Origin of the sequence: Vibrio penaeicida (assembly GCF_030689305.1) — a bacterium.
Classification (GTDB): Bacteria; Pseudomonadota; Gammaproteobacteria; order Enterobacterales; family Vibrionaceae; genus Vibrio; species Vibrio penaeicida_B.
The window spans coordinates 1-41,379 of the sequence record NZ_JAUYVM010000029.1; the positions used below are offsets into that span (position 1 = coordinate 1).

At 44.3% G+C, this 41,379-nt stretch carries 41 protein-coding genes; 12 read left to right on the top strand and 29 right to left on the bottom strand.

Annotated features, from left to right (window positions below):
• Window positions 1-196 precede the first annotated feature (196 nt).
• The 8 genes from fusA to fkpA form a co-directional block, all read right to left on the bottom strand.
• Window positions 197-2,293, bottom strand: a complete 2,097-nt coding sequence (gene fusA, locus Q8W40_RS26515; protein ID WP_305401535.1) for an elongation factor G — start codon at window positions 2,291-2,293, stop codon at window positions 197-199.
• Between the two features lie 75 nt (window positions 2,294-2,368).
• A complete protein-coding gene (rpsG, locus tag Q8W40_RS26520; RefSeq protein ID WP_031493416.1) occupies window positions 2,369-2,839 on the bottom strand; it encodes a 30S ribosomal protein S7 in 471 nt (156 codons plus the stop codon).
• Between the two features lie 118 nt (window positions 2,840-2,957).
• Entirely contained in the window at window positions 2,958-3,332 is a 375-nt protein-coding gene (gene rpsL, locus Q8W40_RS26525) for a 30S ribosomal protein S12 (RefSeq protein ID WP_004399892.1), read from the bottom strand.
• 223 nt (window positions 3,333-3,555) lie between these two features.
• Window positions 3,556-3,837, bottom strand: coding sequence for a sulfurtransferase complex subunit TusB (gene tusB / locus Q8W40_RS26530; RefSeq protein WP_305401736.1), 282 nt, complete (start codon window positions 3,835-3,837; stop codon window positions 3,556-3,558).
• A gap of 9 nt (window positions 3,838-3,846) precedes the next feature.
• Window positions 3,847-4,203 (bottom strand): sulfurtransferase complex subunit TusC, encoded by a 357-nt coding sequence (gene tusC, locus Q8W40_RS26535; protein ID WP_305401739.1) that lies wholly within the window; start codon window positions 4,201-4,203, stop codon window positions 3,847-3,849.
• A complete protein-coding gene (gene tusD / locus Q8W40_RS26540) occupies window positions 4,200-4,598 on the bottom strand; it encodes a sulfurtransferase complex subunit TusD (protein WP_305401740.1) in 399 nt (132 codons plus the stop codon). The genes tusC and tusD overlap by 4 nt, the downstream gene beginning before the upstream one ends.
• Complete coding sequence (locus Q8W40_RS26545) at window positions 4,595-5,275, bottom strand: helix-turn-helix transcriptional regulator (RefSeq protein ID WP_370693440.1); 681 nt, start codon at window positions 5,273-5,275, stop codon at window positions 4,595-4,597. The genes tusD and Q8W40_RS26545 overlap by 4 nt, the downstream gene beginning before the upstream one ends.
• Window positions 5,276-5,494: 219 nt before the next feature.
• On the bottom strand, window positions 5,495-6,286 hold the full coding sequence (fkpA, locus tag Q8W40_RS26550; protein ID WP_305401744.1) for an FKBP-type peptidyl-prolyl cis-trans isomerase: 792 nt from the start codon (window positions 6,284-6,286) through the stop codon (window positions 5,495-5,497).
• 138 nt (window positions 6,287-6,424) lie between these two features.
• On the opposite strand from fkpA, the gene Q8W40_RS26555 reads away from it, so the two are divergent.
• Both Q8W40_RS26555 and Q8W40_RS26560 read left to right on the top strand, forming a co-directional pair.
• A complete protein-coding gene (locus tag Q8W40_RS26555) occupies window positions 6,425-7,408 on the top strand; it encodes a WD40 repeat domain-containing protein (protein ID WP_305401745.1) in 984 nt (327 codons plus the stop codon).
• A 5-nt stretch (window positions 7,409-7,413) separates the two neighbouring features.
• Window positions 7,414-7,635 carry a SlyX family protein gene (locus Q8W40_RS26560; protein WP_101111198.1) on the top strand — a complete coding sequence of 74 codons (222 nt, stop codon included), beginning with the start codon at window positions 7,414-7,416 and terminating at the stop codon, window positions 7,633-7,635.
• Window positions 7,636-7,671: 36 nt separating this feature from the next.
• Here the strand turns inward: Q8W40_RS26560 and Q8W40_RS26565 are convergent, their stop codons facing one another.
• The 5 genes from Q8W40_RS26565 to kefG form a co-directional block, all read right to left on the bottom strand.
• Entirely contained in the window at window positions 7,672-8,613 is a 942-nt protein-coding gene (locus tag Q8W40_RS26565; protein WP_305401746.1) for an isoaspartyl peptidase/L-asparaginase family protein, read from the bottom strand.
• A gap of 129 nt (window positions 8,614-8,742) precedes the next feature.
• Entirely contained in the window at window positions 8,743-9,294 is a 552-nt protein-coding gene (gene slyD, locus Q8W40_RS26570) for a peptidylprolyl isomerase (RefSeq protein WP_305401748.1), read from the bottom strand.
• A gap of 128 nt (window positions 9,295-9,422) precedes the next feature.
• A complete protein-coding gene (locus Q8W40_RS26575) occupies window positions 9,423-9,623 on the bottom strand; it encodes a YheV family putative zinc ribbon protein (protein ID WP_101111263.1) in 201 nt (66 codons plus the stop codon).
• 8 nt (window positions 9,624-9,631) lie between these two features.
• Window positions 9,632-11,416, bottom strand: a complete 1,785-nt coding sequence (kefB, locus tag Q8W40_RS26580; protein ID WP_305401749.1) for a glutathione-regulated potassium-efflux system protein KefB — start codon at window positions 11,414-11,416, stop codon at window positions 9,632-9,634.
• A complete protein-coding gene (gene kefG, locus Q8W40_RS26585; protein WP_305401751.1) occupies window positions 11,400-11,984 on the bottom strand; it encodes a glutathione-regulated potassium-efflux system ancillary protein KefG in 585 nt (194 codons plus the stop codon). The genes kefB and kefG overlap by 17 nt, the downstream gene beginning before the upstream one ends.
• 138 nt (window positions 11,985-12,122) lie before the next feature.
• Here kefG and Q8W40_RS26590 point away from each other — a divergent pair, with 138 nt between their 5' ends.
• Entirely contained in the window at window positions 12,123-14,039 is a 1,917-nt protein-coding gene (locus Q8W40_RS26590; RefSeq protein ID WP_305401753.1) for an ABC transporter ATP-binding protein, read from the top strand.
• Window position 14,040: 1 nt separating this feature from the next.
• Entirely contained in the window at window positions 14,041-14,520 is a 480-nt protein-coding gene (locus Q8W40_RS26595) for a TIGR02444 family protein (protein ID WP_305401755.1), read from the top strand.
• On the opposite strand, the gene Q8W40_RS26600 is transcribed toward Q8W40_RS26595, so the two are convergent.
• Together Q8W40_RS26600 and Q8W40_RS26605 are read right to left on the bottom strand one after the other, a co-directional pair.
• Window positions 14,469-14,951, bottom strand: coding sequence for a pyridoxamine 5'-phosphate oxidase family protein (locus tag Q8W40_RS26600; RefSeq protein WP_305401756.1), 483 nt, complete (start codon window positions 14,949-14,951; stop codon window positions 14,469-14,471). The two genes, Q8W40_RS26595 and Q8W40_RS26600, sit on opposite strands and share 52 nt — an antisense overlap.
• Window positions 14,952-14,956: 5 nt before the next feature.
• A complete protein-coding gene (locus tag Q8W40_RS26605) occupies window positions 14,957-15,553 on the bottom strand; it encodes a LysE family translocator (protein ID WP_305401758.1) in 597 nt (198 codons plus the stop codon).
• Window positions 15,554-15,674: 121 nt separating this feature from the next.
• On the opposite strand from Q8W40_RS26605, the gene Q8W40_RS26610 reads away from it, so the two are divergent.
• The 5 genes from Q8W40_RS26610 (at window position 15,675) to crp (ending at window position 20,207) form a co-directional block, all read left to right on the top strand.
• A complete protein-coding gene (locus tag Q8W40_RS26610) occupies window positions 15,675-17,066 on the top strand; it encodes an aminotransferase-like domain-containing protein (protein ID WP_305401760.1) in 1,392 nt (463 codons plus the stop codon).
• Window positions 17,063-18,079 (top strand): hydrolase, encoded by a 1,017-nt coding sequence (locus tag Q8W40_RS26615; RefSeq protein WP_305401761.1) that lies wholly within the window; start codon window positions 17,063-17,065, stop codon window positions 18,077-18,079. Before Q8W40_RS26610 ends, Q8W40_RS26615 begins: the two co-directional genes overlap by 4 nt.
• A 15-nt stretch (window positions 18,080-18,094) precedes the next feature.
• Window positions 18,095-18,307: a YheU family protein gene (locus Q8W40_RS26620; protein WP_305401762.1), complete on the top strand. Its 213-nt coding sequence runs from the start codon at window positions 18,095-18,097 to the stop codon at window positions 18,305-18,307.
• 154 nt (window positions 18,308-18,461) lie between these two features.
• Entirely contained in the window at window positions 18,462-19,331 is an 870-nt protein-coding gene (locus Q8W40_RS26625; protein ID WP_101111209.1) for a phosphoribulokinase, read from the top strand.
• 243 nt (window positions 19,332-19,574) lie between these two features.
• Window positions 19,575-20,207 (top strand): cAMP-activated global transcriptional regulator CRP, encoded by a 633-nt coding sequence (gene crp, locus Q8W40_RS26630; RefSeq protein WP_101111210.1) that lies wholly within the window; start codon window positions 19,575-19,577, stop codon window positions 20,205-20,207.
• A gap of 97 nt (window positions 20,208-20,304) precedes the next feature.
• Here the strand turns inward: crp and rlmB are convergent, their stop codons facing one another.
• Complete coding sequence (gene rlmB / locus Q8W40_RS26635) at window positions 20,305-21,042, bottom strand: 23S rRNA (guanosine(2251)-2'-O)-methyltransferase RlmB (RefSeq protein ID WP_101111211.1); 738 nt, start codon at window positions 21,040-21,042, stop codon at window positions 20,305-20,307.
• 17 nt (window positions 21,043-21,059) lie between these two features.
• Window positions 21,060-23,519 carry a ribonuclease R gene (rnr, locus tag Q8W40_RS26640; protein ID WP_305401763.1) on the bottom strand — a complete coding sequence of 820 codons (2,460 nt, stop codon included), beginning with the start codon at window positions 23,517-23,519 and terminating at the stop codon, window positions 21,060-21,062.
• Window positions 23,520-23,795: 276 nt separating this feature from the next.
• On the opposite strand from rnr, the gene Q8W40_RS26645 reads away from it, so the two are divergent.
• Window positions 23,796-25,646: a DUF3413 domain-containing protein gene (locus tag Q8W40_RS26645; RefSeq protein WP_305401764.1), complete on the top strand. Its 1,851-nt coding sequence runs from the start codon at window positions 23,796-23,798 to the stop codon at window positions 25,644-25,646.
• Between the two features lie 65 nt (window positions 25,647-25,711).
• On the opposite strand, the gene nsrR is transcribed toward Q8W40_RS26645, so the two are convergent.
• On the bottom strand, window positions 25,712-26,134 hold the full coding sequence (gene nsrR, locus Q8W40_RS26650) for a nitric oxide-sensing transcriptional repressor NsrR (protein ID WP_305401765.1): 423 nt from the start codon (window positions 26,132-26,134) through the stop codon (window positions 25,712-25,714).
• Between the two features lie 111 nt (window positions 26,135-26,245).
• On the opposite strand from nsrR, the gene hmpA reads away from it, so the two are divergent.
• Window positions 26,246-27,418, top strand: a complete 1,173-nt coding sequence (gene hmpA / locus Q8W40_RS26655; protein ID WP_305401766.1) for an NO-inducible flavohemoprotein — start codon at window positions 26,246-26,248, stop codon at window positions 27,416-27,418.
• Window positions 27,419-27,465: 47 nt separating this feature from the next.
• On the opposite strand, the gene motX is transcribed toward hmpA, so the two are convergent.
• From motX to tsaE, 11 genes are all read right to left on the bottom strand, one after another.
• On the bottom strand, window positions 27,466-28,104 hold the full coding sequence (gene motX / locus Q8W40_RS26660) for a flagellar protein MotX (protein WP_101111216.1): 639 nt from the start codon (window positions 28,102-28,104) through the stop codon (window positions 27,466-27,468).
• Between the two features lie 178 nt (window positions 28,105-28,282).
• Window positions 28,283-29,599 carry an adenylosuccinate synthase gene (locus Q8W40_RS26665; protein WP_101111217.1) on the bottom strand — a complete coding sequence of 439 codons (1,317 nt, stop codon included), beginning with the start codon at window positions 29,597-29,599 and terminating at the stop codon, window positions 28,283-28,285.
• 199 nt (window positions 29,600-29,798) lie between these two features.
• Window positions 29,799-29,984: a DUF2065 domain-containing protein gene (locus Q8W40_RS26670; RefSeq protein ID WP_101111218.1), complete on the bottom strand. Its 186-nt coding sequence runs from the start codon at window positions 29,982-29,984 to the stop codon at window positions 29,799-29,801.
• A 76-nt stretch (window positions 29,985-30,060) separates the two neighbouring features.
• Window positions 30,061-31,110: a protease modulator HflC gene (hflC, locus tag Q8W40_RS26675; protein WP_101111219.1), complete on the bottom strand. Its 1,050-nt coding sequence runs from the start codon at window positions 31,108-31,110 to the stop codon at window positions 30,061-30,063.
• A 2-nt stretch (window positions 31,111-31,112) separates the two neighbouring features.
• A complete protein-coding gene (gene hflK, locus Q8W40_RS26680) occupies window positions 31,113-32,294 on the bottom strand; it encodes an FtsH protease activity modulator HflK (protein ID WP_104400360.1) in 1,182 nt (393 codons plus the stop codon).
• A gap of 45 nt (window positions 32,295-32,339) precedes the next feature.
• Window positions 32,340-33,629 carry a ribosome rescue GTPase HflX gene (hflX, locus tag Q8W40_RS26685; RefSeq protein WP_305401770.1) on the bottom strand — a complete coding sequence of 430 codons (1,290 nt, stop codon included), beginning with the start codon at window positions 33,627-33,629 and terminating at the stop codon, window positions 32,340-32,342.
• 26 nt (window positions 33,630-33,655) lie between these two features.
• Window positions 33,656-33,919 carry an RNA chaperone Hfq gene (gene hfq / locus Q8W40_RS26690; RefSeq protein WP_101111222.1) on the bottom strand — a complete coding sequence of 88 codons (264 nt, stop codon included), beginning with the start codon at window positions 33,917-33,919 and terminating at the stop codon, window positions 33,656-33,658.
• A gap of 115 nt (window positions 33,920-34,034) precedes the next feature.
• A complete protein-coding gene (gene miaA / locus Q8W40_RS26695) occupies window positions 34,035-34,967 on the bottom strand; it encodes a tRNA (adenosine(37)-N6)-dimethylallyltransferase MiaA (protein WP_305401773.1) in 933 nt (310 codons plus the stop codon).
• Window positions 34,967-37,000, bottom strand: a complete 2,034-nt coding sequence (mutL, locus tag Q8W40_RS26700) for a DNA mismatch repair endonuclease MutL (RefSeq protein WP_305401775.1) — start codon at window positions 36,998-37,000, stop codon at window positions 34,967-34,969. The genes miaA and mutL overlap by 1 nt, the downstream gene beginning before the upstream one ends.
• Window positions 37,000-38,712 (bottom strand): N-acetylmuramoyl-L-alanine amidase, encoded by a 1,713-nt coding sequence (locus tag Q8W40_RS26705; protein WP_370693439.1) that lies wholly within the window; start codon window positions 38,710-38,712, stop codon window positions 37,000-37,002. Before Q8W40_RS26705 ends, mutL begins: the two co-directional genes overlap by 1 nt.
• Window positions 38,706-39,170, bottom strand: coding sequence for a tRNA (adenosine(37)-N6)-threonylcarbamoyltransferase complex ATPase subunit type 1 TsaE (gene tsaE, locus Q8W40_RS26710; RefSeq protein WP_305401777.1), 465 nt, complete (start codon window positions 39,168-39,170; stop codon window positions 38,706-38,708). The genes Q8W40_RS26705 and tsaE overlap by 7 nt, the downstream gene beginning before the upstream one ends.
• 236 nt (window positions 39,171-39,406) lie before the next feature.
• Between tsaE and queG the strand changes: the two genes are divergently transcribed.
• Window positions 39,407-40,519: a tRNA epoxyqueuosine(34) reductase QueG gene (queG, locus tag Q8W40_RS26715; protein WP_305401778.1), complete on the top strand. Its 1,113-nt coding sequence runs from the start codon at window positions 39,407-39,409 to the stop codon at window positions 40,517-40,519.
• Window positions 40,520-41,379: the final 860 nt, after the last annotated feature.

Below are 41,379 nucleotides of genomic sequence, written 5' to 3' on the forward strand. Positions count from 1 at the left end.
TGTTTTACCGTGGTCAACGTGGCCGATAGTACCAACGTTTACGTGCGGTTTCGTACGTTCAAATTTTTCTTTAGACACGATCGTGTTCCTTCCTAGTTATGATTCACCCTGAAATCTGCTCAAGGTGCGCCAGAATTTGCTATTTTATGCGCCAACGTGCGTCAGCGCAATAGGTTCGTTATTAATCAAATAACGATTATCCACGCTCTGAAATGATTGCTTCAGCAACATTTTTAGGCACTTCAGCGTACTCACTAAACTCCATAGAGTAAGAAGCACGACCTTGTGTCGCAGAACGTAAGTCAGTTGCGTACCCGAACATGGCTGACAACGGAACTTGTGCACGAATTATCTTCAGGCCAGCTGTCCCCTCGTCCATACCTTCAATGATGCCGCGACGACGGTTAAGATCGCCTACTACATCACCCATCCAGTCTTCTGGAGTCGTTACTTCAACCTTCATCATTGGCTCTAAAAGAACAGGTTGCGCTTCAAGTGCACCGTTCCTAAAGGCCATGGAGCCAGCGATTTTAAACGCCATCTCACTTGAGTCGACATCGTGGTATGAACCATCGAATAGTGTTGCTTTAACATCCAGTACAGGATAGCCAGCCAACACACCGTTGTTCATTTGCTCCTCGATACCTTTCGATACGGAGCTGATGTATTCTTTAGGAACAGCACCACCAACGATCTCATCTACAAAAACAAACCCGTCACCAACTTCTGCAGGTTCTAGTTTCAGCCATACGTGTCCGTATTGACCTCTACCACCTGACTGGCGGACAAATTTGCCTTCAACTTCTGTGCTGCCGCGAATTGTTTCACGGTAAGCAACTTGTGGTTTACCCACGTTGCAGTCCACACTGAATTCACGCTTCATACGGTCAACAATAATTTCTAGATGGAGTTCTCCCATACCCGAAATCAGTACTTGACCTGTTTCATCATCAGTTTCAACACGGAAAGAAGGATCTTCTGCTGCCAGTTTACCTAGCGCAATACCCATTTTCTCCTGATCAGCTTGAGAACGAGGTTCAACTGCAATTTGAATTACTGGTTCAGGGAACTCCATGCGTTCAAGTACCACTTTATGATCTTGATTACACAGCGTGTCACCTGTTGTTACATCTTTTAGACCGACTGCAGCGGCAATGTCGCCAGCGCGAATTTCTTTAATCTCTTCACGCTTGTTTGAGTGCATCTGCACAATACGACCGAAGCGTTCACGCTTCTGCTTAACAGAGTTATAGACGCTGTCGCCAGAGTTCACAACACCAGAGTAAACACGCATGAATGTCAATGTGCCTACAAATGGGTCTGTCGCAATTTTAAACGCGAGAGCAGAAAATGGTTCGTTGTCGTCAGCATGACGCTCAACTTCATTTTCATTGTCGTCTAATCCTTTGATTGCGGGTACATCAACAGGCGAAGGTAGGAATTCAATAACAGCATCCAATACGGCTTGCACACCTTTATTCTTGAACGCACTGCCACATGTTGCCAGTACGATTTCGTTGTTTAGTGTACGAGTACGTAACGCATCCTTGATTTCAGCTTCAGTTAATTCGCCGTCTTCAAGGTATTTGTCCATTAATTCTTCGCTTGCTTCAGCTGCTGCTTCAACTAAGTTTGAATGCCACTCTTCAGCAAGTTCTTGCATGTCAGCTGGAATGTCTTCGTATGTAAACGTCATGCCTTGATCGGCTTCATTCCAGTTGATTGCTTTCATCTTGATAAGGTCGATGACACCTCCGAACTCATCTTCTGCACCAATATTTAATTGGATAGGAACTGGGTTCGCACCAAGACGATCTTTAATTTGGTTTACAACGCGTAGGAAGTCTGCGCCTGCACGGTCCATCTTATTTACAAATACCATACGAGGAACTTGGTACTTGTCTGCTTGACGCCATACAGTTTCAGACTGAGGTTCAACACCTGATGAGCCACAGAACACAACCACTGCACCATCAAGTACACGGAGAGAACGCTCTACTTCGATAGTAAAGTCTACGTGTCCAGGGGTATCAATGATGTTTACGCGATGATCTTGGAACTGTGCTTCCATACCACGCCAGAAAGTAGTAGTTGCAGCTGAGGTGATGGTAATACCACGCTCCTGCTCCTGCTCCATCCAGTCCATGGTTGCAGCACCATCGTGAACTTCGCCGATTTTGTGAGAAAGGCCAGTGTAGAACAGAATACGCTCAGTTGTGGTTGTTTTTCCTGCGTCTACGTGAGCACAAATACCGATATTGCGGTAGCGCTCAATAGGAGTTTTACGAGCCACGATTGTATCCTCTTACTAAGGTTCACCTTAGGAAATAGAAAAGTGCTGCGAGAGAACCTCGCAGCACAGAAGGTATTACCAGCGGTAATGTGCGAATGCTTTGTTAGCATCAGCCATACGGTGAACGTCTTCACGTTTCTTAACCGCAGTACCTTTGTTCTCAGACGCATCTAGCATTTCAGCAGCTAGGCGTTGAGCCATAGATTTTTCACCACGCTTACGCGCAGCTTCAACCAACCAACGCATAGCAAGTGCGTTACGGCGAACCGGACGTACTTCTACAGGTACTTGGTAAGTTGAACCACCCACACGGCGAGATTTAACTTCTACCGCTGGGCGAACATTTTCAAGAGCTTCTTCAAATACAGCTAAGTGATCTTTACCAGATTTCTCAGCCATTGCTTCTAGTGCAGTGTAAACAATTTTCTCTGCAGTAGATTTCTTTCCGTCAACCATAAGGATGTTAACGAACTTTGCCAGCAATTCAGATTTGAACTTAGGATCTGGAAGGATCTTACGCTGACCAATTACGCGACGACGTGGCATGGATATTCTCCGTTGTCTTCTTCAGGTTATCCAAAACTTTTCAGTTTCTTCAAAAAATAAAAATGAAAATTTAGTGTTTGGCCTTACTTAACGCCTTTCTTTTTACAGAAAAGGGGCATTAAGACTTAGGACGCTTCACACCATACTTAGAACGACCTTGTTTACGGTCGTTTACGCCAGCACAGTCAAGTGCGCCGCGAACAGTGTGGTAACGTACACCCGGAAGGTCTTTAACACGACCGCCACGGATTAGAACAACTGAGTGCTCTTGAAGGTTGTGACCTTCACCGCCGATGTACGAAGTCACTTCGAAGCCGTTCGTTAGACGAACACGACATACTTTACGAAGTGCTGAGTTAGGTTTTTTAGGTGTAGTAGTGTAAACACGAGTACATACACCACGTTTTTGTGGGCACGCTTCTAGTGCAGGCACGTTGCTTTTAACAACCTGCTTTGCACGAGGCTTACGTACCAACTGGTTAATAGTTGCCATTAACTAGCTCCTGAATTACTTGAAAGTAAGCTTTGTGAAAAATCTATTCCCCAAAATGCACCTATGTACAATTGGGGACGCAAAATTCTATGCAGCAGTGATGTGAGTGTCAAGAAATATACAGATCTTTTTTACCAGCTTAGCTTGTCTAGCGAAAAACACATAAAGACAAGCTCAAAGCATAACTGCATTTTTAGGGAGGATAATTGAATGCCGATGCGGCTTATTCCCAGGTTAGGGTGGTTTCATGTGCCTCTGTGAGAGTAACCCAATCGTTAAAGTCGGCTTTAACGACATTATCATCAATACAGCTTCTCAGCCCTCTTGCATCCACATCAGGTATCAGTACATATATAGCCAGTTTACCGTTTGAGAGGTATTCAAAAGCATGATGGTGAGTGTTAGCTGCATAGACGGAATCTTCAACAAGCAAGATAATATCTTGTGAGGATGCGTATTGGATGGCTTCTTTTATTGCAGTTTGAGATTTGACGATGTGTAGCATGCTCTATTCTCAGAAAGTCAGTGCTTTACCAGCAGAGTTCAATTTATCTATCATCTGTTTTCTAGATAATCGGCCTGCATCAATGATTAACCCTGCATCTTTTAGTCCACGCTCATAGAGAGAGTCTTCACATATGAATACATTTTCGATGTCATACAAATCGAAGAGTTTGAACATTGGAGCATAATCTTTGCTAAGAATGTCAGATGTATTTTGCGATGCTAGTAATTGAGCAACGCCATCACCGATAAACAAAACGGTTACGTCCTCACAATATGCCGATGCAGCCAAAAGCGCATCGACGCCCTCTCGTCCAGAATTTCGACCGTGAGGCAACGTTCTAAATACAAATGTTAACTTACTCAAAATTGAATCACTCTATCTTGGGTGAGCATTGCTTCAGCTAAGCTCCCCAAACCGGCTTGTTCAAAACCATGGGCTAGATTGTGTTGCGTCAATCGATGTTGTTCAGCTTCATCTTGGCTAACCACTCCACGCCTTAACGCGGCAGCAACGCAAGTCTCCATACGAATACCATTTGTTTTGGCTAACTCTTGCCACGCTTTTGTTAGATCAAACTCATCGTTAGCAGGTACCGATAATTGCGTTCCGTTGTATACGCCATCTTGATAAAAGAAAACACTAACTAATGTATGCCCTTTTTCAATCAGCGCACATGCGAATTGGTAGGCATTTCGAGCTGATTGAGTGCCATATACACCACCATTGACAACCAAAGTGTAAGTGAGAGATACACTCACCTCTCGCCATCCTCAGTCTTACGCTGACGAATATACAAATAAACGGTGTGCTTGGAGATGTTGAGCCTATCCGCAACACGGTTAATTGCGTCTTTTATGTCAAAGATACCCTTGTCATAGAGATCCATAACAATCTGACGATTTTTAGTGTTGTTAGAAACAGACTTATCTGCGTTGATGTCTTCTATAGTGCGCTCAACAGTTTGATCCACCAGCTCTTCTACGTCACTAGCGAAGTTAACGGAAGAGGCAGCCTCTTTCGCTTCTTCATTTGGCATGAATGCTTGCAAAACTTGAGAGAATGGAACATCTAGGTTGATATTGATACATAAGAGACCAATAACACGGTTGTCACCGTTACGAATGGCGATTGTGATTGATTTCATCAACACCCCACCCTTCGCGCGAGTAAAATAAGAACGAGAAAAGTTACGTTCCGAGCCTTCAATATCCTTCAGCATTTTTAACGCAAGATCGGTAATGGGTGAGCCAACCTGGCGACCAGTATTTTCTCCGTTTGCGATTTTAATGGCAGACGTATTTAGATCTTCGAGTGAGTGCAGTACGATTTCACAGTGTGCACCAATTAAACTGGCAAGCCCATCGACCACCGCTTCGTATGAACGAAGGATAATTTTATCGTGCTCAGAAAATGGCTTCACATCTATGGATTCCATCTCAAGCAGCGAATCTGCATAAATCGCATCTGATGTATTCACGTTCACCTTACCTAGTGCATATTTATTTCAATTATTTGCTAGAAGTTTATCAGAAAATTTTAATCGGGCACGGATAACCATACTATCTAGTGACTTAGAGCAAACATTGCATTGATTTCCTAGATGCAGACGAAAAAAAGAGCTCCGGGGAGCTCTTTTGAATATGTAGACCAATGCTTACTGAGTTGCAGTTTCTGCTTTGTCGCCACCATCGATTTCAAGCAATTCGACTTCAAATACTAGTGTCGAGTTCGCAGGGATCGTTGGAGTGTCTTGCTCACCGTAGGCTAGCTCTGGTGGGATAACAAATTTGTACTTGGAACCGACTTGCATTAGCTGAACACCTTCAGTCCAGCCAGGAATTACTCGATTTAGAGGGAACGTAGCAGGTTGATCGCGATCGTATGAGCTATCAAACTTAGTGCCATCAATCAGAGTACCTGAGTAATGTACAACAACAGTATCTGTCTCTTTAGGTGAGTTGCCTTCTGCTGCGCTCAATACTTGGTAAAGAAGCCCAGATTCAGTAGCTGAAACGCCTTCTTGCTTAGAAAACTCTATGCGGAAATCGTCGCCTTCTTTCTTAGCAGCAGCAGACTTCTCAGCCGCTTGTGCTTCCATTTTCTTAGCCACACGCTGATCTAAAGATTCTAGAGCTGCACGAATTTCGTCTTCATTTAGCGCCGCTTTCTCACCAAAGACATCTTCGATACCCTGAAGCACGAGCTCTTTTTTCAGCTCGATACCAATTTCTTTAGGCTTTTCGATACTTGTGTTCAAGTAGTTTGCAAACGATACACCAATTGCGTATGCCGCTTTTTCATCTTCGTTCTGGAAGGCCACAGCTGGAGCAGCTTGTTCTACTTTTGCGGTTTCTTCTACTTTCGGCTCTTCTTTTACTTCTTCTTGACAGCCTACAGCCAGAGCAACTGTTGCAGCTAGCAGTGACGCTTTAAACAAAGGTTTCATTTAATTCTCCAAATTATAAATGTTTGTCGGAGAGCCTCTCCGACATCCTTTAAATATCTTGCACAGTTTCGTGCAAAAAAGTTGTGGTATCAATATACTGGTTTCATGTCCACTGACACAAACCGGATTTCTACAGCGATGCGAACAGTTTCTCACTCTGTGGTTCTAACCATTGTCATTCTTTTGTTAAATGGGTGCTTTTTCACACAAAAAAATGACCAACGCTGGGTTATAGAACCATCTGGCACAACGAGCTTTGGTTTGAGCCGAGATGGACGCTTCGCTTTACTTTATTCAAAAGAACACCAATTGCTTCTATGGGATCTAGAAAATAACGAAGAGCTTGCCCAATTAGGCGCTCAAGATCCACAGTCCAATACCGTCTCCCATATTCGAATTGCTGACAGCGGACGCTTTGCCATTACCGCTACGCAACAGAATTTTGCAGTATGGGACCTCGGTTGGACACAAGCTCAAGGGCTTTGGTCTATCTCTGATGGTGTTATCCGCGACATCGATATTTCCAGTAATGGTGAACAAGTTCTACTGGGCTTATCAAATGGGAAGGCCATTTATGTGGACTTAGTCACTGGACGACGTCTTGAGTTCCTTGCTCACCGGGAAAAAGTTAATTCTGTGGCTCTCTCCCCAAATGGTCGGTTTGCTCTATCTGGTGGAAACGACTACAACGCCTATTTATGGGACACCCAAACTGGGCTAGCACTTTATAAATTTGAGCACGATGCCCGAATCAACCGAGTCGCTCTGCAGCGCGACGGTAAACTTGCTTTTACGTCTGATGGGTCTAACGACGCGTTTGTCTGGGATTTATCTAACGGTGAGAGAATATCCGAATTAAAAGCGTTCCAACGTCAGCTAATATTCACATCGGCACGCTTTTCTGACGATGGAAAGCAGCTTGTTACTGGTACGCCAGGAGGCCGAGTCATGCTATGGGATACTCAAAGTGGCAAACGTCTTGATTATTGGGAAGTCGAACCGCAAAAAGATGCTCGCCCTCCCCGCGCTGTCGTGTATGATGCGTCCTTCGATGAACAGCAACGAATTATTTCTGGCACGTCAGCAGGTATTGCTCAAGCGTGGCAGATTGAAACTGAGTAAACACCATGCCAAACGAGAAAGAACTGCAAAAACGTATTGAAGACTTAGAATGCCAACTTGCTTTTCAAGAGCAAACCATTGACGAGTTAAACGACGCGTTAAGTCAGCAGCAATTGCTGATTACAAAGATGCAGGATCAAATGAAATATGTGGTCGGCAAGGTGAAAAATATGGATTCATCCAACTTGGCGGACGCCTCTGAGGAAACGCCCCCACCGCATTACTGATCCTTTTGACGTTGGAACAGGGAAGCTATACCGGCTTTATTCATCGGAAAAAATCTTAACGAGCAGTTCACCGTTAGTGTTAATACTAGCTCGGTACATACCTGAACTATTCATGCCGAAATGGATATCGCCATGCGAGTCCAACGCGATTAGCCCGCCTTCCCCACCCATGGATTTCAGTTCGCCTTGAATGATCGTTTCGCACGCGACATGAACATCTTCTTTTAGGTATTTCATCCGGGCAGCAACGTCTGCCGCCACTGTTTTCCGGATAAAGTATTCGCCCATGCCCGTTGTAGATACTGCAACATTGCCGTTTTCAGCGATGGTTCCACACCCTATTAAGGCTGAATCTCCCACTCGACCATACTTCTTATTTGTTACCCCACCAGTACTGGTTGCTGCTGCTAAATTTCCTTGGCTATCCAACGCCACAGCACCGACCGTGCCATATTTTTTATCGTCGGGATATTTAGATTCTGATAAAGCAAACAATCCTTTTTCTTTCATGGTTTTCAGTTGCTCATAACGACGCTCAGTATAAAAATAGTCTTGCTCGGTGTACTCATACCCATGCTCGAACGCGAATTCTTCTGCACCTTCCCCAATCAATAAGACATGATTGCTTTTTTTCATCACGTCACGGGCAAGAGCAATAGGGTTCTGGATATGACGCACTCCAGCAATGGCGCCAGCTTCACTCTCTGCTCCGTGCATCAAGGATGCATCCATTTCAACCATTTCACTGTTGGTGAGTACAGAGCCTCTTCCTGCATTAAATAGTGGGCAGTCTTCCATAGCTTTTACTGCTTCGACCACAGCATCAAGCGCGTCTCCTCCTTCAGACAGCACTTTGTGACCCGCCTTTACAGAGAGAGTCAATGCTTGCTGGAATTCAGCTCGCATTTCTGTCGTCATTTTGTCTCTTAAAATTGTTCCTGCACCACCATGTATTGCGATGGAAAAAGGCTTAGTCATTGTACTTTCCTAAAATCAGATTTACCGCTTACGTAATTTCTCACAGCCCATAAAAAAACGCCAACTGAGTCATCAGTCGGCGCTCTCAATTTTAGCTACTTAAGGTTATTTAAAAACAAACCTTAAGAATTAGTGGGAACTACAGCTTCCGCCACCACAGCAACCATCTTTCTCTTCGCCATGGTCGTGATCGTGGTCACCACCACAACATCCTTCTTCTTGATGGATATGTCCGTGTTCGATTTCATCCGCTGTTGCTTCACGCGTTGCTATGACTTCGACTTCAAAAGTCAGAGACTGACCCGCCAACATGTGGTTACCATCAACAACGACTTCATCGCCGTCTACTTCTGTTACTTCAACAGGGATAGGACCTTGATCAGTATCCGCTAGGAAGCGCATACCCACTTCAATCTCATCGACGCCTTGGAAGACATTTGCTGGTACGCGCTGTACCAGTGCATCATTGTGCTCACCGTATGCATCTTCTGGAGAAACGTTCGCGGTAAACTTGTCGCCTACCACTTTACCATCCAGCTCTTTCTCAAGACCTGTGATTAGGTTGTTGTGACCGTGAAGGTAGTCCAATGGCGCTTCGCTAGTTGACTCATCGACAACGACACCGTCTTCCGTTTTCACTTGGTATGCCAGACTAACAACCACGTTTTTTTCAATTTTCATGATGACTCCAAGGAGGTTTGAAATCCTGGGAGAAAGTCGATACCCAGGAAAAATATTGATTACCCCGCTATTATGGGGACGAAATATCAAAACACAATAAAAGCGCGGTTTTCTTTATTCGTACAGGCTCAATCTGGCTTAAAGATGCCAATCATGTCTTGTGCGGCATGCTCGCTTTTTTCCACAGCTTCAGTGGTTCTTTGTTCAACATAGTCGCAGTCAACACATTCAACCACTTCCACACTATTTTCTTCCCACCAGCGTAAGGTATCTTTTTCTTTACACTGCGGACATGCCGCACCAGCGATAAATCTTTTCTTCAGTTTCACGTTCACCTCTATTCCCAATTTTGGCGGGAATCATTTTCCATTTCACGTCCAAATATTTCTTCCAGTTCCTTGCGAGCTTCTTTGGCTCGCATAGCCAACTCTTTATCTTCACTGTGCTCTGGAAGTAACTCTTCTAGCATCTTCATATCGAGCTTTTTGAAATGCGATGTCGCGCGTTTCGCTTGATACGGGTGCATTCCAAGTTGAGTCAGTGTTTGACGACCTAAATCCAATGCCCCTAAGAAGGTCTCTCGAGAAAACGCATCTACGCCATGGTTCAACAGTTGATACGCCTCTACTCGGCTACGAGCTCGTGCCAATACCTTCAAGTTAGGGAAATGATGACGACACAAATCCACTATTTTCATCACTTCATCAGGTGAATCGGTACATACTACTATTGCTTCTGCCTTGGCAGCACCTGCCGCTCTCAATAACTCGAGTTGGGTCGCGTCACCATAGAACACCTTATACCCAAACTTTCTAAGAAGCTGAATCTGACTCGCATCACTTTCTAACACGGTAATGCGGATCTTATTGGCATACATTAGTCGCCCGACGACCTGACCAAAACGCCCGAACCCAGCGATGATTACCCTTGGCCTGCGATCAATCACATCCGACTTCATCCCATCGCCGTCATTGATAGTACGTGCAAACCAATGCTTTTGAATCAGAAGTAGTAAAGGTGTCGTTACCATGGAAATACTCACGACCACCAGCAAAAACGCAGCCAGCTCCGGGTCTAACAGGTTCTCTGCCTGCGCTGCGGTAAAAATAACAAAAGCAAATTCGCCGCCTTGACTGAGTATCACTGCCATTGAACTTCGCGCTTTCGCACTGGTACCAAACAGTCGGCCTAACATGTAAAGCACGCTGGCTTTAATTGAAATAAGTAAGACGACAGCAACCAGAACTTCAATCGGTTCAATAACCAACAGCCCAAGATTTACGGCCATGCCCACTGCAATAAAAAACAATCCGAGTAGCAAGCCTTTAAATGGCTCAATGGCGATTTCTAATTCATGTCGGTACTCACTTTCAGCGAGTAGAACACCCGCAAGGAAAGTACCAAGCGCCATTGATAAACCAAGCTGCTGCATGATTAAAGCAATACCCACAACCAAAAGTAGTGCTGTGGCAGTGAAAAGTTCACGCACACCGGTTAATACGATGTATCGAAAAGCGGGTCTCAAAAGATAGTGGCCTATTACCAACAGACCGACAATACCGCCCAAAGTTTTCAGCGCATCCAACCAATCACCACCAGAACCACCAGCCAAAATAGGGATGACAGCTAACATAGGAATAACGGCAATATCCTGAAACAGTAATACGGCAAAGCCAGACTGCCCGGTTTCGGTTCCTGTCCAACCCTGTTCTTCAATGACTCGCAGCGCTATTGCGGTTGAAGACAGTGCCAGACCCATCCCTATCACCAAACTACTCTGCCAAGACACGCCGCCGTAATAGACTATCGATGAAATAACCGTCGTAGTAATAAGGACCTGCGCTCCCCCTAACCCTAAAATGGGTCGTCGCATTTGCCAGAGTTTGCTTGGGTTAAGTTCTAATCCAATCAGGAATAAAAGCAGCACCACACCAAATTCAGCAAAGTGCAAAATGGCTTCTACATCACTGATAAGCCCCATTCCCCAAGGGCCAATCGCAATTCCTGCAAGTAAATAACCTAATACCGAGCCCAGCCCCATGCGTTGTGCCAATGGAACAGCCACCACCGCGGCAGAAAGGAAAATTGCGGTGCTCGTGAGAATCTCATTCGTTGCAGCCATTCGTACTCCCATTCTCTAGAGGGTTTAACAGCCAGTGCCGGTATTGCTCAGCGTGTTGGTAGCGCTCGCCATCTGTAGCGTTCCTCGCCCAGTAAAGCGTCAAAGGATCTATCCAATGCATCCTGCACAGTAATGCCGTTAGCTCGAACGGCTGCAAAATCTCTTCAAGTGGGTACTTGTTGTAACCACTCGCAGCAAACGCATTCTCTGCACCACCTGTTGTGATCACGCTTCGCCAGTATTTTCCGGCTAATGCGCAACCTTCACCAAACGCAAATCCTTTTCCAAGTACTCTGTCCATCCACTCTTTTAACAGTGCTGGACAGGAATACATATAAAGAGGGTGCTGGAAAACGATGACATCATGATCGAGTAACAACTGATGTTCGTGAGCAACATCTATAAAGAAGTCAGGGTAATGCGCATAGAGATCATGAATAGTCACGTGGTCTAACCCACGGATCTGTTTGATCATCACTTGGTTTGCGACAGAGTTATCTGGATCGGGGTGAACGTAAATCACCAAAATCTTAGGCAGCGATTGAGTTTTTTCTTGAATAACGGTCATGCTTTCTGACGTCTTCCCTTACGGCATGTTGTTGTTTTTCCGTAGTTCCATCATAACGTAAATAGTATAATGATCGACATTTATCATGAATCCCCATAGTATTCGAACCGTTAAATTCTCTTATTCGACACGAGCACTATGATTACCTTTTCTGACATCCAACTCCTTCGAGGTGGCAAACCTCTGCTAGATCAAGCCAGCGCGACCATTCACCCCGGAGACAAAGTCGGTTTGGTCGGAAAAAATGGCTGTGGTAAATCCACCTTATTTGCACTACTAAAAGACGAACTGTCTATTGACGCTGGCACCTTTCATAAGCCTAGTCAATGGGAGCTTGCTTGGGTAGCACAGGAAACACCTGCTCTTGAAAGAGAAGCTTTGGATTATGTGATTGATGGTGACAGAGAATTTCGAGAGCTCGAAGCAAAACTGGACATTGCCGAGCAACAAGATAACGGAAACCTGGTTGCAGAACTTCACGGAAAAATTGAAGTTATAGGCGGATACGCCATTAAAGCACGTGCCGCTGAATTGCTGGATGGCTTAGGTTTCAGCCAAGAACAAATGAGCTGGAATCTTACGCAATTCTCTGGTGGGTGGAGAATGCGGCTTAACCTCGCACAAGCGCTATTGTGCCGTTCTGATTTACTGTTACTTGATGAACCGACCAACCACCTAGACTTAGATGCTGTCATGTGGCTTGAACGTTGGCTGCAAAATTACCCCGGCACCTTAATTTTAATCTCACACGATAGGGACTTTCTTGACCCTATCGTTGGTCGAATCATACACGTAGAAAATCAGCTTCTTAATGAGTACACCGGTAACTACTCATCGTTTGAAAATCAACGTGCGCAAAAGCTTATTTTGCAACAAGCCATGTTCCAGAAACAACAAAAGCAAATGGCGCATATGCAGAGCTACATTGACCGGTTCCGTTACAAAGCTTCCAAAGCACGTCAGGCACAAAGTCGAATAAAAGCGTTGGAGAAAATGGAAAAGGTATTGCCTGCTCAGTTTGATAATCCATTCAATTTTGAATTTAGAGAGCCCGCTGCGTTACCTAATCCGATTTTAATGATGGATCAGGTCTCCGCCGGATACGATGACAACTTAATCCTCGAGAAGATTAGGCTTAACCTTGTACCGGGCAGCCGTATTGGTTTGCTTGGTCGAAATGGCGCTGGTAAATCAACACTGATAAAGTTGCTTTCAGGCGAACTGCAATCGCAATCGGGTGACTTTACTTATTCTCAAGGCGTAAAGATTGGTTACTTTGCGCAGCACCAACTTGAAACTCTGCACCCTGAAGAAACGCCGCTTCAACACATGATGCAGATTGCGCCTGACAAAAATGAACAGCAACTCCGAGATTACTTAGGTAGCTTTGGCTTCCAAGGAGATAAGGCTCTGGAAAAAGTCGCCCCGTTCTCTGGAGGCGAAAAAGCCCGTTTAGTGCTGGCGTTAGTTGTGTGGCAAAAACCCAACCTTTTGTTACTTGATGAACCAACCAACCACCTTGATTTAGATATGCGCCAAGCGCTCACCATGGCACTGCAAACCTTTGAAGGTGCCATGGTAATAGTGAGCCACGATAGGTACTTACTGCGCGCAACTACCGATGATTTGTATTTAGTTCACGATCGTCAAGTTGCCCCTTTCGATGGTGACTTGAGCGACTACTACAAATGGCTGACAGAACAGCAAAAAGCAGAACGTAAAGAGCTGCAAGCAGCCGCCCCAGAAAAAAGCACGGATAACAGCGCAGCAGCGCGTAAAGAGCAAAAGCGAAAAGAAGCGGAGTTTCGCAAACTGACTGCGCCAATTCGCAAAAACCTGACAAAGCTGGAACAAAAGATGGATAAACTCGGTCAAATTTTGTCAGACACCGAAACACAGCTCGGCGATACCGACCTGTATCAAGCGGAAAATAAAGCTAAGCTTAATGAAGTACTGGCGCAACAAGCCTCTGCAAAATCCGAGCTCGAAGACATAGAAATGGAGTGGATGGCAGAGCAGGAAGCCCTTGAGCAGATGGAACTGGAGATGAACTAGAATGCCCAAAGACACGCAATCAATGTCGCTCACTTTAGAACGTTTGTGGCAATTTAGCCTACAGTACTACAGTGTGCGTCAGGTAAAAGAAGCGTGTCTTACCCTTCAAAACCAATACCAAGGAAATGTAAACCTTCTTTTATTGCTCAAATGGCTGGACGAGCAGAAGCTGGCTTTTGATAAGGAAGACTGGCACCCAGTACAAGATTGCCTGATTCGATCTGAGAACTTATTGGTAAATTACCGAGAACTGCGGCGTAAATCCAAGTCTCACCTACCCGATACACTCTACCGAGAAACCTTGCAATTTGAATTGCTGCTGGAAAAACAGCAGCAATCTGATTTAGTTGATTGTCTCAACAACCTTAAACTGTCAGTAAACAATGGGGACTCGATGGTGAGTGCGTATTGCCAATACCTGCAAGCTGATCACTTAATTTCATTTTTTGAAGATTCATCTTCAACTGGCTTAACTCCATAAGACGCCATAGCATCGGCAACTTTCTCTTCCACACTTTGCTCTGGTTTTACCCAATAACTTGGTGCTATCACGGAAGAAATACTGGATATATCAATAGTAATAATCCCTCTCAATGGGAAATTACCCGCCTTTTGAACCAGTATTCGTTCGCCCTCCAAAACGGATTCCCCTCGCCAACGTTCGTACTTTCCTTTTCCAGTTAATTTGACGCCGCGCTGGCGAAAAATATCCAACATACAAACGCAAACATTGGCGTTCTCCCTCAAATTCGCCACTGACTGAGGAGATGCGATATCTGCAATCAATAACGTATTTGAATCCACTAAATGAAAAATTTCTTTTGGTGAGACATTAAGTTGCCCTGATAAATCAGACGTTGATAGCCAACAAAGAACGCTGTTTTTCGCAATATCATTCAAATCAAATTGCATAGACATCACCAAATAAACACAACACAACTAGCGGTAAGCAAACCCATAGTGACATTAAAACACTTCCACGCTGTGACACTCGACAGCCATCGTCGAATCAAAGTACCAAACCCCACCCACACTGATGACGTATGCAGCTGTACAAACCAAAAAATCATTCCCATAGCCACAACAGACCACCAGAATCGATCACCCGAAAATGAAAAGGTCCCTACAGCGGTAAGTGACATGATCCAAGCTTTGGGGTTAAGGTACTGGAACAGTGCTGCTTCAAACAGAGTCATTGGTCTTGAACTATCATCATCGCGACCTGTTGGTGGCGCTGCTGTGCCAATTCGCCACGCCAAAAGCAATAAATAGGCACTGGATGCCACTCTCAATATTTGCTGCACTTCCGGGTAACGTTCGAACACGACACCAAGCCCTGCCGCGATCAAGATCATTTGAGTCAAAAGCCCAAAGCCAATTCCAACAAAATGCGGCACGGTTCGGCGGTATCCAAAATTAGCTCCTGAAGCCGTCAGCATAACGTTATTAGGCCCTGGGGTTCCCGTCATCACAGTTGCAAACAATGCGACCGAGGTAAAAAACTGCCAATCCATAAATTTGCTCCTCTTCACATTGTATCGATACAATTTAGTATTTAAGTTGAATAATTAAAATTGTGTGCACATATTGACCATAACAATGGAATAATCTCAGTGCAAAAGGTTTATTGTCACCATGACAATTGAAACAATCATCGTCGATAAAACGCTATCCTCCCCTTTGTATCATCAAGTGGCGGATGCCATTGCTCTGCAAATAGAAGAAGGCATCATCCGTGCTAACGATAAGCTGCCAACCCATAGGGCATTAGCGGATAAGTTAGGGGTTACGGTCGGTACCATTACTCGTGCCTATGCAGAAGCCGAAAGGCGCGGGTTAGTCGAAGCGCGCGTGGGCGCTGGTACCTATATTCGAGATAATTCGAAAGCCAGTTGGGTATTTGAAGAGAGTGTGGAAGAGACCGAAGAGTGTAATTTTGGCTACAACATCCCCCCTTTACTGGATAGAGCCGGTATTTTGTCGGAAGCAATGAATTCTCTGTCTCACAATAACGCGGCGTTGAATCAATTTATGCTGTACCAAAAACCTACTGGTATCGATTCGCATCGCAAGATCGTAGCCAACTGGCTAAAAACTCAAGGGGTTCATGTGCAAGCTCAAAAGCTGTTGTTTAGTAGCGGAGCACAACACGCGATTCAAATGGTACTAAGCGCATTTACGCGAGCGGGGGACACCATTTTATGTGAGAAACTCACCTACCCTGGACTACTGAGTTTGGCGCGGCAAAATCAGTTGTCCTTAAAAGGCGTAGATATGGATGAAGAAGGCATTACGCCTACCGCTTTAGAATCTGCATGCAAACAGAACCAGTCAGCACGCTTTGTCTACCTTACACCCACTCTGCAAAACCCAACCACCGCAACAATGAGTGTGGAGAGACGTGAAGCCATTCTTGACGTCTGTAAACAATACCAAGTCATTGCTATTGAGGACGACGTTAACGGTCTATTACCAAAACAAGCGCCTCCTCCTTTGGTTAACTCTATGCCAGAACAAGTTATCCATATTGGTGCTTTTTCTAAGTGTTTAGCACCGGGGCTACGTGTAGGTTTCGTGCAAGCACCGGATCATTTGTATCAGCAGTTGAGTATGACGTTGCAAAACCAAAGCTGGATGATCAGCCCACTGTTGACCGCATTAACATGCCAAATGATACAAACTAATCAAGCCGAACATGTCATAGACACCATACGTAATGAGATGAGTGTCAGGCTCGCGCTGGCAAAGCAATACCTTGGTTCGTTCGATATCAGCTACCAGAAAGATTGTTTCCATTTGTGGTTAACGCTTCCAGAGCAATGGCGATTAAGCGACTTCGTTCAACAAGCAGCTTCAAGGAATGTCATTATCAAATCAGGAGAGCTTTTTGTCCCTCCTGGTGGTGCCGTTCCTCCAGCTATTCGTTTGTCACTCAGTTCACCCGTTACTCATCAACAATTGGAACAAGGGCTTAACGTTCTGGCAGAATTACTTCACAGTAACCCTATTTCGGACTTTTCACTATGATCCCATTTAAACCCGTATTTGGGTTAGGAAATGCGCACGTTCAAACGTTAGTCTCACGCTTTATCCGACGTAAGCCGTTGTTTGAACCAATAAGAGAAAGGCTTGAACTACCAGATGGTGATTTTGTTGATCTGGCGTGGAGTGAAGACCCTAAGTCCAATACTTCAAAACCCATATTTATTTTATTTCATGGTTTAGAAGGCAGTTTTGATAGCCCCTATGCCAATGGATTGATGCACGCGTTTGCGAAAGAAGGGTGGTTAGCTGTAATGATGCACTTTCGTGGTTGCAGTGGTGAACCTAACCGACTCCCTAGAGCCTACCACTCGGGTGAAACAGAGGACGCTCGCTTTTTCATCGAACAACTAACAAAACGTTTTCCTCGGCAAATAAAAGTAGCGGTAGGTGTCTCTTTAGGAGGGAACATGCTGGTCAACTACCTTGCAAAGTACACGGAAAACACCTTGCTTAATGCGGCATCGGTTGTATCTGCCCCACTTGATTTATTGGCATGCTCTCAACGCATTAATCGAGGCTTTTCCAAGGTGTATCAAAGCTACCTGCTCTCATCGCTCAAAGAGAATGCCGTCGCAAAGTTGCCATTAGTTCAGAAAGTATTGCCCCTGACAGAAAAAGAAGTCAACGAGATTGATTCCATGTTTGATTTCGATGACGTCATTACCTCTCGGTTGCATGGGTTTGAGGATGCACACCATTACTATCAAACTTGTTCTGGGCTTCCGATGCTCAAAAGAATTCGGATTCCAACAGACATCATTCATGCACAAGACGATCCTTTCATGACAGAAGCAGTGATTCCAACTACGCCTCTTCCTGAACATGTGAAGTACCACTTACTCCCTAAAGGCGGGCATGTAGGATTTGTCACTGGTCACCTCTTTAAGCCAAAGTTTTGGTTAGAAGAAGCGTTACCTGAACATTTTTCTCCCTACTTAGAAAAGGAAGCCTGTAACGCGCCGAGTAAGATTAATGGTAAGATTGCGACGACATAAAATTTTGAGGTATTTATGATCGTCCCTTGGGAACAAATTGAGGCTGATACACTCACGAATTTAATTAAAGAGTTCGTACTAAGAGAAGGTACTGATTACGGTGCCAGTGAAATCAGCCTAAATGAGAAAGTGGATCATGTGCGTGCTCAACTGCGAAGTGGTCAAGCGGTTGTCGTGTTTTCGGAGCTTCATGAAACGGTTGATATACAAGTACATCCCAGTCGCTGAAATCAAACGTTGATTCGACCTTCAATTCATTGAGCTTAAGTAAAAGTGCCCTAATGGGTGTTTCATTCGATTACGTGATTAGGGCAGTGTTTATTATTTATACCGCTTCCCCTACACTGATTCCCTATAACGATAACTAGAGACAAGGACAGTCATGTCAGCAAAACACCCAATAATTGCCGTTACAGGCTCGTCAGGCGCGGGAACCACCACCACTTCTGAAGCGTTTCGCAAGATGTTCAATATGATGAACGTCAAATCAGCGTTAGTCGAAGGGGATAGCTTTCACCGATTTACCCGCCCAGAGATGGACGTGGAGATACGTAAAGCAAAAGAGCAAGGTCGACATATAAGCTATTTTGGTCCTCAAGCAAACGACTTCCCCGCGTTGGAACAGTTTTTCCGAACGTACGGCGAAAAAGGCTCGGGCCAAGTTAGGCGATATTTACACTCATTTGATGAGGCAGTACCTTACAACCAAATGCCCGGTACATTTACCCCATGGCAACAACTGCCTGAAAACTCCGATGTTCTATTCTACGAGGGGTTACATGGCGGTGTAATGGATGGCGATGTCAATGTATCCCAACATGTTGATCTACTGATTGGCATGGTACCTATTGTAAACCTTGAATGGATCCAGAAGTTTGTGCGTGACACACGCGACAGAGGGCACTCTAAAGAAGCGGTAACAGACTCTATAGTGCGTTCGATGGACGACTATTTGAACTACATTACGCCACAATTTTCACGTACACACATAAACTTTCAGCGTGTCCCTACTGTAGATACTTCTAATCCTCTTGCCGCAAAAGGCATCCCTAGTTTAGATGAAAGTTTTGTTGTCATCCGACTTCGTGGCATTAAAAACGTCGACTATCCATACCTACTGTCTATGATTCAAGGGTCATTCATGTCGCGTCATAACACGCTTGTTGTACCCGGCGGGAAGATGAGTTTTGCCATGGAACTGATCGTCCAACCGATACTTCAACAACTCATCGAAACCGGTAAAATCGGCTAGTGATAAAAAGAAAAGTATGCAAAGTTGCCATAGCGTGATCATGTGCACATTTTTGCTTAGATAAACCCAGCCGTGTACCGATCAAAGTCAAGAAATCGTTTCAGAAAAAGGATACTATTTCTAACCGAAACATATGATAGCTTGCAGCATCAACTATAACACCCTATTCTAAATGACCAGTTCAATCTGGCTCAGTCGATACGGAAAGCTGCTGAGCAAACCCTGCAGAGGAAGAAAGATATTATGGTTCTAGGTAAACCTCAAACCGATCCAACATTAGAGTGGTTCCTTTCACACTGTCATATTCATAAGTACCCTTCTAAGAGTACTCTGATTCATGCGGGTGAAAAGGCAGAGACCCTGTACTACATCGTGAAAGGTTCTGTTGCCGTGCTTATCAAGGATGAAGAAGGCAAAGAGATGATCTTGTCTTACCTCAACCAAGGCGATTTCATTGGTGAACTTGGTCTATTTGAAGAAGACCAAGAGCGTACCGCATGGGTACGTGCAAAGACGCCATGTGAAGTAGCAGAAATTTCGTTTAAGAAGTTCCGTCAGTTAATTCAAGTTAACCCTGATATTCTGATGCGCCTTTCTTCTCAAATGGCTAACCGTCTTCAAACTACTAGCCAAAAAGTAGGCGACCTTGCTTTCCTAGACGTTACTGGCCGTATCGCTCAGACACTTCTGAACTTAGCGAAACAACCAGATGCGATGACGCACCCAGATGGCATGCAAATCAAGATTACACGCCAGGAAATTGGCCAGATTGTTGGCTGTTCACGTGAAACCGTTGGTCGTATCTTGAAGATGCTGGAAGAGCAAAACCTGATTTCAGCACACGGTAAAACTATCGTGGTATACGGAACGCGTTAATAAAGAAAGCGTTTCGATTAAGAATAAAAAAAACCACCAACATCGTTGGTGGTTTTTTATTTCTTTTGCTTCTCTCTGATTAAGAGGGCAGTAAGCTCTAAAGAGAGCGTTGCCTTACCGCTTCAAACAAGCAAATCCCAGAAGCTACTGAAACATTCAGGCTAGACACACTCCCAGCCATCGGGATCTTAATCAAGTCATCGCACGTTTCACGCGTCAAACGTCGCATACCATCACCTTCTGCCCCCATAACAACCGCTAACGGACCAGAAAGCTTCGCTTGATAAATGTCGTGAGTGGCTTCACCCGCCGTCCCCACAAACCAAACGCCTTGTTCTTGCAATGCACGCATGGTTCGAGCGAGATTGGTTACTCGCACTAACGGTACCGTCTCTGCTGCGCCACATGCGACCTTACTTACCGTTGCCGTTAAAGGAGATGAACGATCCTTAGGGACGATAACTGCAGCAACACCAGCCGCATCGGCATTCCTTAAACAAGCACCAAGGTTATGTGGGTCTGTTACACCATCTAGCACCAATAAAAGCGGCTGTTCGTGTTGAGCTAAGATTCCATCTAAATCATTTTCATTCAATTGCTTAGCCGGTTTAACACGTGCAATGATACCTTGATGGTTTGCACCACTGGCTTTGTCATCCAACGCTTTTCTGCCCATTTGCTGAATGGATACGCCAACGTTTTGCAATTCATTCAGCAGTGGCAGCAGTCGCTCATCTTGACGACCTTTTAAAACGTATGCCTCAATAAAACGCACCGGATCTTTTTCCAGTACCGCTTTTACGGCATGAATGCCATAAATAAATTCGTTACTCATTACCTGACCTGTTCAGATTATTTCTGTTTTCCCTGAGACTTTCGATTTTTCGCTCGGGACTTCTTCTTACGCGCTTTTTCAGATTTACTCTTCTTTTTCGCAGAGGAAGGCTCTTTCGAACCATCGGGACGCTTAGTTGGTTCAACCATCGCTTTCGCTTTTTCACCCGGCTTTCTTGATTTTACTGTTGCCTTCTTTTTACTGTGCGCTTTTTTATCAGACTGCGCCGCACGCTTCTTGGCTGTTTTGCCTTTTCCGCGTAGCTTACGGCTTGTTTCGACCAATTCAAAGTCAATTTGACGATCGTCTAAATTTACCGACAACACTTTTACTTTTACAGCATCGCCTAAACGATAGATATTACCGAAGCTTTCACCAATAAGCCTTTGACCAATCGGATCAAATTGATAGTAATCATTTGCAAGGGAAGAGATATGCACAAGACCATCAATGTGAAGTTCAGTTAGACGTACAAAAAAACCAAAACCCGTAACATTGGCAATCACACCATCCAACTCTTCACCAACATGATCTTGCATGTATTCACATTTCAGCCAATCTGACACGTCACGCGTGGCATCATCAGCACGACGCTCAGTCATGGAGCACTGCTCACCATACACATCCATATCATCAAAGGAGTAATGGAAACCACCAGTTGGGGTCCAGCGATCGGTATTACGTCCTTCTTCCTTGGCAATCAGGTACTTAATAGCACGATGCAGTAACAGATCAGGGTAGCGACGAATAGGTGATGTAAAGTGCGCGTATCGTTTTAGTGCCAGGCCAAAGTGACCCACATTATCGGCATTGTAAACCGCTTGCTTCATTGAACGAAGTAGCATGGTTTGAATAAGCTCTTTATCCTGACGCTCGCCGATTTGTTTCATCAGGCTGGCGTAATCTGTAGGAGAAGGTTCTAAGCCACCCGTTAGGTTAAGCCCAAGCTCACCAAGGAAATCTCGAAACCCTTGTAGGCGCTCTTCTCCAGGAGTTTCGTGGATACGATACAGCGAAGGCTCTTTTGCTTTTTCAACCAAAGACGCCGAGGCAATATTAGCTAAAATCATGCATTCTTCGATGATTTTATGCGCATCATTTCGAACTACTGGCTCAATTCGATCAATCTTACGGTCCGGATTGAAAATAAACTTAGCTTCTACTGTTTCAAATTCAATGGCGCCACGGCTGTCACGAGCCTGCTTCAGAATGCCATACATTTTATGAAGCTCTTCTAGATGTGAAACCAGTGGTTTGTAACGTTCACGGAGTTCTTCATCTCCATCCAAGATGGCACCAACTTTGTTGTACGTTAGGCGAGCATGAGAATTCATTACGGCTTCGTAGTGCTTGTATCCAGACAACTTCCCTGAAGCAGAAATCGTCATTTCGCATACCATGCATAAACGATCAACTTGCGGATTTAAGGAGCACAGCCCGTTAGACAGCACCTCAGGGAGCATAGGAACAACCTGCGATGGAAAATAAACGGAGTTACCTCGATTGATCGCTTCTTTATCCAGAGCCGTATTCGGGCGAACATAATAGCTCACATCTGCAATCGCCACCCAAAGACGCCAACCGCCGCTGCGCTTCGCTTCGCAATAAACGGCATCATCGAAATCTCGAGCGTCTTCTCCATCTATTGTAACCAATGGCAATTCACGTAAATCGACTCGCCCTTTCTTTGCTTCTTCCGGAACGTGTTCCGTTAGGTCGGCTATTTGTTTGTCGACCTCTTCCGGCCAAACATCAGGAATTTGATGGGTCCGAATGGCAATTTGGGTTTCCATACCTGGTGCCATATTTTCACCAAGCACTTCCAATATTTTTCCTGTCATACCTCGAGAGCGGCTTGCACGGCTTGTAATTTCGATGACGACGACATTTCCCATCCGAGCTCCACAACGGTGCTCTTTAGGGATCAGAATATCTTGGCTGATTCGGGAATCATCTGGTACCACATACGAGTACTCGTGCTCCATAAAGTAACGACCAACAATTTGGGTCTTGCGCTCTTCCAATATCCGAACAAGGCGTCCTTCTTTACGACCACGCTTATCTGTCCCTGTCGGCTGCACTAATACGTAATCGCCATGGATGATGGTTTTCATCTGATGATGAGGCAGCAAAATATCATTATCTCTTCCTTTGCTACCTTCTGGTCTTACCCATCCAAATCCGTCTTTGTGTCCAATCACATGCCCTTTAGCCAGCTCAAGTTTTTCTGGCAATACGTAACATTGACGGCGAGTAAATACCAACTGCCCATCACGCTCCATCGCACGCAAACGTCGACGAAGCCCTTCATACTGCTCTTCCCCTTTTAGCTCCAGTGCGTCAAATAAATCGTTTCGATTCATCGGCACATTTGCCTGAGTCAGAAATTCAATAATGAACTCCCGGCTAGGAATCGGGTTTTCATATTTACCGGATTCGCGCTCAGCAAAAGGATCAATGGGAGTGTTTTGAGACATAAGCAGGCCTGCTATAGATTGGATAGATCTTAAGTATATCTAAATCTGACGGTTACCGACAGCGCACACCGCTTTCTCAGGTAATATATCGCCACGTACGAGCAATCCACTACAAGTCAGTTATCCGCCATATTGGTCAAATTGTGACAATTCAGTGGCACATATATTCAGCTAAACAAAAGTTAGGCAATATATAAACAAAGCAAATACCTGCTTGAAACTTTGTATGGTTCTTTTGTAAGATGCGCGACTCTCTTTGTTCGTCCAATAATATTTATGTCATTTTCTAAACTTCGCGAGAATCTTCGCTTTAACTCGCGGTGGATTTTTTGCCTTTTAATATTGAACGCTGTTTTATTATCAGCGATAGGCATCCCTTATGTAAGCTGGATGGATATTCCAGAAGGTAGCTGGCTATCCTACCCTTACATTTTTTCTACCCAAATTGGGCTATTTGGTCTGATGGCGTTGTTGTGCTCGCTTCCTTCTCTAATACTAATCTGGCTGCCCACACGGCTCTTTAGATGCATAGCCGTGTTACCTTTCATCGTCACTGCAATACTGGTTGCTGTCGATACCCAGGTGTATAACCAATATCGCTTTCATCTAAATGGCTTTGTCTTTGAGTTGCTGATTCAAGGTGGAGACCAAATCATTGATGTGTCATGGTTTACATTACTCGTTGGCGGGGTGGTCGCCTTTGGCCTTATCAACGCTATTATCATGACTATTGTCTTAGCAAATCGTTGGATTGAAACAAAGAAACGCTACTTGTTACTTGGAATCACGGTTTGGTTTAGCTGCTTGGTATTCAGCCAATTTACTCACGCTTGGAGATACGCCAATTTCGATCAAGTGATACCGAGTTACAGCCATCACTGGCCACTATATTTACCATTAACCGCAAATGATTACCTTGAAGATAACGGCTGGGTCGAGCAACAAGCAGGGCGCGATGCTCATACTAAAATTGCTCACCAGAAAGTAACCAACTTGAACTACCCGTTGAAACCCATTCAGCAGGCTGAAAATGCAAAAACACCCAATATCTTGATGATCGTATTGGATGCATGGCGTTTTGATGATGCCAATGTGCAGGTAACACCAAATATTGAAAAGTTTGGTCAGAGAAGTTTAGTGTTTAAAGAGCACCTTAGTGGTGGCAACTCGACCCAAATGGGTATATTTAGCTTATTCTATGGCATACCTTCCACCTATTGGGATGCGGTACGCTCCAGCCAGCAGCAGCCCGTGTTGATGGAGACCTTACACTCACAGAATTATGAAATGTCCATCCACGGATCTGCGCCTTTACATAGCCCACCATTCGATCGGACGGTTTTTGCTGGCGTGAAAGATTTAACAGTCACCACACCAGGTAATACGCCAGCAGAGCGCGATCGTAAAATCACGGACGACTTCTTAGAGTTCTTGGAAAAACGAGATCCAAACAAGCCTTACTTTGGATTCATGTTTTACGATGCCGCGCACGGGACTTCTTTTCCAGCAGAGATGGAGACACCTTTTACGCCTTATTGGGATCGCGTCGATCACGTTAAATTAAACAATGACTTCGACCCAGCAGAGTACCGTAACCGCTATAGAAACTCGCTGTACTACATCGACAAATTGGTCGGTGAAATATTGGATGAGTTGGAAGCATCAGGTGAATTAGAAAATACCATCATCGTTATTACATCTGATCACGGTGAAGAATTTAACGATTACAAAAAGAACTATTGGGGACACGGCAGCAACTACGCTCCCGCTCAGGTTCACGTTCCGTTCTACTTATATCACCCTGAAAAAGAAGCCGATATTGTTCACACCAGAACCAGTCACCTAGATGTAGCGCCAACATTAATGAAGCAGCCATTGAGCGTGTCGAACGATGTTCGTGACTATAGTGTTGGAGAAGATTTGTTCACAACGAACAGACAAGAAAACTGGGTTATTGTCGGCAGTTACATGGATTATGGAATTGTGGGCGGAAATGAAATTATCGTCAATCGACCGGGTGGCTATACGGAAATCACAGATCTAAAGCTCAACAAAAAAGCTGAGCGTACTATGCCAAACCGTGAATTGACAAAATTGCTTCAACAAATGTCTGTATATGCAAAGTAATTGCTAACGAAAACACCAGAAGATAAAACGATAAAACGAGAGCATAAGCGCACTTAGCCGTGCGCTTATCTTTTTAGCAGAATTAGAAGCTCTGCGTTGTCGCTCAACATATCGGCGATCGTACAATGGTCCAGCTCTGCTAAAAAAGCCAATTTTGCACGTGCCAGATGCACTTTCAGTTTACACGCTGGCGTAATATGGCAAAAATCCGGTGCGCAGTTCACCACGTCTAAAGGCTCAATGTCTCTTACCACATTTCCTATTACAATGGTTTCGGCTGGGCGACCTAAACATATCCCGCCATTTTTTCCGCGAACCGTTTTCACGTAACCAAGCTGTCCTAGCTTGTTTATAATCTTAACCATATGATTTTTAGACACATCAAAAGTGTCGCTGACCTTTTGGATGCTCGTCAATTCACCCGCAGGTAAAGAAGCCAGATATATCAAGGCGCGAATACCAAAATCGGTAAAGTTCGTTAGTTGCAAATCAAATTCCTCTCGTCTGAGTAAATTGTAATTCTTCCATTGACTAAAAGATATATTTTAGATACAACTTTAAACATGCATTATAAATACATGTTTAAATAGGAAGCCCAAATGCTCAAGCAATCAACCATAGATATCGTAAAATCCACAGCGCCACTCTTAGCCGAAACAGGTCCAGCTTTAACGGCACATTTCTACAATAGAATGTTCGCTCGCAACCCTGAGCTAAAAGACATCTTTAACCTAACTCATCAAGAAAACGGGGCACAAAGAGAAGCGCTTTTCAATGCAATACACGGGTACGCGGCAAATATCGATAATATTGAAGTGCTGCTTCCCGCCGTGGAAAAAATCGCTCAGAAGCATACAAGTTTCAATATAACTTCAGAACAATATCAAATCGTTGGAAGCCATCTTCTTTCCACCATTGATGAGCTGTTTTCCCCAGGTCAAGAGGTGTTGGATGCGTGGGGAGAAGCCTATGGTTTACTTGCTAAAGTGTTTATTGACCGTGAAGAATCCATTTACACTGAAACTGAAGCTCAAACGGGAGGCTGGCGTGGAACACGTGAGTTTGTCGTAAAACAGAAAACACAAGAAAGCGGAGTCATTACTAGTTTTATTTTCGAACCAACAGATCAAAAACCAGTGGTGGATTACAAGCCGGGGCAATACTTAGGTCTCTACCTCAAACCAGAGCAATTTGAGCACCAAGAAATCCGTCAATACAGTCTATCTGATACGCCAAATGGAAGAAGCTATCGGATTTCAGTGAAGCGTGAAGCTCAAGGGATCGTGTCTAATTTCCTGCATGATACGTTAAAAGAAGGGGATACCGTGAAGCTTGCACCTCCAAGTGGCGACTTTTTCTTCTCTAGTGATGAATTTACCCCAGTTGCCCTCATTTCGGCTGGCGTTGGAGTAACCCCATTACTCTCAATGTTAGAAACAATAAAAAATACTCATAAAGCCCCTATTCACTGGCTACATGCAGCAGAGAACCAAGTTCATCATGCATTCTCTAAACGTGTAAACGAGCTAGAAAAATCCTATGAATTCGTTAACCAGTTCAATTGGTATCGAGAACATAAAGGGGAAGAGGAAGTGAGATCGGGGTTAATGGCGCTGGAACAGATCAAGGAACGTATTAACTGGGAAGAAACGGATTTCTATTTCTGCGGTCCTGTCGCCTTCATGCAGTTCGCAGCTAGTCAGCTATTGGAGCTAGGCGTGTCAAAAGAACGTATTCATTATGAGTGCTTCGGTCCTCATAAGGTACTGTAAGCCTGACTGACAAAATCAACATGCCCGACACGTTGGGCATGTTGAATCTACCAGAATGTGGAACGTCGTTTTGCTCTTGCGATTATGTTTTCAGGCATACGTTGCTCTAGCCCTTGCCGCAACATAGAAATCCTTCGGTGTTGTCGTTTATCTGGTGTTACCGAATTATACAGCCACCGATAGGCGTCTTCATAATCCAAAGGGCTGCCATAGTCTCGAAGTAAAAGTTCAGCTAAATGAATTCGAGCGTTAATGTTCCCCATGGATGCTGCTTCTCGAAGGTAAGGAATAGCACGCTCTTTATCTTGCTGAACCAAAGTCCCTCTAGAATAATACCGCCCTATTTGCTCTAGAGCCGCAGGTAAACCTTGGTGTGCTGCATTTTCCATATAGTAGAGACCTAACTCCACATCTTGATCAACACATACTCCCCAAGCCAGCATATCGCCATATAGAAATTCATAAGCAGGCAGGCTTATTCGAGTCGCACGAGCAACGATATCCTCTACAAGCTGGCAACTGTCGGCCTTCACTCGCTCGAGATGTTTGTTCTTTTCAATCAGATTGATCAGTTCAGCTTCGGAGTAAACTGGCACTGGCCCCCCAATATGGCTATCTGCACTCGCAATGCCAACTCGGGAACACAATGCGAGTAACAACGAAGCCGTCACAGCTCGTAGTTTCATAATCGCACTCTTTATTCATACCGTGCTTTTGTATCGGCAATAACTGCTAACTCTTTAGACAAGTATTGCCGATATTTGGCAATATTTTGCCAGAGAGCGAATAAAAAGTAATCGGAAAAGATATAAAAAATGCCAGCTTAAGTAAGCTGGCATTCTAAATTATCTAAAGTTCAGTTGGTTACGAGTTGAATGGGTGAACTTTGATGATGGTTTCATTGCGGTCAGGACCTGTAGAAACGATATCTACTGGTACACCTGTCAACTCTTCAATGCGCTTAATGTAGTCAAGAGCAGCTTGAGGAAGCGCATCGATTGACTTAGCACCGAAAGTAGTCTCAGACCAACCAGGCATGGTTTCGTAAATTGGCGTAGCTTCTTCAAATGATTCAGCAGCCATTGGCGAAACCTCTAGGATAGAGCCATCTTTCATCTTGTAACCAGTACAGATTTTCAGCTCTTCTAGACCGTCCAGTACGTCCAGCTTCGTTAAACAGAAACCAGAAATAGAGTTGATCTGAATTGCACGGCGCATCGCCACTGCATCAAACCAACCAGTGCGGCGTAGGCGACCCGTTGTCGCACCAAACTCGTGACCTACATCACCTAGGTGTTTACCAACAGGATCTTGCTTATCTAGACCATCATACAGCTCGGTAGGGAAAGGACCTGAACCTACACGTGTACAATATGCCTTAGTAATACCAAGGATATAACCGATGTGACGAGGACCAAAACCAGAACCTGCTGCAACACCACCTGCTGTCGTGTTAGATGACGTTACATATGGGTAAGTACCATGGTCAATATCAAGTAGCGTACCTTGAGCACCTTCAAACATGATCTTATCACCACGCTTACGAGCAGCATCAAGTTCATCAGTCACGTCGATAACCATAGACGTTAGAAGGTCGGCATAGCTCATCGCTTGCTCAAGCACTTCTTCGTAACTTACTGGCTCAACTTTGTAGAAGTTCGCTAACTGGAAATTATGGTATTCCATAACTTCTTTCAGTTTCTCTGCGAATGCTTCTTTATCGAATAAATCACCCACACGAAGACCGCGACGAGCAACTTTATCTTCATAAGCAGGACCGATACCACGACCTGTTGTACCAATTGCTTTTTTGCCAAGAGCGATTTCGCGCGCTTGATCAAGAGCAATGTGATAAGGAAGAATTAAAGGACAAGCTTCAGAAATGAAAAGACGCTCGCTCACTGGGATGCCACGCTCTTCAAGAGGTTTCATTTCTTTTAGAAGTGCTTCAGGTGATAGAACAACACCATTACCGATAACACATTTTACGTTATCGCGAAGAATACCTGATGGAATTAAATGAAGAACGGTTTTTTCACCGTCGATGACTAGAGTGTGACCTGCATTGTGACCGCCTTGGTAGCGAACCACGTATTTTGCATCTTCAGTTAAAAGGTCTACGATTTTACCTTTACCTTCGTCACCCCACTGGGTGCCTAGAACGACTACGTTATTTCCCATCTTTCCAAGTCTGATTGCTAGTTAAAAATGGATTCTAGCACCTTAAAATAAAAGATGCAGTCATTTTTTAGGCATAAAAGTGAAACACTTGCTTAACCTTATGTCCCGGAAGGAATAATAATCAAGTATTAGAATAATAACAGGCGAAAGCCCTTATATTTATAGTGAAAATCGTTGTGTACTAAGCTCTGAAAGGCATCTAAGCAAATACGTAAGCGATGACCGCTCCAGTCACAACTAAACAACCACCAATTCTTCTCAGCTGATTATCTTCTTGATCGCTAAGCTGCTTGATCATATTACGCCACCCGTTAGGGGCAAGTAACGGACCAAGACCTTCAACAACGAGAACTAATCCAAGTGCAAGCCATAGGGAGTCTGACATAACGTATCTTCTTGATATTAGGTTAATGGGTACAAAAAAGCCCCTTTCGGGGCTTTATATATCTGATTTCTTGGCGCTACTTAGCTACTTGGCCTCTAGCGTCATTCATGTACTTGAAGAACTCACTGTTCGGGTCAAGCACAAGAATATCACTCTTACTGCTGAATGATTTCTCATACGCATTTAGAGAGCGAAGGAAGCTAAAGAATTCAGGATCTTTACTGTATGAATCAGAGTAAATCTTAGCAGCTCTCGCATCGGCTTCACCTCGTGTGACTCGCGCAGTTCTGTCTGCTTCAGCCAGCACGGTTGCCACTTCAAGTTCCGCTTGAGCACGAATAACTTCGGCTTTCTCACGACCTTGAGAACGGTGCTTACGCGCTACAGATTCACGCTCAGCACGCATACGACGATAGATGGATTCACTGATTTCATCTGGTAAGTTGATTTTCTTCATACGGAAGTCAACTACTTCAATACCTAAATCGTTACTTGCGCTTACGCGAGTATCGTTAAGTACATCAGCCATGATCTTGTCACGCTCACCGTCGATCTCTAGCGCTTGTTTAGCCGCTTCAGATGCTAACTCTTCGGTGTTCAAATCTTCTGGAAGTACATCGACATTTCGAGGACCAGATACAATCTGCTTGATCTCACGAGCACCGATTTCAGAACGAAGAACATCCGTTACTTTACGCTCAAGTAGTGCTTGAGCTGTCAGTGAGTCGCCGCCACCCGTTGCCAGGTAGTACTGACCAAAGTCATCAATTCTCCACTTAACGTAAGAATCGATGATCACGTCTTTTTTCTCAGATGTTACAAAACGGTCGGCACGTCCATCCATCGTTTGAATACGAGCATCAAGACGTTTTACGCGATCAAACAACGGTAATTTGAAATGCAGACCAGGGTTATAAATCTTTGAGATGATAACAGGTTCCCCGTTTTCATCTAGAACGTCTACAACTGTTTCTATGTCGTTTTCAACAACGGTTTCCGTTTTCGTGTCTTTTTGTACCTCACCGAAGCGGATTACAATACCCTTTTCACCTTCAGGAATCACAAACACAGACATGAGAAACAGCGCGAGTGCTACAACGAGTACAGGGATCATTAATTTACGCATAATTAGTATCTCCCTTGACGTGAGCCGTTAGAGCGAGACTGCGTAGATGATGAGGTATCAGTACGCTCTGATTCCAATTCAATCTGATCATATGCAGATGTCGATTTCGCCTTACGTTTAGTATTTGAAGCCTCTGCCGCCTGACCTGTAATCTTGTCGATTGGCAAGTACAGTAGGTTACCGCTAGACTCAGAGTCAATGAGAACCTTCGATGTACTGGTGTACACCTCTTCCATTGTATCTAAGTACAAACGATCACGAGTTACATCAGGAGCCGCTTGATATTCAGGCAGTAGCTTCTCAAATTGAGCAACCTGACCAAGAGCCTCATTGATTGTCCGTTCAGAGTAACCCAAAGCTTCTTTCTTCAAACGTTCTGAACGACCAGTCGCTTTAGGCAAGATTTCATTCTTATAAGCTTCTGCTTCACGAACAAAACGTTCTTCATCTTCTCGAGCCGCAATCGCGTCATCAAACGCATCTTTTACCTGCTCAGGTGGACGCGCTGATTGGAAGTTCACATCCACAACCACAATGCCCATATCGTAACCATCAATAATACGATTTAACGTTTCTTGCGTACTTTGACGGATTTGCTGACGACCACTCGTAAGAATGCTATCCATCAGAGAATCACCAATTACCGCACGAAGCGCAGAATCAGTAGCCTGACGCAAGCTGTCATCGGCATTAGTTACTACATATAGATATTTGTATGGATCAGACACACGGTACTGAACACCCATTTCAACGGTTACAACGTTTTCATCTTTTGTAAGCATCAAGCCAGATGCTCTTAGTGAGCGAATTGCTTGTACGTTAACCAGTTCATAAGAATCGATAAATTTAGGGTGCCACTTAAGACCAGGACCTTCAATGCGGTCTTCTTTACCTAGGCGCAAAACAACAGAACGCTCTGCTTCGCCGACGGTGTAGAAACCAGACACTACCCAAATTACGATGGCAACAACTGCAATCAAACCTAAACCGATAGCACCACCGCCACCGATAGAAGCTCCGTTGCCTCCGCGCTTACCAAATTTTCCACCCAGTTTCTGACTCAGCTTATTAAACACTTCATCTAAATCTGGTGGACCTTGATCTCGACCACGATTTTTATTCCCCCAAGGGTCTTTATCGCGGCCATTATCGCCGTTGTTATTTCCAGGCTCATTCCACGCCATTAGAAAGCTCCATCATTTGATATGACGTTATACTGTAGCAGTCCTTTAAGTAACTATAAAGTCACCTAAAACTGCCCCTTCTCTTTTTTCTAGTCTAGACCAATCTACTTGTTGCATTCGGACGTCGATCAGTAAGTTACCTTCCTTATCATACGCCTCTTGTTGAATACTTTTCAATTGGAAGAATGTACTTCGAAATTTCCCCTGGTATTGGGGTGGAATTCGGAGGTGATACTGCACCATTTGACTCGCCAACCGTTTGGTTAGAGCATCAAACAACAGTTTCAGACCTTCGCCTTCCATTGCCGAAACCCAAACACGCTGAGGGATACCCTCATCGTCGTATTCTATTCTAGGTTTCTGGCCTTCCATATTGTCAATCTTGTTCATGACGACAAGCATTGGTACCTCATGGGCATCAATCTCTTCAAGTACTTCATGAACAGCATGGATATTCTCACGAAAACGCTCATCACTGGCATCGACAACATGTAACAAAATGTCAGCTTCTTGCGTTTCTTGTAATGTGGCTTTAAATGCAGCGACTAAGTCATGGGGGAGGTGTCGGATAAATCCAACGGTATCCGCCAAAATAGCAATTCCCACATCGTCTAATTCAATCTTACGTAAAGTTGGGTCTAACGTAGCAAATAATTGATCTGCTGCGTAAACACCTGCTTCTGTGATCCGATTAAATAATGTCGATTTACCCGCATTGGTGTAACCGACTAAAGATAAGGTAGGAATTTCTGCACGATTACGAGCTCGGCGACCTTGCTCCCTCTGCTTCGCTACCTTATCAAGGCGTCGAAGGATGGCTTTTATACGATCACGCAATAAACGTCTGTCAGTTTCTAGCTGAGTTTCACCTGGTCCTCGAAGACCTATTCCACCTTTTTGTCGCTCCAAATGCGTCCAACCACGAATTAGGCGTGTCGAGAGATGGCGCAATTGAGCCAATTCTACTTGCAACTTACCTTCATGGGTCCGAGCGCGTTGAGCAAAGATATCTAAGATCAGACCGGTTCGATCCAATACACGACACTTAAAAAGTTGTTCGAGGTTTCTTTCTTGGGCAGGAGAAAGGGAGTGGTTAAAGATCACGATTTCTGCTCCAGCGCTTAGCACTGCTTGAGCAATTTCCTGAGCTTTACCCTCCCCGACATAGTATTTAGGGTGTGGGGACTGACGACTGCCAGTGACAACTTGCAGAACTTCAACCCCTGCGGATTTCACTAGCATTTCACATTCTGCTAGATCATCCCATTCACCTTCTTGCGTGAAGTTGATATGAACAAGGACAGCCTGTTCACCGGCTTCATAACGGTCAAACAAGCACTCAACTCCTTACTAAAGTACTATTAATCTTCAGATTTCTCTTGTGGGCGTTCAGAAGAACGTTCTGTATTGCTGTGGTGCGTTACCGCACGAGCAGGTACCACAGTAGAGATCGCATGCTTGTAAACCATTTGATTAACAGTGTTTTTCAACAAGATCACAAACTGATCGAAAGATTCGATCTGACCTTGAAGCTTAATACCGTTAACGAGGTAGATAGATACGGGTACACGCTCACGACGTAGCGCATTTAGAAATGGGTCTTGTAAAGACTGCCCCTTAGCCATTTTATTTTCCTTATTTGATTGTATTTTTAATTTTATTTAGCTATTCCGAGAGCTGTTTTTGCATTCGAGCTAAATGAAAAAGTGCGCAAAAACGATCACATTATACACAGTGAAGTCAATCAGATGCTATGGCATTTGATATAGTTTCTTGTGCATCTTCAATGTTTTCGCTATCTAACCAAGTTAAATCATTCCAGCTGCGCAGCCAGGTGATCTGTCGCTTGGCCAATTGACGGGTTGCACAGATTCCGCGAAAAACCGCCTCATCCAACGTACAATTCCCATCCAAATAGTCCCACATTTGCCTGTAACCAACACACCGAATCGAAGGTAGATCCGGATGAAGATCTTTTCTAGCGTATAACGCTTGAACTTCTTCTTCAAATCCAGCACTGATCATTTTTTCGAATCGGAGCTCGATACGGCGGTGGAGCTCTGCCCTTTCCTTGGGGGCTATCGCAAATTGCTTTACCCTAAATGGCAAGGGTTTACCTTGCTTTTTGGTCAGTTCAGTTAGAGTTTTACCTGAAATTTTGTAAACTTCCAATGCCCGTGACAATCTTTGTGGATCATTCGGGTGAATTCTCTTCGCTGATACAGGATCAATTTCCTTCAGTTTATCGTGCAACGCTGACCAACCTAAAGTCAACGCATCTTGCTCTATTTCTTGACGAATTGCAGGATCTGCCGCAGGCAAAGGCGATAGACCTTCTAATAGAGCCTTGTAATACAGCATAGTTCCGCCTACCAGAAGAGGAATTTTCCCTTTTGAAGCGATATCCTGCATTTGTTCGAGTGCGTCTCGACGAAAATCCGCTGCGGAATACGATTCGCTAGGATCGAGAATATCGATCAGGCGGTGCGGTGCAAGTTCTTGCTCTCGCTCATCGGGTTTTGCCGTACCAATATCCATGTCTTTGTAGATCAAAGCGGAATCAACGCTAATGATCTCAACAGGGTATTTTTGTCTTAGTCGTATTGCTACGTCGGTTTTACCCGACGCTGTCGGTCCCATTAAAAACAGGGCCAATGGAAGTTTATCTGTCATCACGAATTCAATGCTGCAATGGTTGATGCGAAATCAATCGGCTGACAAAACACTGGATCATCGACAGGCAGTCGCCCGTCATTCAGGTTTTCAATATCCGAAATTAATTGTATGGCTTCTGATGTTGAATAGGTTGCTTTAACCTGAGTGACTTCAGTCGCCAACCAATTAGAAACTAACTTCGCTTCAATCTCTTGGGTTTGGTTCTGCAGATACGATAACAGATCTGGTATCAAGAGTTGTAAGTTTTGCTGCCTGATAGGCTGTGGCACTGCCATTACCATGATACTGCGTGCATTTTTTTCGCGCAGCTGAATTCCAAGCTGTTGCAGCAAAGTATCAAATTGTGAAACCTGCTCAACCAAGTTCTTATCCAGTTTGATCGAAAGTGGCACAAGAAGAGGCTGAGCTTTTAAAGGAGCTTCACTCGCCGACAGTTGGCATTGAGTTCGGTGCCACTCTGCTCTCGGTAAGTTAACCAGCACACATTCTGGCTTCGCTTCCATCAACAAATATTGTTCACCAACAACCGTAAATACTTTACCCAATACAAAGTGATCACGTTTCGTTTCTAGAGCATCTAGAGGTTTTGATGTACTTGCCCCTGTATGCTCAATGGGCTTTGTATCTTCAGGGGTGTTAAGTAGCTCTTTGTATGCTTTGACTTCCTGCCAACTTGGCGCTTCTTCTTTAAATTGCGGTTTACTTCTACTGCTACCAGAACCGGAACTATTTGGCGTTTTTGTTTGCTGCCATTCATTGTTTGTGGCTGATGAGTGGTTTGTAGATGATGAGAAGCTTGTTGACGGTGAGAAGCTTGTTGATGGTGAGAAGTTTTTTTGATGATGCTTGATGATATCACTTGGTACAGCATCGTTAACCTGCTGAGTGGAAAGTGCTTCGTTGTAGGAAGCTGACTCAGCTTTTCTCGGGTACGCTGGCGAACTCGCAATAGCTTCCATTACACGGTGTTGTTCTTCATTAGTCGTCGGTTGATGATATGCAGACGCACGTGTTTCTACAGGAGTAATAACTTCACTTTGCGACAATGCATCACTCAGTGCTTGGTAAATAAAGTCGTGTACCAGTCTTGCTTGATGGAAACGTACTTCGTGTTTCGCAGGATGCACATTCACATCAACTTGGTGTGGGTCGAGTTCAATGAACAATACGTAAGTGGCATACTGATCGGGGTTTAAGCTGTTTTCATAGCTCTGGCGAATGGCATGATTGATAAGTTTATCTCTCATCATTCGACCATTCACATAACAATACTGTAAGTCGCTTTGCTGACGAGCCCCTTCTGGAGTAGTGATCCAGCCATGCAATTTCAGCCCTTGGTGCTCCAACTCAATCTTCAACATGTGTCTGACAAATGCACCGCCACAAACCGCTGCAATACGCGCTTCTTCCTGACGTTCGGTTTTTGCTGCGCGATACTGTCGAATCATTTTCCCGTTATGACGTAAATTGATGGTCACATCAAAACGGCTTAAAGCAATGCGCTTCAGCAATTCATCAATATGTGAGAATTCTGTTTTCTCAGTACGTAAAAATTTTCGGCGAGCCGGCGTGTTAAAAAACAAATCCAACACTTCAACGGAAGTACCAATCGGGTGTGCGGTAGGCTGGAGTTTCACTTCCATATCTCGACCTTCACTGTACGCAGACCATGCCTGATCTTGAGTTGCAGGTCGTGATGTCATCGTCAGTCGAGCAACGGAGCTTATACTGGCCAGCGCCTCACCTCGAAACCCTAAGCTCATGATGGCTTCGAGGTCATCCAACGTATGAATCTTCGATGTAGCATGTCGACTCAGCGCCAGTCCGAGCTCATCTTTAATGATGCCTTTGCCGTTATCGCGAACACGAATCAGCTTAGCGCCACCTTTATCAATATCGATATCTATGCGAGTCGCGCCTGAATCTAAACTGTTTTCAACCAGCTCTTTTACAACAGACGCAGGTCTTTCGACCACTTCACCTGCGGCAATTTGGTTCGCTAATCGTGCAGGCAGTATCTTTATCGTCATTATTTGCTCGGGATGATCAAAATCTGCCCTACTGATAAGGTGTCAGATTTAAGGTTGTTCACTTTTTTGATTGCGGAAGTCGTTACGCCATATTGGGATGCAATTTTTCCAAGGTATTCACCTTTTCTCACTTTGTGTTTCACCACTGGCTTATCTTTCAATTTAACTTGAATTTTTAACTTCTGCCCAACTCTTAGCGTATTCGATTTCAACTTATTTTGCTGTTTAATACTCGAAACAGACACCTTATATTTGCTCGCAATCTTACCTAGATACTCGCCCGGTTTTACTACATGCGTAATGACCTGTGTTTTCACAGATGGTGTAGTTGGTGCGTCTCCAGAGATAAGCAGTACCTGCCCAACAGAAATATTGGTGCTTTTTAGCTTATTCGTCGCGACAATGGCTTTTGTTGTCGTTCCGTATTTTTGTGCAATTCGCGACAGCGACTCTCCGCGTACCACTTTGTGTTTAATGGTTGCCCCTTTGTTCGCCAACCAAGTACCTTCCGGTGGGTTTGCCTCAAAGTAACTCACAATCGCTTTCGATAATGCTTTTGCCAGTTTGTTTTGATGCGAACGCTGGAACAACAGTTTTTCTTCTACCGGGTTAGACATAAAACCCGTTTCAACCAATACCGATGGGATATCGGGAGACTTCAAGACCGCTAGGCTTGCATGAACAGGCTCTTTCTTATGAAGGCGCGTTACTTTGCCCATTTCTTTCAGAATTTTGGTCGCGACCTTGTACCCTTCTTTTTGTGAATGACTGAATTTGAGATCCAGTAAGGTCTGGCTGACGTTTCTGTCGTTATTAACTTTAGATAATACTTCGCCCGCGCCACCTAAAAGTTCTGATTGTTCCTCGTGTTTTTCGACCCAACGAGCAATTTCACTATTGGCACGACGAACATTGAGCACAAAAACAGAACCACCGCGTGGCTGTGGTGAACGGAAACTGTCGGCATGCACTGACACTAGAAGGTGTGCTTTATTCTTCCGAGCGATCGAAGAGCGCTTGTTCAGATTAACAAAGTAATCCCCTGTTCGAGTAAGAACTGCTCGTACTCCGCGGACTTGGTTTAATTCGCTGGCTAATTTCTTTGAAATGATGAGCGTGGCATGCTTTTCATATTTTTTTGTGGGACCAATAGATCCGGGATCTTCACCGCCATGCCCTGGATCAATGGCAATAATCACGTCAGCATTGCCTAAAAATTGGGAAGCATCCTTACTCGGGGAAGGTTTAGAAGGAACAATTGGATTTGATGGCTGAGCTTTGACTGGTTTACTGACTTTACCGTGAGGCAAATCAATCACAAGACGATGACCATACTGACCACCAGGTGTCGGTCTTAACTTGAATAAATTCGGAGTGGTTTTCTTCTTCAGTTCGAAGACTAAGCGATAAGTCCCTTTAGTCGGTGGGGTACTTTTTCGAATTTTCTTCAATACGGCTGAATCTTTCACATTGATGGGAAGTTTAGCCTTCACATTCGTCTGTTTAAGATCGACAACCAATCGCACTGGATTCGTTAGTGTAAAGTAGCTGTAATTGGCTTCACTGCTCAAATCAATGACGATACGAGTTTCTTCAGGTGAGGGCCAAACCCTCACTCCCTCAAGCGTATTCGCCGATACTTTGGCAGCAACCCCGAACAGAAAAAAGAAAGCAAACAGTAAAAACGCTCGAAATTGCTTATAAATCAACACGACTCCAAGTTCTTAAGCAAAGCATGACCATAATCCGTATTCGCTGTGACCGTAGCAATACGCTGGGTCTGATCATATTTCAATTCAATATCCAAGTCAGGAGAAGGCAGAAGCCCTTCACCTTTTTCAGGCCACTCTACAAGGCAGATCGCATCAGGAGTAAAATAATCACGAATACCCATAAATTCCAATTCTTCTGGGTCCGCCAGTCGATACAAGTCAAAATGATAAACTTGCCAATCTTTTAACTGGTAAGGCTCCACCAATGTATAGGTTGGGCTTTTTACATTACCAACATGCCCCAGAAACCGTATAAAGCCGCGGCTGAACGTAGTCTTGCCTGCACCTAGGTCACCATGCAAGTAAATTGTCGTTTGCTGGGTACATGCCTTCGCTATTCGCTGTCCAAATTCGACCGTCGCGTTTTCATCAATGAGGGAATATTGTTTCATGTTCATTTGTTGCATGTTCCAGTGCCGATCAACGACTATATAAAATTCAAAAGAAACGGAATAGTAAACCGTGTTGGTTTTGAGAGACAAGATCTTATCTGTTAAGAAACGATAAAAAATGCTCTATATGGAACCTTCTATCCTAGACTAGCCCTATTTATCTAACCTCAGCGCTGGAAAGGTGTTCTTTTTACTTATAGGATCAGTTAGAATCGTCGCCCATTTTTCACGCTATTAGCATCATGGATTACTCCGAACTCGCCGTCAAAATTAAACAGTGGGCTATAGAACTTGGCTTCCAGAAAGTTGGCATTTGCGATGTCGACTTAAAAGAGCATGAGAAACCACTGCAAGATTGGCTGGATGCAGGATACCACGGAGAAATGGACTGGATGGCTCGACACGGAATGATGCGAGCTAGACCCAATGAGTTATTGCCCGGAACCGTTCGGGTGATCAGTGCTCGCATGAACTACCTCCCTCCTGATGCTCAATTTGCAAGTAACCTTGATGACACGACCCAAGGCTACATAAGCCGCTATGCCCTTGGACGGGATTATCACAAATTGGTACGCAATCAGCTTAAAAAGCTTGGGCAACGGATTGAGCAAGAGATGGGAAAATTTGGATATCGCCCGTTTGTTGATTCGGCGCCGCTCTTAGAGCGCCCATTAGCTCAAAAGGCTGGGTTAGGCTGGACAGGAAAACACTCACTCATATTAGATGAAGGGGCTGGTTCTTGGTTCTTCCTAGGTGAACTGCTCATTGATTTGCCTTTACCTGTTGATGAACCCTCTACCGATCAATGTGGAAGCTGCAAAGCGTGCATTACCTCCTGCCCAACAGGTGCCATTATAAGTGAAGGCGTTATCGACTCTCGACTTTGCATTTCGTATTTAACCATTGAGTTGAGTGGAAAAATCCCGGTAGAGCTTCGCTCTAAAATGGGAAACAGGATATACGGCTGTGACGATTGCCAACTCGTGTGCCCATGGAATCGCGAAGCAGACCTCACTGATCAAACAGATTTTTATCGACGCGATGCATTTGGGTCTTCCGATCTGATTGCTTTGATATCTTGGTCTGAACAAGAATTTCTTAAAAAGATGGAAGGTTCTGCGATTCGGCGCATTGGTCACATTCAATGGATGAGAAATATTGCGGTCGCGATGGGAAATGCGCCCTTTTCTCAGGATATCGTCTATGCTCTTCGAGAGCGAATTGGAATGGATGACAATTTGGATGAACACATCCAATGGGCAATAGACAGCCAAATGGCAAAAACACCAATCAAAGACAGGAAAAAAGAACGCTTAATCAGGATAATCCAAAAGGGTCTACCTAGAGATGCATAGTAGCCTATGTAACTTGCCACTTATAAAACGCCGCAAAATTTATTTCCTGTAATTAAAAGTTCAAAATCTGAGACGGTATTTGTACCTATAATTTGATGTGATTCTCAAAAAGTGCTCTATGTGGAAAAAAGTGAATTTGGTAGCACAGATAGCTGGATAACGAAAAGTTAAACACAGACACAATAAATGACGAGGATCAAAAAAATACGAGTTAATGATCTTAACTCTTACATTTACTAAAAAATGAAAATCCCCCTCACCGCTTGATATACAAAGGCTTACATGAGTTTCATCTTTAGCTGTGACGCCGAAAACAAAAGAAAGATCCTTGCAAATTCTTTCGAATATTCTTAATAAAACAATTTATCAACCAAGTTATCCACAGAAAGTAATTTGTGGATAACTCTGTTAGTTAAATTGTAAACATGCGGCACGCTCCCCTATATACTTATTAAAAGCAGTGGAAAACTGAGCACCGTTTATGGCGTTAACTAGCTGTAAATTGAAAACGAAAAAAAACACCCGACTGGGTGATTGTTTTGTTTCTTTCTGGGGTAATGCTTCACAGCATTGATAAAGAGCGGTTGATGCGTCTTCACATCATTCCCTTTCGGGAGAATCGTCACTAACAGTTTTAGTGAGAATTTTTACTTTCTAAGCGCTTTTAGTTTCTAAACGAATTAGTTTCTAAGCGAAGAAATTTTGAGCGACGCACGAGGTTCCTTATCTTCATGGAACTAGGCGTGCCACAACCTTAGTAAGGTTGTATTTTTTCTTTGAAATAATTGGAGCGACACACGAGGTTCGAACTCGTGACCTCAACCTTGGCAAGGTTGCGCTCTACCAGCTGAGCTAGTGTC

What these genes read in the sequence shown, in the direction of transcription:
- rpsG (WP_031493416.1), bottom strand. Translation starts at nt 2,839, where the DNA reads ATGCCACGTCGTCGCGTAATTGGTCAGCGTAAGATCCTTCCAGATCCT.
- rpsL (WP_004399892.1), bottom strand. Translation starts at nt 3,332, where the DNA reads ATGGCAACTATTAACCAGTTGGTACGTAAGCCTCGTGCAAAGCAGGTT.
- tusB (WP_305401736.1), bottom strand. Translation starts at nt 3,837, where the DNA reads ATGCTACACATCGTCAAATCTCAAACTGCAATAAAAGAAGCCATCCAA.
- Q8W40_RS26545 (WP_370693440.1), bottom strand. Translation starts at nt 5,275, where the DNA reads ATGGAATCCATAGATGTGAAGCCATTTTCTGAGCACGATAAAATTATC.
- fkpA (WP_305401744.1), bottom strand. Translation starts at nt 6,286, where the DNA reads ATGAAACCTTTGTTTAAAGCGTCACTGCTAGCTGCAACAGTTGCTCTG.
- Q8W40_RS26555 (WP_305401745.1), top strand. Translation starts at nt 6,425, where the DNA reads ATGCGAACAGTTTCTCACTCTGTGGTTCTAACCATTGTCATTCTTTTG.
- Q8W40_RS26560 (WP_101111198.1), top strand. Translation starts at nt 7,414, where the DNA reads ATGCCAAACGAGAAAGAACTGCAAAAACGTATTGAAGACTTAGAATGC.
- Q8W40_RS26565 (WP_305401746.1), bottom strand. Translation starts at nt 8,613, where the DNA reads ATGACTAAGCCTTTTTCCATCGCAATACATGGTGGTGCAGGAACAATT.
- slyD (WP_305401748.1), bottom strand. Translation starts at nt 9,294, where the DNA reads ATGAAAATTGAAAAAAACGTGGTTGTTAGTCTGGCATACCAAGTGAAA.
- kefB (WP_305401749.1), bottom strand. Translation starts at nt 11,416, where the DNA reads ATGGCTGCAACGAATGAGATTCTCACGAGCACCGCAATTTTCCTTTCT.
- kefG (WP_305401751.1), bottom strand. Translation starts at nt 11,984, where the DNA reads ATGACCGTTATTCAAGAAAAAACTCAATCGCTGCCTAAGATTTTGGTG.
- Q8W40_RS26590 (WP_305401753.1), top strand. Translation starts at nt 12,123, where the DNA reads ATGATTACCTTTTCTGACATCCAACTCCTTCGAGGTGGCAAACCTCTG.
- Q8W40_RS26595 (WP_305401755.1), top strand. Translation starts at nt 14,041, where the DNA reads ATGCCCAAAGACACGCAATCAATGTCGCTCACTTTAGAACGTTTGTGG.
- Q8W40_RS26600 (WP_305401756.1), bottom strand. Translation starts at nt 14,951, where the DNA reads ATGCAATTTGATTTGAATGATATTGCGAAAAACAGCGTTCTTTGTTGG.
- Q8W40_RS26605 (WP_305401758.1), bottom strand. Translation starts at nt 15,553, where the DNA reads ATGGATTGGCAGTTTTTTACCTCGGTCGCATTGTTTGCAACTGTGATG.
- Q8W40_RS26610 (WP_305401760.1), top strand. Translation starts at nt 15,675, where the DNA reads ATGACAATTGAAACAATCATCGTCGATAAAACGCTATCCTCCCCTTTG.
- Q8W40_RS26615 (WP_305401761.1), top strand. Translation starts at nt 17,063, where the DNA reads ATGATCCCATTTAAACCCGTATTTGGGTTAGGAAATGCGCACGTTCAA.
- Q8W40_RS26620 (WP_305401762.1), top strand. Translation starts at nt 18,095, where the DNA reads ATGATCGTCCCTTGGGAACAAATTGAGGCTGATACACTCACGAATTTA.
- Q8W40_RS26625 (WP_101111209.1), top strand. Translation starts at nt 18,462, where the DNA reads ATGTCAGCAAAACACCCAATAATTGCCGTTACAGGCTCGTCAGGCGCG.
- crp (WP_101111210.1), top strand. Translation starts at nt 19,575, where the DNA reads ATGGTTCTAGGTAAACCTCAAACCGATCCAACATTAGAGTGGTTCCTT.
- rlmB (WP_101111211.1), bottom strand. Translation starts at nt 21,042, where the DNA reads ATGAGTAACGAATTTATTTATGGCATTCATGCCGTAAAAGCGGTACTG.
- rnr (WP_305401763.1), bottom strand. Translation starts at nt 23,519, where the DNA reads ATGTCTCAAAACACTCCCATTGATCCTTTTGCTGAGCGCGAATCCGGT.
- Q8W40_RS26645 (WP_305401764.1), top strand. Translation starts at nt 23,796, where the DNA reads ATGTCATTTTCTAAACTTCGCGAGAATCTTCGCTTTAACTCGCGGTGG.
- hmpA (WP_305401766.1), top strand. Translation starts at nt 26,246, where the DNA reads ATGCTCAAGCAATCAACCATAGATATCGTAAAATCCACAGCGCCACTC.
- motX (WP_101111216.1), bottom strand. Translation starts at nt 28,104, where the DNA reads ATGAAACTACGAGCTGTGACGGCTTCGTTGTTACTCGCATTGTGTTCC.
- Q8W40_RS26665 (WP_101111217.1), bottom strand. Translation starts at nt 29,599, where the DNA reads ATGGGAAATAACGTAGTCGTTCTAGGCACCCAGTGGGGTGACGAAGGT.
- Q8W40_RS26670 (WP_101111218.1), bottom strand. Translation starts at nt 29,984, where the DNA reads ATGTCAGACTCCCTATGGCTTGCACTTGGATTAGTTCTCGTTGTTGAA.
- hflC (WP_101111219.1), bottom strand. Translation starts at nt 31,110, where the DNA reads ATGCGTAAATTAATGATCCCTGTACTCGTTGTAGCACTCGCGCTGTTT.
- hflK (WP_104400360.1), bottom strand. Translation starts at nt 32,294, where the DNA reads ATGGCGTGGAATGAGCCTGGAAATAACAACGGCGATAATGGCCGCGAT.
- hfq (WP_101111222.1), bottom strand. Translation starts at nt 33,919, where the DNA reads ATGGCTAAGGGGCAGTCTTTACAAGACCCATTTCTAAATGCGCTACGT.
- miaA (WP_305401773.1), bottom strand. Translation starts at nt 34,967, where the DNA reads ATGACAGATAAACTTCCATTGGCCCTGTTTTTAATGGGACCGACAGCG.
- mutL (WP_305401775.1), bottom strand. Translation starts at nt 37,000, where the DNA reads ATGACGATAAAGATACTGCCTGCACGATTAGCGAACCAAATTGCCGCA.
- tsaE (WP_305401777.1), bottom strand. Translation starts at nt 39,170, where the DNA reads ATGAACATGAAACAATATTCCCTCATTGATGAAAACGCGACGGTCGAA.
- queG (WP_305401778.1), top strand. Translation starts at nt 39,407, where the DNA reads ATGGATTACTCCGAACTCGCCGTCAAAATTAAACAGTGGGCTATAGAA.